Below are 54,459 nucleotides of genomic sequence, written 5' to 3' on the forward strand. Positions count from 1 at the left end.
ACCGCCCGCGACGCGATCATGACCGCCGAGCTCGCCCGCGAGGCGCTCGACACCACCTGGATCAAGGTCGAGGTGATCGGTGACCGCGAGACGCTCTATCCGGACGTCACCGAGCTGATGGACGCCTGCCGCCACCTGATCGACGACGGCTTCACCGTGCTGCCCTATTGCAACGACGATCCCGTCATCTGCGAGCGCCTCGCCGATATGGGTTGCGCCGCGGTGATGCCGATGGGCTCGCTGATCGGCTCCGGCATGGGTGTCGCCAACCCGGCCAATATCGAGCTGATCTGCCGCCGGGCGAAGGTGCCGGTGATCGTCGATGCCGGCATCGGCACGGCCTCGGATGCCGTCATCGCCATGGAGCTCGGCGCCGCAGCCTGCCTGATCAACACGGCCGTCGCCAAGGCCGACGACCCGGTCCGCATGGCCGCCGCCATGCGACACGCGGTCGAGGCCGGCCGTCTCGCCCATCTGGCAGGACGCATCCCGCGCCGGGGCCGCGCCGAACCGTCCAGCCCGCAGCTCGGCCTCGTCGGCTCGTGATCCCGTCGCCGCTTCTCGTCGTCACCGATCGGCATGGCGCAGGCCGGCCGCTGACGGAGACGGTGAGCGCGGTGTTGGAGGGGGGCGCCCGCTGGATCTGGTTTCGTGACAAGGATCTGGAACCGGAGGCGCGACGCGCCCTGGCCACTGCGCTATTGCGGCTGGTCCGCAAAGTGGGAGGCCGCCTGACGATCGGCGGTGACGTCGGCCTTGCCGCCGAAATCGGCGCGGATGGCGTGCACCTGAGCGGTTCGGTTTTTGCCGGCTCCGTCATCGCGAGCGAAGCGAAACTGTCCAGCGAGCCGCAGCGCTTAGCCGACGCGGCTGGATTGCTTCGCTTTGCTCGCAATGATGGGGCTGGACCTCAGGCGACCAAGCAGCCGGGAACGGGCGTCGCTGACATTGTCGTCCAGGCCCGCCAGCGCCTGAATCCCGGCGCACTCGTCGGCCTCTCCGCCCACAGCCTCGCCGACATCCGGACGGCAGTGGAGGCCGGAGCCGACTACGTCACTCTCAGCCCGATCTTTGCGACGGCGAGCAAGCCCGGCTACGGCCCAAGCCTCGGCCTCGCCGCTTTGCGCGAAGCGGCAGGTCTCGGCCTTCCGGTCATCGCCCTCGGCGGCATCGGAGCGGAACAGGCTCGGCTCTGCCGCGAGGCCGGCGCGGCTGGAGTCGCGGTGATGGGCGGAGTGATGCGCGCGGATGATCCGATTGCCGAGACGCGCCTGCTCATCGCCGTAACATCAAGTCCCTCATCCTGACACGCGGCGGAGCGGTTCGGATGTTCGCTGATCTCGCCCACCGTCATCGCGAGCGCAGCGAAGCTGTGACCGTGGGGTCTCGAAACGCCGTGCAGCAGCGCGGACGCGGCGGTCTTGCGCCGCGTCCGGCCACACATCGTATCGGGTTACCGCTTCGCAATTCCCTCGATCAGGGCCCTGTTGAAGGTCTCGGGGTCGGACATCTGCGGCGCGTGGCCGAGTTCCGGGAACTCGACCAGCCGCGATCCAGGAATGGCCTTGGCCGTCGCCTTGCCGAGTTCGGGGTAGTGGCCGAGCGTCGGCTTCACGTCGGCCGGCGCCAAGTCCTTGCCGATCGCCGTGATGTCCTTCTGGCCGATCATCAGCAGCGTCGGCACCGTGATCTGGGGCAGGCGGTAGACCACGGGCTGGGTCATGATCATGTCGTAGAGCAGCGCCGAATTCCAGGCGACCTGCTCCTTGCCAGGCCCGCGATACAGGCCGGCAAGCATCTGCACCCAGGGCTCGTAACGCTCCTCCCAGTGGCCGGCGTAGTAGGTCGCCTTCTCGTAGTTGCGGATCGAGTCCGCCGAGGTCTTCAGGTCGCGCTCGAGCCATTGCGCCAGCGAGATCGGCGGCACCCCCTTCGCGCTCCAATCCTCGAGGCCGATTGGGTTGACCAGCACGAGCTGTGCAGTCTCCTTCGGGTAGAGCAGGGCGTAATGGGCAGCGAGCATGCCGCCGGTCGAGTGACCGATCACGATCGGGTTCTGAACGCCGAGCTTCCCGAGTAGGGCGTGGGTATTCTCGGCGAGCTGACGGAAGCTGAACTGGTAGGCGGCCGGCTTGCTCGACTTGCAGAATCCGATCTGGTCAGGCGCGACGACGCGGTAGCCGGCGCCGGACAGGGCGCGGATCTGGCTTTCCCAGGTCGCGGCGCAGAAATTCTTGCCGTGGAGCAGAACCGCAGTCTGCCCATTGGGGTGGTCGGGGCGGACATCGAGATAGGCCATCTGCAGCGGCTGGCGCTGGGACGTGAACTCGTAGCGCTCGACCGGGAACGGGTAGTCGAAGCCCTGGAGTTCCGGGCCGTATGCGGCCGTCGCCGGATCGCTCGACGCGGCCTGAACCGCGCCGCCGCCGAGGACAAGGTTGATCGCGAGGGCGATCGACAGCCCGAGGTTTCGTTTCGATGCCAGCATGGTGCGCGTCTCGATTTCGTCTCTGTGTCGGAGAGGCCGGAACGGCTTTCTGACGACGGCTGGCCTGTACGCCCTTCAGCGCCGAGTCAGCCAGGGCTCGGGCGCCGACCGCGTTCACCTTTTCGAGAACGAGGGCCGTGCGGGCATGGGCTGAGCTGAGGCCCGCAGCCGGGAGGTGCGCTGTCACACTCCGGGTCGCATGCGGGCCTTGCGGCCCAACGCGTTGCGCGGCCGGGAGCCGTCGTCTAACTCGGGCGACGACACGCCCGAGGCCGCATGACTCCCCTGCTCGACACCTCCCAGCACGACAAGATCCTGATCGTCGATTTCGGCTCCCAGGTGACGCAGCTCATCGCCCGCCGCGTGCGCGAAGAGGGCGTGTATTGCGAGATCGTGCCCTTCACGAAAGCCGACGCTGCTTTCGACGAGCATCGGCCCAAGGGCGTCATCCTCTCCGGCGGCCCGGAATCGGTGACCTCGGACCTCTCGCCCCGCGCCCCGCAAAAGATTTTCGACGCCGGCATCCCCGTGCTCGGCATCTGCTATGGCCAGCAGACCATGGCGGCGCAGCTCGGTGGCGAGGTCGAGGGTGGCCACCATGCCGAGTTCGGCCGGGCCGAGGTCGAGATTCTCGCCGACTCGCCGCTCTTCCACGGCGTCTGGCATGTCGGCGAGAAATATCCGGTTTGGATGAGCCACGGCGACCGCGTGACCAAGCTGCCCGACGGCTTCGTCACCATTGCGCTGTCGAAGAACGCACCCTTCGCTGCCGTCGCCGACGAGTCGCGCCGCTATTACGCGGTGCAATTCCACCCGGAGGTGCACCACACCCCGCACGGCGCCCTACTGATCCGCAACTTCGTGCGCGACATCGCCGGCTGCTCTGGCGACTGGACCATGGGTGCGTACCGCGAGGAGGCGATCGCCAAGATCCGCGAGCAGGTCGGCACCGAGAAGGTGATCTGCGGCCTGTCCGGCGGCGTCGATTCCTCGGTGGCGGCCGTGCTGATCCACGAGGCGATCGGCGACCAGCTCACCTGCGTCTTCGTCGATCACGGCCTGATGCGGCTCGGCGAGGGCGACGAGGTCGTCCGGCTGTTCCGCGACCACTACAACATCCCGCTCGTGCACGTTCAGGCGCAGGACCTGTTCATCAGCGCACTCGAAGGCGTCGACGACCCCGAGGTGAAGCGCAAGACGATCGGCCGGCTGTTCATCGACGTGTTCGAGGAAGAGGCCAAGAAGATCGGCGGCGCGGCCTTCCTCGCGCAGGGCACGCTCTACCCGGACGTGATCGAGAGCGTCTCGTTCTCCGGCGGCCCCTCGGTGACGATCAAGAGCCACCACAATGTCGGTGGCCTGCCTGAGCGCATGAACATGAAGCTCGTCGAGCCTCTGCGCGAGCTGTTCAAGGACGAGGTGCGCCTGCTGGGCAAGGAGCTTGGCCTGCCCGAGAGCTTCGTCGGCCGCCATCCCTTCCCAGGCCCGGGCCTCGCCATCCGCTGCCCCGGCGTGATCACCCGCGAGAAGCTCGAGGCCCTGCGCAAGGCCGACGCGATCTACCTCGACGAGATCCGCCAGGCCGGGCTCTACGACACGATCTGGCAGGCCTTCGCGGTGATCCTGCCGGTGAAGACGGTGGGCGTGATGGGCGACGGCCGCACCTACGACCACGTCTGCGCGCTGCGCGCTGTCACCTCGATCGACGGCATGACCGCGGATTTCTACCCCTTCGACATGGCCTTCCTCGGCCGCGTGGCGACGCGCATCATCAACGAGGTGAAGGGCATCAACCGGGTGACCTACGATATTACGTCGAAGCCGCCTGGGACGATCGAGTGGGAGTGAGCGGAGGGCGCTAAGGCTCGACCTTCAAAGCCGGCACACCGACGAAAGGACCTGCCTCGGCCAGCTTTTGATCGAGCGTGCAGATCGTGGCGCCATGCTCCGACGCGACTGCGAGGTGGAGTGCATCGCCGGCGCGAGGCCCGAGGGTGTGCTGATCGACGAATTTCGCCGCTGCTCTGAATTGGGCTCCGTACACCGCCAGCACCGTCAAACTTTCGGCGATCAGCTTGTTGAATGCCGACAGGGCTGCGGCCCGCTGGTCCAAGGTAATATGGCCCGTCCTCAGCTTGATCGACAAGGCGGAGGACGTCTCCGTGATCGTCCAGTCGCTGACGGCGAGTTGCTCCGAGGCTCGCTCAGACAGCCATTCGTGGACACGTAGCGTCATCGCCTCATTCGACAGTGCGGCCACGATCAGCGACGTGTCGAGGTAGAGCATCAGTAGCGGTCGCCATCCCGCATCGACCGCACGAGGTCCGCGGCGCTTTCGGTCTGAGGAGACATGGTCGCCGTCAGCGATCGCAGCATCGCAACATCGATCGGCTTGCGAGGCATCGATAAGCTGGTTAGCCGCGCGACTGGCTTGCCACGCCGCGTGATGTTGATCGATGCGCCTGCCTCGACCCGATCAACAAGTTCGCTCAAATGAGCCTTGGCATCTGCCAGATTGACGAGTTCCACAACATGCTCCTGACCATGTAGATGGTCATATAGGCGATCTGATACGATCGCTCCACATCGACCTCGCATCAACTCGCTCGTCCACAGCAGTAGCGCTCGTGCTCTCCCATCGATTGCCCGAGCCGCACATCTCGAGTTTGCGAATTCGTCCGCTTCGTCCTATCCGCATGCTGACAAAACGGACGCGATTGCGCCCCTGAAGCTCCGCCTACGAAAGTCTCCGATGATCAAGGCCCGCATCGTCGTCACCCTGAAGACCGGCGTCCTGGATCCGCAGGGCAAGGCCATCGAGGCGGCGCTCCAATCCTTCGGCATCGGGGATGTCGGCAGTGTCCGCCAGGGCAAGGTCTTCGATGTCGAGATCGAAGCCAGCGACCGGGCCCAGGCCGAGACCACGCTGAAGGCTGCGTGCGAAAAACTCCTGGCGAACACCGTCATCGAAAACTACGCGATCGAGATCGCCTGATGCGCGCGGCCATCGTCGTTTTCCCCGGCTCCAACCGCGACGCCGACGTAGCGCGGGCCCTCACGCTGGCCGGCGCCGAAGTCGTGAAGGTCTGGCATGCCGATACCGAGCTGCCTGCCGGCACCGATCTCGCCGTGCTGCCCGGCGGCTTCTCCTATGGGGACTACCTGCGCTGTGGCGCCATTGCCGGCCGTGCGGCGGCCATGGATGCCGTGCGGGCGCATGCGGCGCGCGGCGGCCTGGTGCTCGGCATCTGTAACGGCTTCCAGATCCTGTGCGAGTCGGGCCTGCTGCCCGGCGTGCTGATGCGCAACATCAACCGCCGCTTCATCTGCCACCGCCAGATGCTGCGCGTGGAGCGGGCCGATACGCGCTTCACCACGGCCTATAAGAAGGGCCAGGTCATCGACGTCTGCGTGGCGCATGGGGAGGGCAACTACTTCGCCGACCCCGAGACCATCGCGCGGCTCGAAGGCGATGGCCGCGTGGCCTTCCGCTACGCGAACGCGGCCGGTGAGCTGACCGAGGATGCGAACCGCAACGGCTCGCTGAATTCCATCGCCGGGATCTACTCGGAAAAACTCAATGTGCTCGGGATGATGCCCCATCCTGAGAACTTCGTCGAAGGCCTGATCGGTGGCGTCGACGGTCGCGGGCTGTTCGAGAGCTTGGCGGCTTAGGCCGGTTCGTCTTCGGCATTCCGGGTTCCGCTTCGTGGCCCGGGAATGACGGCTGGCAGGGGCCGGTTCTCAGTGCCCCTCGAATTCCACCAATGTCCGAACGGGAACGCCGAGGTCGCGCAGCTTCTGGGCGCCACCGATCTCGGGCAGGTCGATCACGAAACAGGCGGCTACGACCTCCGCGCCGAGCTGGCGCAGCAGGTTCACAGCCGCCGTCGCGGTGCCGCCTGTGGCGATCAGGTCGTCGACGAGCAGCACGCGGTCGCCCGGTCTGATCGCGTCGACATGGATCTCGATGTGATCGGTGCCGTATTCGAGCGCATATTCCAGTGACACGGTCTTGTGAGGCAGCTTGCCCTTCTTGCGGATCGGCACGAAGCCCGACGAGAGCTGGTGCGCCACCGCGCCGCCGAGGATGAAGCCGCGCGCCTCGATACCCGCGACCTGATCCACCTGACCGCCCGCGAAAGGATGCACCAGGGAATCCACGGCACGCCGGAAGGCGCGCGGATCACTCAGCAGGGTCGTGATATCGCGGAAGATGATGCCGGGTTTCGGGTAGTCCGGAATCGACCGGATCGAGTCCTTGAGAGCGCTGTGCTTGCGGGAGTCCATGCGGCGGGCCTTGTTATCCTAGTCCGTGGCGGAGCTTAGAGCAGAAGCCGTGCCGTGGAGCCAGAGGTGGCCTGGCACGATGGGGCTAGCACCCCGCCAGCGTCATTCGGGGGTTCTCGCTGCGGGAGCCCCGGCGAGTTGGCGTGACGTGCCCGATCAGGCCGCGTTCGCCTTGCGCAGGATCGCGATCAGTTCACCATGCAACGCCTCGTTGCCGGCCGCCACTGACTTGGCGGCAGTCTTGGCCGCCAGGGGTTCTGCCCCGCCATCGGCGTTGGTGACGAAGCCGCCGGCTTCGCGCACGAGGATGATGCCGGCCGCGATGTCCCAGGACTGGATGTCCCGCTCCCAGTAGAAATCGTTGCGGCCGCAGGCGACGTAGGCGAGGTCGAGGGCGGCAGAGCCGAAGCGTCGAGCGCCGCCGGTGACCTGCATCACGGCCGCGACCTCCTTGAGCAGTCGAGGCTGATCGCCGCGGCCGAGATAGGGCGACCCGTAGGCGACGAGGGCGTCGGCGAGCTCCTGCCGGCCGGAGACGCGCAGGCGCCGGTTGTTGAGGTAGGCGCCCTTGCCGCGCTCGGCGACGAACAGCTCGTCCTTGATCGGGTCGTAGATCACGCCGGCGACGATCATGCCATCGCGCTCCAGCCCGACCGAGATCGCGAAATGCGGAATGCCGTGCAGGAAGTTCGTAGTGCCGTCGAGCGGGTCGATGTGCCAGGTGTGGCTTTTGTCGGTTCCCTCGATCACCCCGTTCTCTTCGAGCACCAGCCCGTAGCCGGGCCGCGCCTTCATCAGAGCCTCGCGCAGCACGTCCTCGGCCTTGCGGTCGGCGGCGGAGACGAAGTTGCCGGGCCCCTTACGCGAGACCTGCAGGTTCTCGACCTCGCCGAAATCGCGCTTGAGGCCGCGGGCGGCCTTTCGGACGGCGTCGACCATGACGGTCATGAGGGGAGAGTTGATCATGCGGAATCCGTGTCCGGCCCGATACCGGCGTGCTGATGGCGATCGGGGGTTGTCGGCGCGTTCTATACGCGTTGCAGCCGAGCGCCATAGCCATGAGCGAATTTCTGCTGGCGCGTCAGTGCATCCGTGCTGTCACGACGCAAGACCAGGTGAGCCAAATCACGGTCGGGCCCGCCTTGCTGGAACGCTATCGCAGCAGGGCAGCCTTTCCAGGATCGGCCAGGACCGCTTCTGCTGCCGCAAGATCGGCCGGTTCGTTGATGTTGAGGAATGGGTCGAACGGTGCGGCGGGCCAGGGCACCACAACCGCGCCGTGCCGCGCGATGAAAGCACCGACGCGGCGCTCGTCGCGCTCTACCAAAGCGGCGCGCAGGTCGTGCCGCAGCGCGACGGGCCAGAGCGCAACCGTGTAGTGCTGCTTCTCCGAGGCCGCGAGCGCGATCCGTGGATCGCCTGCGTCCAGAGCTGCGTGCAGGCGCTCGACGAGATCGCGCGGGATAAAGGGCGCATCGCCCGACACGCTGACGACGTGGCTCATCCCACACTCTTCCTCAGCCCTGGATGCCCGCATTAGCGGGCCTCGAAGGCGGGCCTCGGATGTGTCCGTGATCCCTGGAGACCTCCTGGGAGGCTCAGCTTCACTTCGCAGCTCGGGATGAGCGTATGTGTTGGAAGTGCGATGGCGGTCATGGTGATCCCCCGCGAAATCGAGCGCGGCGAGGATGCCGGCGAGCGGGCCCGGATTGCCGGGGATGCCGTCGGGCAGGACGGGGCCATCGAACCCGGCAAAGCGCCCTGGATCGCCGTTGGCGCTGAGCACGAGCCCGGCGCCGCATTGCGGCTTCAGGCGCTCGACGACGCGGTCGAGCAGGGTCCGGCCGTTGAGGCGCAACAATGTCTTGTCCCCGCCGCCCATGCGGCGGGCGAGGCCGCCGGCCAGGATAAGCCCGAGGGTCGGCGGCGCCATGGGACGGGGCGCTACTCGATGACGATGCGCGGCGCCGCGCGGCTGGCCGGCGAACCGCTGAGGTTCATCCAAAGCGTTTGTGCGATCTCGCGATAGACCTTGGACTGGGGGCCCTCCGGATCCGTCGCGACAACGGGACGACCAGAATCTGAAGTCTCGCGGATCACCATGGTCAGCGGCACCTCGCCCAGGAACGGCACCTCGAGCCGCGCCGCTTCCGTCCGCGCTCCGCCATGGCCGAAAATGTCGGATCTCTCGCCGCAATGCGGGCAGATGAAAGTCGCCATATTCTCGATCACGCCGAGGATTGGCACCGAGACTTTCCTGAACATGCTCACGGCGCGTCGGGCGTCGATCAGCGCGAGATCCTGCGGTGTCGAGACGATGACGGCGCCGGAAAGCGGCGTCGCCTGCGCCATGGTGAGCTGTGCGTCGCCGGTGCCCGGCGGCATATCGACGACGAGGATGTCGAGGTCGCCCCAGGCCACGTCCCGCAGCATCTGCGTGATCGCGGACTGGACCATCGGGCCGCGCCAGATCATCGCGGAATCGGCATCGATCAGGAAACCGATCGACATCACCTTGATGCCGTAGCCCTGCATCGGCTCGAGCACCTTGCCCTCGATCACGCGCGGCTTGCCCCCGATCCCGAACAGCTTGGGCACCGAGGGCCCGTAGATGTCGGCATCGAGCAGGCCAACCTTCAATCCCTGCGCATGCAGCGCCAGAGCGAGATTGCAGGCCGTCGTCGATTTTCCAACGCCACCCTTGCCTGAGGCGACCGCTACGATGTGCTTGACGCCCGGCAAAGCCGGTCCCGCCCTAGGGGGGCTTGGTGGCGCGCCGGGACCAGGCGGCCTCGGCTGTTGGGGCGCAGGCGTACTGGGACCCCGCTCCGAGGTGAGGCTCGCGAAGACGCTCGACACGCCGGGCATGGCGCGGATGCGCCCCTCCGCCTCGCGGCGCACGCGCTCGAAGCGCTCCGCCTCGCTCGGGTCGATCTGGATCGAGAACATCACGCGGCCCATCGGATCGACGACGACCTGAGAGAGCCGGCCGGAGCCTGGCAAACTGGTGCCGCCGCCATCGACCGCGACGGTCGACAGGGCCTGGATCACGTCGTCACGGGTGATCGCCAAGGTCAGCTCCTCGCGGCCAGTCGGCGGCCGCCATCGTCAGCGCAGTGAATACAACAGCCCATGTAACCGCGAACGCACGGAACGCCAGTCCGAAACCGGGGGCGGCCTCAGCATCTGCGCGAGGGCAGAATGGCGACGAGATTGCATCGCTTCATCGGCTCGCGCACCGCTGAACCCCCACCGCGCCGGTAAAAGCCGTCGCAGACACGGCGGCAGGCGCGTGGTTCCGGCAGGCATCTCGCCTGCTCAATTAGTCCGTTGTGATAACGCCCGTGCGCGACATGGTGTTCGCCCGTTCCTGCGCCATGGCTGAACGGGCCTCGGGCGCCCCAGGCAGCGCCAGCCTACGCTCAAGAGAATCGCTGCGACATCCGAGATCCGCATGGGCCCTCCGCTCGGCTTCGCCTGAACCAACCAGAGGCGTGGCCGTTGTCGAGGGTATGTCTCGGCTGGCCACCCGCCAGCGATAATCGAACGCTTGGAGAACTGCATGCATCAGGGCAACCATCGCAACCACGAGGGCGCGAAGAAGCTTTTCGAGCTGATCAAGGACGTCAAGGTCGCGATGATGACCACCGCCGACCCGGACGGCACCCTGAACAGCCGGCCGATGTGGAACAACGATGCCGACGAGAACGGCGATCTTTGGTTCTTCACCAAGCTGCATTCGCCGAAGACCGCCGAGATCAGCCGCGACAACCAGATCAACCTCGCCTTCGCCGACCCGTCGAGCCAGAACTACGTTTCGATCGCGGGCAAGGCCGAGATCGTGACCGACCAGGCCATCATCGACCAGAAGTGGTCGTCGGCGCTGAAAACCTGGTTTCCCAACGGCAAGGACGATCCGGAGGTGGCGTTGATCCGCGTGCATCCCGAGCACGGCGAGTACTGGGACAGCCCGAACAGCAAGATGGTCCACCTCTACGGCTTCGTAAAAGCCTCGCTGACCGGCGAGAGCCCGAAGACGGAGACAGGGAAGGTCAACTTGGCCTGATCGTTTCGTCCTCGATCACGTCATTCCGGGGTCGGGTAGCAGAACCCGGAATGACGTGATGCGCGGTACCGGCCTGACATCCAGCCCGGTCGTGGATCCCGCGTTCCTGGGATGATGGAGGTACGAGGGAGGGGACTGCCGTCGCGCCGGATTGACTCCTCCCCGCCCACCGTGAGCCTCTGCGACGGGCGACCGCCCTGGTCGCGTCAGGGCCGATCGATCTCGATGCTCGACCTCGCGACTCGCGTCTACAATCATAACTTCCGCATCGACCCGATCATCCGGTCGCTGCTCGACACCGACTTCTACAAGCTGCTGATGGCGCAGACGATCTTCCGCCGCCATCGCGATCTGCCGGTCACCTTCGGCATCAAGAACCGCAGCAGCGCCATCCGGATCGCCGACGAGATCGATGAGGGCGAGTTGCGCGCCCAGCTCGACCATGCCCGCAGCCTGAAACTGACCCGTGGCGAGGCAACTTGGCTTCGCGGCAACACCTTCTATGGCAAGCGCCAGATGTTCTCGGCGGAGTTCCTGGACTGGTTCGAAGGCTTCCAACTGCCGCCCTACGAGCTGGAGCGGCATGATGGCCAGTATGTTCTGACCTTCCACGGCCCGTGGATCGAAACCACGCTATGGGAGGTGCCGGCGCTGGCCATCCTCAACGAGCTGCGCTCGCGCGCGACGCTCCACGGCATGGGCAGGTTCGAACTGCAGGTGCTGTACGCCCGCGCCATGACCCGCGTCTGGGAGAAGATCGAGCGCCTGAAGAAGCTGCCCGACCTGTCCATCGCGGATTTCGGCACGCGCCGCCGCCACGGCTTCCTTTGGCAGGATTGGTGTGTGCAGGCGATGCAGGAAGGTTTGGGGAATGCCTTCCTCGGTACCTCGAACTGCCTCATCGCCCAGCGCCGCGAAGTCGAGGCCGTGGGCACGAATGCGCACGAATTGCCGATGGTGTACGCGGCGCTTGCCGAGGACGATACAGCTTTAGCCAAAGCACCTTATGAGGTGCTTGCCCACTGGCAACAGGATTACGAGGGCAATCTGCTCGTCCTGCTCCCAGACACCTACGGCACGACGGGGTTTCTCGCTGATGCGCCGGACTGGCTCACGGCCTGGACGGGCATCCGCATCGACTCAAAAGACCCGATCGAGGGCGGCGAGGAGGCGATCCGTTTCTGGCAATCGCGCGGCCGCGATCCCCGTGAGAAGCTCGCGATCTTCTCCGACGGTTTGGACATCGACGACATCGAACGGATCCATGCGCATTTTCACGGGCGCCTGCGGATCGGCTACGGTTGGGGCACGCTGCTGACCAACGATTTCCGCGGGTTCATGCCGGATAGGCGGCTCGACCCGATCTCGATCGTCTGCAAGGTGATCGAGGCCGATGGGCGGCCGACAGTGAAGATCTCCGACAACCCGTCGAAGGCACAGGGTCCGGAATCCGAAGTCGAGCGCTACAGGCGCGTGTTTGGCGTGGGTAAGCAGGCGGCCCAGCCCGTGCTCGTCTGATTGGGCCGGCCGCCGCAGCGCCGATCGCTACTTCAGCGCGTCGACCCCAGCCTGACAGATGACGACGTCCTGGTCGCTGGTGCCGCCCGAGCAGCCGATTGCGCCGATCAGCTTGCCCTCGACGATCAGCGGGATGCCGCCGGAGGAGGCGGCGAGACCAGGATCGAGCGTGCCGTAGATCGGCGGTCCCTTGCTGTAGGCCTCGAAGAAGACCCGTGACTCGCGCCGCCAGCGCGCGGCGGTCCGCGCCTTGCGCTGGGAGATGTCGACGGAGGACAGCTGGGCGCCGTCCATCCGCGCGAAATGCACGAGATCGCCGTGCGTGTCGACGACGGCGATGTTCATCGGCCAGCCCCGCTTCTCGCCCTCTGCCTGTGAGGCCGCCACGATCTTGCGCGCCTGTTCCAGGCCGATCGGAGCACCGTACGGCACGCCGAACGGGATCTTGTCGGGCAAATTGGGCGCAGCTGGCGACGGTTGCTGGGCGACGGCCGGTAGGCTGAAGAGGGCAAGAGCGACCGAGGCCGCAATGACGGTGGGCAAACGCATGATGTCTCCTCCAGCAGGGCCTCTGCGGGCCTCTACGGTTGATTCATCTATGGCGGCACACCGCCGCGGCGACTGACAACCTTCGCGGCTCCGTTTTTCGCCACGGCGAGGGGCATCGCTGTCGAAACAGCCAGCTATTCCTCCTCGGCCCTTCAGCGGCCGGATCACCAGGATGCAGGCCAGAAGCAGACTTAGACAGCGAAACTGAAGTTTCGCGCTCAGCCAGCGGTTGATCGCACTCGCGCCGTCCTTGCTTGCTGGTCTGTAAGACATCCTGCGCATAAAGTGGCGTGGTCTACCGAGTGTTCAATCATGCCTACGATGTCTGGCCGCAATCGATGGCTGGAGCATGCGCTTCTCGACAACATCCCTGACATGGCTTGGCTGAAGGACCGCGAGTCGCGCTACCTCGCGGTCAGTGCCACCTATCTCGACGTGCTTGGCGTGACCGATGCCGACGTCATCGGACGGCGTCCCGAGGAAATCTGGCCGGCGGACATCGCCAGGGTCTACCTCAAGACCGACCAAGCCGTGGTGCGCAGTGGGAAGCGGCGGCGCTACGAGGAGGCACGACGCGGGCCGGACGGGCTGCTGCGCTGGTACGACACCATCAAGTCGCCGATCTGGGACGAAAGCAACAACATCGTCGGCACCGTCGGAATTTCGCGTGACATCACGAAGCGTAAGGCTGCGGAAGCCGAACTGATCGCCTCGCGCGAGCAATTACGAAAACTCTCGGAGTTCGAGCAGCAGACTCGTGAGCAGGAGCGCGCCCGCATCGCTCGCGAACTCCACGACGAGCTCGGCCAGACGTTGACCGCGATCAAGATGGACCTGGCCTGGATGAGGGACAGGCTTGGAGAGCCGGACATTGTCCAGGCCCGCATCGAGCGGCTCATCGGTATCGCCGACCGGTCGGTGGTCGATCTGCGCCGGATCGCGACCGAGCTGAGGCCGCTGATCCTCGACGAACTCGGCCTGCGCGCAGCCATCGAATGGCTGACCCAGAGCATGTCGGAACGCAGCGGAATCCCGATCACGCTCGCCTTCGAGGATGGCCAGATCTACGATCCGGAGGTGAGCACCGCTGCCTTCCGGATTGTGCAGGAGGCCCTGACCAACGTCCTGCGTCATGGGGCGGCGACGCACGCCGAGGTGAATGCGCGCAACGAGGGTGACGCCCTGGTGATCGCAGTCTCGGATGACGGATGCGGCATTGACCGCGCGACCTCCGGCAAAGGACGGCTCGGTTTGGCTGGGATGCGCGAGCGGGCGCGGCTGCTCGGCGGCAGCGTCGCCATCGATGGCAAGGTCGGCGCAGGCACCACGGTCCGCGTGCGCCTACCGCTCGAACGCCGGCCCCGACGGAAGACCGCGCGATGATCCGCCTGTTCATCGCCGACGACCATGCGATCTTTCGCGAGGGGCTGAAGCAGATCCTCGCTGAACAGGCTGATTTCGAGATCGTCGGCGAGGCGACGACCGGCAACGGGCTCGTCGAGCGGCTTGCGACAGCTGCCTGCGACGTGGTGCTGCTCGATCTCTCGATGCCCGGCCGCAGCGGCGTCGCCCTCGTGCGGGAGGTTGCTGCCGCCGGAACGGCGCGCATCGTCGTGCTCAGTATGCACGAAGAGCGGCAATACGTGATCGAAGCGCTCAAGGCAGGGGCCGCCGGCTACGTTACAAAGGCCAGCGCCTCGGACCAGCTGATCGAGACGATCCGCAAGACGGCGGCGGGCGAGCGCGTCGTCAGCCCCAGCGCCTCGCAGGCCCTGATCCGGCAGATGCTCGAACCCGACTTACCGCATACAGCGCTCACGCCGCGCGAACGCCAGATCTTCGACCGCCTTGTCGGCGGCCGCTCCGTCTCGGCGATTGCCCGCGAACTCGATCTCAGCATCAAGACCGTGAGTACGCACAAGAGCAACGTTCTGCTCAAGCTCGATGCCGGCACAACCGCCGACCTCGTTCGCTACGCCATCGCCCGGGGCCTGGCGTAATCAGGTCGGATACGGCTCTAGTTCGACAGCCTCAATTCGCTGATCTGCGCGCCGATCGCCTGAAACGCTGCTGTCAGGTTGGCCGAGTTCGAGACGTCATTGAACATGTTCGGGTTGCTCGCGCAGGATTGCAGGAGTGCGCTCGTGCCGCTCGTTACCTCCACCCTGATCGTGAAGATCTGAATCCCGGCGGCCTTGATGTTGGTGCACAGGGTCGACAATCGACTGTCGAGCGCAGCCGTCCGCGCTGCGTTGCTGGCGTATTCGTTGAAATTGCCGAGGCGATCGGCCCAGATATAGCTGATGCCCGAATAGTAGGAGCCGTTGTTCGAGCTATTTGATGTGCTTTGGTTCTCGCCGTCGGTCATCAGGATGATGAACTTCCGCGTCGTTTGGTCCGTCACGCGCCGCCGCCTTTCAGGAAGCGAGGGTCCGCATCTCACTCCGGCGCTGCAGTGCAGCTCGGACTAATCCGAGCCCTATCCCGGAAACGGCTGATTGTTTGCATGCCCAGTGGACTGCCATGGTGCAGCTAGGGAGTGATCCGCGGTGCCGGCCAACGAGCCGGACAAGCAACGGAGGGCGAAAGACGCCATGGATATCGTCATCCGCCGGGTTCGCATCGACGACGAGCAACCGCTCGTCGATATCGGTATCGAGGCAGGCGTCATCGTCGAGATCGCCGAGGCGATTCCCGAGATGGCTGAGGAGGAGATCGACGCCGGGGGGCGCGCCGCGCTGCCCGGCTTCGTCGAGCCACACTTGCACCTCGACAAGGCCTTCCTGCATCGCCGCCTGCCGGCCCGCACCGGCACCCTCGAAGAGGCGATACGCGTCACCGGCATCCTGAAAGCCAAGCAGGAGCGTGAGGACGTCCTCGAGCGCTCGCGCCGCGTGCTCGACATGGCTGTCCGCAACGGCACCACCCTGATCCGCGCACACCCCGACGTCGACCCGATCCAGGGCCTGATCGGCGTCGAGACCGCTCTGCAACTTCGAGAGGAATACTGCGACCTGATCGACCTGCAGGTCGTCGCCTTCCCGCAGGAGGGCATCCTCAAGACGGAGGGCGTGGTCGATCTGATGGAAGCGGCGCTCGATGCCGGCGCCGGCGTGGTCGGGGGCTGCCCCTATAACGAGCTGACGCCCGAGGACACGCGCAGCCATATCGACCGCGTCTTCGATATGGCGATGAAGCGTAGCCTGCCCATCGACATGCATGTCGACTTCGCCGACGACACGCGCGACGCACGCTTCGCCACCGCACGGTACATCGCCGAGAAGACCATCGCCACGGGCTATCAGGGCCGCGTCGCCCTCGGCCACGTCACCAGCATGGGCGCGCTGGAACCGGAAGAGGCCAAGCCGGTGATCGAGGCCCTGCGCGAGGCTGACATCAGCATTGTCACCTTGCCGGCCACCGACGTCTATCTCGGCGGCCGCAGGGACGACTCCAGGCCAAGGCGCGGGCTGACACCGGTTCGGGCGCTCCACGCGGCCGGCGTCAACGTCGCCTATTCGTCGAATAACATCCGCAACGCCTTCACGCCCTTCGGCAAGGCCGATCCGCTGCAGATCGGCAACCTGCTCGCCCATCTCGTTCAGTTCGGCACGCCCGAGCACCAGGCCGAGATCCTCAAGATGGGCACGGTCAACGCCGCACGCGCCGTCGGCATCTCGGAGGCCTACGGCCTCGCCGTGGGCAAGCGCGCTGACATCGTGATCCTCGATAGCCAGACCGTTGCCGATGCTCTGCTCGACATGCCTCCGCGGTCCTGGGTGCTCAAGAACGGACGCGTCAGCGTGGTGACCACCGTCGAAAGCCGCATCTGCCGTGGATGCGGCCGTGTTCACGACCGTTCGATCGAAGCCCAACCCGCCTGAACCAGAAGCCTGAAAACGGGCCTGAACAGAGGAAACGCCATCATGAAGAAGCCACCCGCCGAAATCGTCGCCTCCGCCCTCGCTGTGACAACCCTGTTCATTCCGCACCACCTGCCGCCCTGGGCAATCTTCATCGGCTGGGCCGGGACTTTCGCTGCCGGCGGCCCCAAGCCCGAAGTCCTGAAACGGATCTGGCCAACCATGGCGCTCGGGAACTGCGTCGCCTGCCTGATCGTGCTCGGTTTCGGCTTCGCCGCGCAGCATCTCTCCGGCGCGGCGCTGACGCTCGCGCAATGCGCGATCCTATTCAGTCTCAACGGGTCGATGATGGCGCTCGGCCGGTTCGAGTCGCTGAGCTTCGTGCCCGGCATGTTCTTCGGCTTCGCCTGTTACTTCGCCACCTATTTCGGCGGCTTCGGCCCGGTGCCGAAGGATCCGCTGGTTGCCCTCGTCTCAGTACTGGCGATGAATGCGCTCGGCCCCGTCTATGCCTGGCTTACCGCGACGCTCGGTGCGCACCATCCGGGACGTCCTGAGACGAACCTGTCCCACCCGGTGACGCAGCACTAGCAGCGCGCTCGACTTCGCCCCTGCGCCAGTTCGGCGCCGGGGCCATTCACTCTGGAAATCGCCATGACCCGTCTTGCCACCACAGCGGGCCGCCCGGATGCGGGCGCGCCCGTCCCCATCCTCGCGACCTCGAAACGCGGCATGGTCACGAGCCCGCACACGCTGGCGAGCGTGGCCGGTCTCAAAGTGCTGCGCGAGGGCGGCGATGCGATCGAGGCGGCCATCGCCATCGGCGGCGTGATCGCGGTGACCTATCCGCATTTCTGCGGCATCGGCGGCGACGCTATCTGGATCATCGCCGATCGCGAGGGCCGGCGCACCACGCTGACCGGTATCGGGCAGGCCGCTTCTGCTCCGCCTGCCTGCAAGGGCACCATCCCGACCCGCGGTCCGCTCTCGACGCTCGCCTCGGCCTGTGTCGTCGACACCTGGCGCCTCGCACAGGACTTTTCACGCCGGCATTGGGGAGGGCGGATCAGTCTTGCCAGCCTGCTCGATCCGGCCATCGGCTATGCCGAGAACGGATTCCCGTATTCGGCCTCGCAAGCCTTCTGGACCGAATTCCGCCGAGCCGACCTGCCGGCCTGGCCTGGCTTCGTCCGGACCTTCCTGCATGAGGGTCGCGTCCCGCGCATCGGCGAGCCCTTCGTCCAGAAGGCGCTGGCGCGCAGCCTTCGGCTGATCGCTGACAACGGCCCGCGGGACTTCTACGAGGGTGAGCTCGCTGCCGCACTCGCCAAAGGCCTCGCTGAGGTGGGCTCACCGCTCACAGCCGACGACTTGCGCGACACGCGGGCGCGGGAGGAGGCCCCAGTTGCACTCGAGTATCGCGGATTGACGCTGCTCGCCCCGCCGCCGCCCACTCAAGGCGTGACGACGCTCGCGATCATGGGCATCCTCGAACGTCTCGGATTGTCGGATGTGGAGGAGGGCAGCGCGGACTACTTCCACCGCTGCGTCGAGGCGGTGAAACAGGCCTTCCTCGACCGCAGCGCGATCGCCGACCCGTCGTTCGTCGCACCGGCTGACGATCTTTGGATCGGCGCGGACCGTCTTGCCACGAAGGCGGCTGCCGTCGATCCCGGTCGTGCCCTCGATTGGCCACAGCCATACCGGACCGGCGACACGGTCTTCTTCGGCGCGACCGACGCGCAGGGGCGCAGCGTCAGCGTCCTGCAGAGCACCTATTTCGACTGGGGCAGCGGCGTTGTCGTTGGTGATACCGGCGTGCTCTGGCAGAACCGCGGCGCTGCCTTCAGTCTCGATCCGGCGAGCCCGAATGTCTACGAGCCCGGCAAGCGGCCGTTCTATACGCTCAACCCCGGCATGGCGTTGAAGGATGGGCGGCCGCATATCCTGTATGGGACGCAAGGCGCAGACGGGCAGCCTCAGACCCTGTCCGTGCTGCTGACCCGGCTCATCGACTACGCGCTCGATCCTGCCGAGGCGCTGGCGCGCCCGCGCTTTCTCCTCGGACGAACTTTCTCTGACGACCGTGACAGCCTGAAGCTGGAGAGCGACGTTGATCCGAAAACCGTCGCAGCTTTGCGCGAGCGCGGGCACGCCATCAGCCTGATCGAGGCCCAGAGCCCGCTCGCCGGACAAGCCGGCGCCATTGTGATCGATGCCGAAGGACAAATGTCAGGCGCGCATGACCCACGAAGCGACGGCCTCGCACTCGGGTTATGACCTCAGTTGGTGGTTCCATTGGGCCGCGAGCGAACGAATTGCGGATGCAACAGCCGCGATAGCGCCACCGCATGAGAACCCTTTCTCAAGCTGGAATCCCGGATGCCGTTTGAGGCGGCAGGCCGAGGGGAGTCAGGCGGGGCAGGGGATGGGTCTTCCGTCTGGGCCTGAGCAGATCGAGGCAGTGGTGCTTGAGCCGCGCGAAGGACGGGTCAACGACGAGATCGCGATGGCGCGGCCTGTCGAACGGTACCGGGAAATCGTCGAGGATGCGGCCGGGCCGCGGGCTCATCACCAGCACGCGGTCTGCGAGGAACAGCGCCTCGTCGATGTCGTGGGTCACGAACAGCACTGTGGTCGGCAGCCGCGCCCAGACGTCGAGCAGCAGTTCCTGCATGGTCTGGCGCGTCTGCGCGTCGAGCGCACCGAACGGCTCGTCCATCAGCAGCACGCGCGGCTGATTGATGAGCACGCGGGCGATCTCTACCCGCTGCTGCATGCCGCCGGACAGCTCAGCCGGATAGCGGTCAGCGAAGGCATCGAGACCAACCAGGGCAAGGTAGTCACGCGCCTGCGCCAGACGCTCGGCCGTGGCGATGCCCTTCATCTTGAGGCCGAAGGCGACGTTGTCGACCACACTTTTCCAGGGGAACAGCGTGTGCTGCTGGAAGACGATGCCGCGTTCCGGATGAGGGCCGTCCACCGGCTTGCCGTCGACGGCGACGCGGCCTCGGCTCAGGGCGAGATGACCCGCCAGCGCCCCGAGCAGGGTCGACTTCCCGCAGCCTGAGGGGCCAAGCAGGCAGACGAACTGACGGCCGGGGATGGTCAGGCTGACATCCTCGATCACGTCGAAGGCGGCCCCGCGCTGGCCGAGCCGGATCGCGGCGTCCGTGATCGTGATCCGTCCTTCTCGTGCAGTCTCACTCATCGCTTGGCTCCTGCGCCGGTCCAAGGTGTAGCGAGGGCGCCGAGCCTGCGCACGAGCAGGCTCGAACCCATGCCGAGCAGCCCGATCAGCAGCATGCCGACGACGATGTCGTCGTAGTTCTGCAGGGTGTAGGATTCCCAGGTGAAGTAACCGATCCCGTACTGGCCAGAGATCATCTCGGCGGTCACGAGGCAGAACCAAGCCGTACCCATGCCGATGGCTGCGCCGGTGATGATGCTCGGCGCCGCGCCCGGCAGGATCACCTCGCGCAGGATCGCACCGTTCCCCGCGCCGAGGCTGCGCGCGGCCGCAACGAGCCGGGAATTCACCGCCTCGACGCCGTGGACGGTGTTCAGGAGGATCGGGAACAGCGCTCCCGTGAAGGTAATGAAGGCCATCGACAGCTCGGAGGACGGGAACATCAGGATCGCCAGCGGGATCCAGGCAACGGCCGGGATCGGGCGCAGCACTTCGAGGGGTGGCAGCAGGAGATCCCTGGCAAGCCGCGACCTGCCGATGGCGAGGCCGAGGCCGACACCGACGGCGAAGGCCGCGAGGAAGCCGGCGAGCACCCGGGCTAGGCTCGCGCCGAGATGGGCCGCGAGCTTCGGCGAGTGAAGCAGAGCCCAGGCGGCCCGCGCCGCCTCGGCCGGCGTCGGCACGTTGCGGAAAGTCACCAGCCCAAGGTCTAGCCGCGAACTTGCCAGGAGATGCCAGATGACGAGGCTCGCGGCCAGGGCGGCGGCCCGCAGGGCGATCCGGCCGAGCGGCAGCCGGTCCCAGGCCCAGGACCGCGCTCGCGCAACCTTCGTGTCTCTGTCGAGCACAGCCCCGGACGCGTCGATGGCGGAGGCGCTCATCGGGCGCTCAGTCGTGTGGTGCCCGCTCGCGCGGCGGCGAAGTCGATGACGTCTCCGCCATGGGCCTGGGCATAGGCCTCCGCATCGCCCTTGAGCAGGAAGGCGCTGAGGTGCCGATCCGCGTCCCGCACGAACCAGGCCTGTTTCGCGAAGAGCTTGATATTGCTGCCGCGATCCTGCGCGTAGATGACCCGGACTTGGCCGCCCTCCTTCTCGATCTCAGCGAGCGCGCCGAGAGCCGCTTCCGGCGAGGCGTAGTGCCGGACATGCGCTTCGCCTTTGACCCAGATCTGCGCGACGCGCGCCGGGTCAGTGATGGGCTGGCCGGTGACCGCATCGTTGGCGACCAGCGGCGTTTGCGCATAGTCCTTGAGGCGCGACTCGTAGTCGATTCCGGCTTCCTTGGCGGCGGCGCGGATGAAGCGGTCGTCGACGAAGCGATCGAGGTCGATATCGGAATCGGCCTTCTTCAGGAGTTTCAGCGTCTCGAAGGAGGTTTTGACCGCCTGCCGGTACTCGGGCTTCCAGGTGATATCGCGGGTCTGCAGACCGAGGGGGCCGTGGAACAGGTAGGCGACCTCGGCCTCTATTCCGGTCACCTTCTCGATGAGCTCGGCATACTTTTCGGGCTCGGCCGCGATCAAACGATCGGCCTCGATCGCGGCGCGCAGATAGGCCGTGACGATTTCCGGATACTTTTCGGCATAGGCAGCATCGACCAGCGAGCCATGCATGGTCGGCGCGTTGGATTGCGAGCCGTCATAGATTTTCCGGGCGAAGCCGCGCCAGGGAAACAGTTCGGCAAACGGCACGAAGTCGGCATGCGCCTCGATCTTGTTGGCGAGGAGAGCCGAGCCGGCCATTTCCGGCGCCTGGGTGATAATCGTGACGTCGCGGGCCGGGTCCCAGCCCTGTGCCTTGACCGCGCGCAGCAGCAGCCCGTGCGAGGTGGAAGCGAAGGGCACCGAGATCGTCTTGCCCTTCAGGTCAGCGAAGGATTGGACCGGGGATGCCGTCGGCACGACAACGCCGTTGCCACTGCCCTTGATGCTGCCCGAGAGGACGGAGATGAACAGGCTTTGCCGGCCAGCCTTATTGAAGGCGTAACCGTTCAGCGAGCCCGGAAAGTCGGCCATGGCGCCGAGATCGAGCTTGCCGGCTACCATCTCGTTGGTCAGCGGCGCGCCGCTGGTGAAGTTGCGCCATTGGATGTCGTAGGTCGCGTCCTTGTACTTGCCGTCGTGCGGCAGGTACTTCTCAAGAAGCTTCAACTCCCGGATCAGCAGACCGCCGGTGGCGCAGTTGATCGTGGTGTCCTGCGTGCCCACGGCGACGCGGATGGTCTCGGCTTGCGCCGTGCCGATCGCGGTCGCCGAGAGCAGAATGGCGGTCAGGCTGCGTAGAAGCGTCACGCGTCGAACTCCGTCGAAAAGGGCTGGGGCGCGAGGCATCTTCGGCCACGCAGCGACGGTCCTATTCCTTCCCGCCATGCTGCGCCGCCGCGAGCAATTAATTTCATTTGAAGAATAAGATCACGCAAAACAGCGGCGATCATTGCGCGTCTGGAAATAAATTCTCGATCTCATGTCCAAGATAGAAGATTAGATCTGCTCTAGCGAAAAATTTAGAATTGCTTCGGGGCCGCGTTCTTCGACAATAGGTGGCTTCAATTGCTGCTTGGCCGCGGGGCCGAGGCGCCTTCTTTCGCGGTTCCCCATCATGTTGTCGGCGACCATCGCTCTCCCCGACCGTCGCAGGCCGGCGCCCTTGATCGCGAGCGCCCTGTTCTTGAGCGAGACCATCGAGGGCCTCGACGACGGTGCCGCCTTCCTCGACCGTCTGACGCCGACGGAAGCCGCGCGGGTGCGCGCCGCCGGCCGCTCCGTTTCGCTCGCGCCGGGCGAGAGCGTGTTCACACAGGGCGACGCTCATGAGGGCATCTTCCTGATCGAGGCCGGCCGGGTGCGCGTCTACTATTCCGGCCCATCCGGGCGGCAGGTGACGCTTGCCTACTGGACGCCAGGACATTTCATCGGCGGTCCGAGTATCTATGGCGGTGGCTTCCATCAGTGGTCCGGCATCGCGATTGAGCCGGTGCGGGTAACGGTGTTGTCGAGCGCGACGCTGCGCAGCCTGATCCGGCAGATGCCGAATTTTGCGCTCTGTCTGATCGAGGCGCTGGAGGCCAAGGGACGCTGCTACACGGCGATGGCACAGATGCTTGGCACGCGCTCCGTGATCGAGCGGCTCGCCCAGCTCCTGCTCAATCTCGGCGACCTCTACGGCAGCTCCGAAAGCGGTGCCGTGGTGATCCGCCGACGGATCACGCACGACGAGATTGCCGCGCTGGTCGGCTCAACCCGGCAATGGGTAACGATGATGCTCAATCGTTTCCGCCGCGAGGGCATCATCGCCATCGACAAGTCGCACATCCGGCTGACCCGGCCCGACCGGCTGAAGGACATCGTCCTGACCGAGGGCTGACCCTCTCTCACGCAACGAGCCTGTCGAGGACTTAGCGAGCCGTCTCGCTCACGCCCGAGCCGAGATCAGCGACGGCGGCCTCGGTCGGCGGGTCGCGTGCCGCGGGACGCGCCCGACGACGGCTTGGCGCCACTCGCTGGGCGGGTCGCGAGCCACAGGACGTGCCGGCGCCCACCACTGCCATGCGCCCGCACGCGTTCCTCCTCGACTGTATAGCCTGAGCGCTTGAGGCGTGTCGTGAAGGCTGCGTCTGGGCCCTGCGACCAGATGCCGAGAATACCGTCAGCGCGGAGAGCCGTGCGGGCTTGGCTGAGACCCTCTAGCCCGTAGAGGCGGTCGTTCTCCGCCCGCATCAAGCCACCGGGGCCGTTGTCGACGTCGAGCAGGATCGCGTCATACTGGCCGGGCGCCGCGCGGATTTGGCGGCCGACATCATCCACGCGAAGATCGACGCGAGGGTCGTCGAGGCTGCCGTCGAAGAGGTGAGCCAGCGGGCCACGGGCCCAGGTGGCAACGGCCGGGACGAGTTCGGCAACAACGATCGTGGCGTCCGGCCCGAGCGCGTCGAGAGCGGCACGAAGGGTGAAACCCATGCCGAGGCCGCCGATCAAGATGCGCACACGTGGACGGTCCCGTAGACGCCCGCAGATCAGCGTGGCGAGCGCCTTCTCCGAGGCGTGGAGACGGTTGCTCATCAACTCGGTCGGGCCGACGAAGATCGAGAACTGCTCGCCGCGCTGCATCAGACGCAGCGGCGTTTCCTCACCGGGGATAGGGCCGGTATCGAGATGGATCCAAGGGATCATCGGAAGGCGCGTTGGGCGAGTCCGGCCACAGTGTAGACGCTCACCATGGCCGGTGCCCGCTAAAACGATCAGGCGGCTGCGACACTCGCCTTGACGATCTTGTCGGGGGAGCGCGGCGGCTCGCCCTTGTTGATCGTATCGACGACATCCATGCCTTCGACCACCTTGCCCCACACGGTGTACTGCTTGTCGAGGAAGCGCGCGTTGTCGAAGCAGATGAAGAACTGAGAATTCGCCGAGTGCGGGAAGTTGGTGCGCGCCATCGAGCAGGTGCCGCGCACATGCGGCTCGGCGTTGAACTCGGCATTCAAGTCGGGGAGGTCGGAACCGCCCGAGCCGGTGCCGGTCGGATCGCCGGTCTGAGCCATGAATCCGTCGATGACGCGGTGGAACGGCACGCCGTCGTAGAAGCCCTGACCGGCCAGCGTCTTGATGCGCTCGACATGGTTCGGCGCCAGATCGGGACGCAGCGCAATCACAACGCGGCCCTTCGTGGTCTCCAGGACGATGGTCTCGTTGGCTTCTGCCATACCCAAGAACTCCTCAGTGTTTCATTTGCTTTTAGACGAGGCGGAGCGCGATGTCGTGCGAGCCCATCGTGCAGATGGCCTCATGGGTTCGCGCCGGCATCGTGCAGCGTAAGATCAATTCGATCGTGCCGCGCGCCAACTCGCCCGGGCTTCCTTGAATAGGATGCCATCCGCTTAGGTATGCCGGGGAGCGGCGGCGATCAAACCGTTTTCGTCCAGCCTGAGCTTTGGAGTGATGTGGGAGGCCACCGAACTCGGGCTGAGCAGCTCAGACTCCCTTGCCCTTCGGCCCTTCGTAGATGAAGCGGATGGACAGGGGCCGCCCGGCAATGGCGCCGCCGAGGGCAGGGGTGATCCGGACCGGCGTGCAATGGCGGATCGCCGAGACGGCGGCGTCGGTCAGCAGGGCTTTGCCGCGGTCGTCAGCCGGCGCTTTCGAGAAGGTGATCTGCGGGGTCCCAATCACCGAACCGTCCCGGCGCAGGCTGAAGCGCACAGTGATCTCGGTGCGCTCGAACTTCTCCAGTCCCTCTGGCGCCCGCCAACAGGCGGTCAGGAGCGGGAAGAGATCACGGATAGTATCAGCGGGCTTGCCGCTACCGGTCTTGCGATCGACCGGAACCTGAACCGTGTGACGGAGGCCCTGAGGCAGACTGAGCGGCGGCTCGTACCACCGCTCATGGGCAAAGCCTGGCGCCGGCAGCGCTACCGCCATGACGGCAAGGACAGCGAGTCGGCGCATATCGCCCTCAGTTCGCAAGCTTCATCGAAATGATCTTATCGGGGTTGGTCACGGCGCCGCCGGGTGCGCCGGGCTCGGCCTTCTTGATCTTGTCGACGACGTCCATGCCGCTCGTGACCACGCCGATCACGGTGTACTGGCCGTTGAGGAAGGGCGCGTCGCCGAGACAGATGAAAAACTGGGAGTTCGCCGAGTTCGGGTCCTGCGAGCGGGCCATGCCGACGGTACCGCGCTTGAACGGTGCCGAGGAAAACTCGGCCGGGATATTGGGCAGGCTCGATCCGCCGGTGCCGTTACCCTTGGGGTCGCCGGTCTGAGCCATGAAGCCGTCCATGACGCGATGGAACTTCAGGCCGTCGTAGAAGCCCTTACCGATCAGCGTCTTGATCTGCTTGACGTGCTTCGGAGCGATCTCGGGACGCAGCTCGATGGTGACGCGGCCGTCCTTGGTCTCAAGCGTGACCGTGTTCGAATCCGCCGTGGCAGGCACGGCGAAACCCAATGCCGTGGAGAGCGCGAGCGTGAGGATGGCGATCCGGCGGTTCATCTTGGGGTGGTCTCCCTGGTCGTCTACGGTTTGGCGAAACGGGCGGTGAGGCGCTCGGCCACGATTTTGGGCACGAACGGCGAGACGTCTCCGCCCATGGCTGCGATCTGCCGCACCAGCGTCGCCGTGATCGGGCGCACACCGGTCGACGCTGGCAGGAATACGGTCTGTACCTCTGGCGCCATGGCGGCATTCATGCCGGCAAGCTGCATCTCGTAGTCGAGATCGGTGCCGTCGCGCAGGCCGCGGATAAACATGCTGGCATTATGCCGGCGCGCCACCGACACGGCGAGATCATCGAACGTCACGATTTCGATCTCGGCGCCTTCGGCCTTCGCGAGGGGGCCGCAGGTGTCCCTTAGGAGCTCTGCACGCTCATCCGCTGAGAAGAGCGGCGCCTTGCCGGGATGAACGCCGATGGCGAGGACCAAGCGCTGGGACAGACGACCCGCCTGACGCACCACGTCGAGATGGCCGTTGGTGACCGGATCGAACGAGCCGGCATAGAGCGCTGTGCGGATCATTGCGACCGCCGGTTAAAGCATTTCGGGAACGAACGAAACTGACATCGTCATCGACATCCGTCATCCAGAACCCGCGAGGCCGGATCTGCGCCCTGGCGCGAGGGAGATACCCACCCATGCGTTACGGGTGGATCCGGGTGCTTCCCTCTGGCGAGCACCCGGACTGCCCTTGGTCATGCGGAAGCGTCGCCGCCCTCATCCTCGGCCTCGATCTCGCCGGCTTCCTCACCCTCGATGTGCTCGACCGAGACGACGCGCTCGGCCTTGTCAGTGTTGAACACCGTCACGCCCTGCGAGGCGCGGCCGACGATGCGGATGTCGTCCACCGGCACGCGAATGAGCTGGCCGGCATTGGTTACGAGCATGATTTGGTCAGAGGCTTCCACGGGGAAGGAAGCGACGAGATCGCCGTTACGGGTGTTCACCCGCATTGCGGTGATGCCCTTACCGCCGCGGCCGGAGGTCCGATACTCGTAGGACGAGCTGCGCTTGCCGAAGCCGCGCTCAGAGATCGTCAGCACGAACTGCTCGGCCGCGCCCATCTGCTCGTAGCGTTCCAGAGAGATCGCGGCATCTGCCACGGCCTCATCCGCTGACTCTGCGGCCTCTGCTGCGTCCTCGGCGGACTCGCCGGTGATCGCCCGGCGCATCTTCAGATAACCTGCACGCTCTTCCGGCGTCGCGTCGAAGGCGTTCAAGATCGCCATCGAGATCACCTCATCCCCGCTTGCGAGGTTAATGCCGCGCACACCGGTGGAGTCACGCCCCTTGAAAACGCGCACATCCTCGACGGGGAAGCGGATGCACTGCCCCTTGGCGGTGGTCAGCAGCACGTTCTGTTCTGGCTTGCAGATCTCGACATGGACGATGTGGTCGCCCTCGTCGAGCTTCATGGCGATCTTGCCGTTCCGGTTCACCACCGTGAAGTCGGAGAGCTTGTTGCGCCTGACGTTGCCCGAGGCGGTGGCGAACATGACGTCGTAGTCGTTCCAGGTGGTCTCGTCCTCCGGCAGCGGCATGATCGTGGTGATGCGCTCACCCGGCTGCTGAAGCTGCAGGATGTTGACCAGCGCCTTGCCCTTGGCGTTCGGCGCGGCGATCGGCAGGCGCCAGACCTTTTCCTTGTAGGCCTGACCCTGATCGGAGAAGAACAGCACCGGCGTATGGGTGCTGGCGATGAACAGCCGCGTGACGAAATCCTCGTCGCGGGTGGACATGCCGGAGCGCCCCTTGCCGCCACGCCTCTGCGCCCTGTAGGTCGCCAGCGGCACACGCTTCACGTAGCCGGCATGGGACACGGTGACGACCATGTCCTCGCGCTGGATCAGGTCCTCGTCATCGACGTTCGAATCGTAGTCGAGGATCGTGGTCTTGCGCGGTGTCGCGAAGGCTTCGCGCACTTCGGCCAGCTCGCCCTTCACGATACTCTGGATGCGGGCGCGGGAGCGCAGGATATCGAGATAATCAGCGATCTCCTCAGCGAGCTTGGCCAGTTCGTCGCCGATCTCGTCACGGCCCAGAGCGGTCAGGCGTTGCAGGCGCAGGTCGAGGATGGCGCGAGCCTGGATCTCGGAAAGACGATAGGTGCCGTCATCAGCGACGCGATGGCGCGGATCGTCCACGAGGGCGATCAGCGGCGCAATGTCGAAAGCCGGCCAGTCGCGTTCCATCAGCGCTTCACGCGCCGTGTTCGGATCGGGTGAGGTCCGGATCAGCCGGATGACCTCATCGATATTCGCGACTGCGATAGCGAGGCCGCACAAGACGTGGGCGCGCTCGCGAGCCTTGCCGAGCAGGAATTTGGTGCGGCGTGATACGACCTCCTCACGGAAGTCGACGAAGGCCTGCAGCAGGTCCTTCAGGTTCATCAGCTCGGGACGGCCGCCGTTGAGCGCGACCATATTGCAGCCGAACGACGTCTGCAGCGGCGTGAAGCGGTAGAGCTGGTTCAACACCACCTCGGCCATTGCGTCGCGCTTGATCTCGACCACGATGCGCATGCCGTCGCGGTCGGACTCGTCACGCAGATCAGAGATGCCCTCGATCCGCTTCTCCTTCACCAGCTCGGCAATCTTCTCGATGAGCGTGGCCTTGTTCACCTGATACGGAATTTCGGTGAAGATCAGCGCCTCACGCTCCTTGCGAAGCTCCTCGACCTCGGACTTCGCCCGCATGATGATCGAGCCGCGGCCGGTGGCGTAGGCCTGGCGCACGCCGGCGCGGCCGAGGATCGAGCCGCCCGTGGGGAAGTCCGGGCCGGGCACGATCTCGGTCAGTTGCTCAATCGTCATGCCCGGATCGTCCATCAGGGCAACGCAGGCATCGATCAGTTCGCCGAGGTTGTGCGGCGGGATGTTCGTCGCCATGCCGACCGCGATGCCGCCGGCGCCGTTGACGAGTAGATTCGGGAAGCGCGCCGGTAGGACCGACGGCTCCTCGCGCGTGTCGTCGTAGTTCGCCTGGAAATCGACAGTGTTCTTGTCGATGTCGGCGAGCAGGGACGTAGCCGGCTTGGCGAGCCTCGACTCGGTATAGCGCATGGCCGCCGGCGGATCGCCGTCGACCGAGCCGAAATTGCCCTGCCCATCAATGAGCATCAGGCGCATCGAGAAGTCCTGCGCCATGCGGACCAAGGCGTCGTAGATCGATTGGTCACCGTGCGGGTGGTACTGACCGATCACGTCACCGACGATGCGGGCCGACTTCACGTAGCGCCGCTCGGGCAGGAAGCCGCTCTCGTAGGCTGAGTAGAGGATTCGGCGGTGCACCGGCTTGAGGCCGTCGCGCGCATCGGGCAGCGCGCGGCTGACGATCACGCTCATCGCGTAATCGAGGTAGGAACGGCGCATCTCGTCGGTGATGGAGACCGGCTTGATATCGGTCGCAGGCGGCGTCGGGGGCTCGCCCGCGCCGGGCGTGTCGTTGTCTGCCAAGGAAAAAACTCTCTCGGGTCATCTCGACCGGGGTGCGTTTCGTTTACCCGACTTGGCGCGCCTCCGCCAGCGCGCGGGCGCGTCGCGCGAGAGAAATCTTTGCGAGCCGCATCAGCATCTTAGCTCTGATCTGTGGTGGCAATTCCGGAGACTTTGAAAACACGAAGGGCCGGCCACGCATTTACGGCGTGGCCGGCCCTCGCACTCGGACGAAATCTCGGCGTCAGGCGGCCCGCATCTCCATCAGGAACTGCTCGACCTCGCGGCGCAGCTCGCCGGCATCGCGCGACAGCTCGGCCGCTGTGGCGAGTACGTTCGTGGCAGCCTCGCCGGTGCCCCACGCATCGTGCTGCACGTGGGCGATCGAACCGGTAACGAGGTTGGTGCCGCTTGCGGCCTGAGCGATGTTGCGCGCGATCTCTTGCATCGCCGCCTGCTGCTCCTCGACAGCTGCGGCGATGGAGGTCGAGGCGTGGTGCATCTCGCCGAGCGTCGCGCCGATGCCCTGTATCACCCCGACGGCCTCGCGGGTCGCATCCTGGATCTGCGCGATCTGCGCAGTGATTTCGTCGGTAGCGCGCGCGGTTTGACCGGCGAGTTCCTTAACCTCGCTGGCGACGACCGCGAAGCCGCGTCCTGCCTCGCCAGCACGGGCGGCTTCGATGGTGGCGTTCAGTGCGAGCAGGTTGGTCTGTCCGGCAATGGCCGAGATCATCGCGACGACGTCGCCAATCTTCTGAGCGCCTGCCGCGAGCAGCTGCACCGATCGGTCGCTGCGGCGAGATTCGTCCACTGCTCGGCCGGCCATGCGTGAGGAGTCCTCGATGCGGTTGCCGATCTCCTGAGCCGTGGCGGTGAGCTCCTCGGTCGCCGCGGCGACGGCCTGGACGTTGCTCGAGGTCTGCTCGGCGGAACCGGCCACGTCGATGGCCCGCGCGCTGGTCTGCTCGGCCACCGCAGACATCGAACGCGCCGTAGCCTCCATCTGGGCGGCCGATTGCGACAAACCTCCGGCGAGCCGGCCGATCCGGGCCTCGAAACTCTCGGCGATCTTTGCCATCGCAGCACGGCGCGCCACCTGGCCCTCTTCATGCGCACGCGCATCCTGAGCGATCTGCTCGGAGGCGCGAGCCTTCAGGCTCTCGCGGAAGGTGACGACCGCTCCGGCGATCTCGCCGATCTCGTCGTTTCGGCCACTGCCTGCGATCGACGTATCGAGATCGCCCGAGGCGAGGCGAGCCATCGAGGCGGTCAAAGCCATGAGCGGACGTGACACCGAGCGGGCGAGGTAGATGACGACGCCCATGCCGATCAGCGCGATGGGCAGAACGAGGATCAGCACCGACTGAATCGCCTGAGACATCGAAGCATCGATATCATCGACGTAGATGCCGGTTCCCACAGCCCAATTCCACTCGGGAATCGGCGCAATGTAGCTGATCTTGGGCTTCAGAGCGTCGCCACCCGGCTTCGGGTTCGAGTATTCGAGGTAGTGACTTTCAGATTTCGCGGCATCGATGATCCGGCGGGTGATGTAAAGTCCCGTAGAAGGATCCTTGCTGTCGAAGCGATTATGCCCGAGATAGTCGGCGCGGGGGTGGACAAGCGTATTGCCGGTGTAATCATAAACAAAGATGTAGTTCGAACCTTCGAAACGCGTGTTGCTTAGGAGGTCTTTGACCATGCGCTGGGCATCAGCTTCGCTGATTGCCCCAGACTTCGCACGCTCCACGAGCGGCCGAACCGTCGAGACAGCGGTCTCCATGAGAGTTCGGACCTGCTCCCGCTTTTGCCCGATCATCGAGGATCGGAACTCCGACATGGCAAGACCGAGACAGGCGGCAGCCAGCAGACCGGCCAGGATGGCGACGCCGACAAAGCGACCGCTGATCGTGAACCTGAAACGTGACATCGAAACCCGGCACTCCCCTCATGGTGCCGGGTTTGTCTCAGTAGGCTGCAATCTGGAGCGCGAAGTGCTCCTCGACTGCCGAGGCCTGATCACCGACACGAGGGAATTGCGTATTCCGCACGTGGTTAAGTTTTGATGTTCAGGCCATCGTTCTCCGATCGATGAAGGCAGTGTTGCAGCGGGACGACTCCCCGCCTGATCTTATCTGCCATCACTCCACGGCAGGCATACCACTTGGCGGGCCGACCTCGATGTCGTTCCGAAACCTAGAACGGAATGTCGTCGTCGAGATCGTAGCTCGGCTTACCGCCACCACCGCCCGAGGGACGGCGGTCGCCACCGGAGGAACGGCCGCCGCCATACTCGCCACCACCACCGCCGTAGTCGCCACTGCGACTCCCGCCGCGGCTGATTTGGCCGCCGCCCTCGTCCTCACCAGCGAAGTCGCCACCGCCGCCGCCACGGCCGTCGAGGATCGTCATCTCGCCGCGGAAACGCTGCAACACCACCTCGGTGGTGTATTTCTCGACGCCCGACTGATCGGCCCATTTGCGGGTTTGGAGCTGGCCCTCGATGTAAACCTTCGATCCCTTGCGCAGGTACTGCTCGGCCACGCGCGCCAGGTTCTCGTTATAGATCACGACAGAGTGCCACTCGGTCTTCTCCTTGCGCTCGCCGGACATCTTGTCCTTCCAGGACTCTGACGTCGCAATCCGCAGGTTCACCACCGGATCGCCGGAGGCCAACCGGCGCGTCTCCGGGTCCCGCCCAAGATTGCCGACAAGGATCACCTTGTTCACGCTGCCCGCCATCGCTCTCTCCTTCTGATCACTCTCACAGGGCCGACGTCGCGCCCGACTGGGCTTTCATGGGGCGCGCTGATGCCGCCGGCAACCGCCGCTCAGCGTTATACGCATCGAAAACGCCCGCTTACTGTTCTGTTTTTGTTCTGGACATTCGTCAAGTGCTTGAACCATCGGCATCCGCGGCAGCATCCAGGCCGGCAGAGCCTATTTCATCCTCGCTCCGAAGTGCATCGGCTTGCCGCCCGTGGCGGCTCGGCCTATGAGCCGGGCCTTCATCACAAGGACGGGAGAACGGGATGCGGCCTTCGAAGCGCGCTCCGGACGCGATGCGCAAGGTCACGCTCGAGCGGGCGGTCGCCCGCTATGCTGAGGGCTCCTGCCTCGTCACCTTCGGCGAGACCAAGGTGCTTTGTACAGCCTCCCTCGAAGAGCGCGGCCCGCCGTGGCTGCGCGGCTCGGGGAAAGGCTGGGTGACAGCCGAGTACTCCATGCTGCCCCGCGCCACCCATGAGCGCACGCGCCGTGAGGTCAACTCAGGCAAACCCTCCGGCCGCACTCAGGAAATCCAGCGCCTGATCGGCCGCTCGCTCCGCGCCGTCACGAACCTGCCGGCAATCGGGGAGAAGCAGATCTCGATCGATTGCGACGTGCTGCAGGCCGATGGCGGCACGCGCACCGCTGCCATCACAGGTGCCTGGGTCGCCCTGCACGATTGCTTCTCCTGGATGCGTCAGCGTTCCATCATCTCGGTCGATCCACTGCGCGACCACGTCGCCGCCGTCTCCTGCGGCGTCTACAAGGGCACGCTGGTGCTCGACCTGGAGTATGTCGAGGACTCGGCCGCCGACACCGACGCGAACTTCGTGATGACCGGGAAGGGCGGCATCGTCGAAGTGCAGGGCACTGCCGAGGCTGAGCCCTTTTCCGAGGAGCAGTTCCTCGAGCTGCTGCGGCTCGCCCGTGGCGGCATTGCCGAGCTCGTCGAACTCCAGAAGCAGACCATAGCGTGAGCACGCCGCGCATCCTCACGGGCCGTGTCGTCATCGCGACCCACAATGCCGGCAAGCTCGTGGAGATGCGCGAGCTGCTGGCACCGTTTGGCATCGAGGCGGTCTCCGCCGGCGAGTTGAACCTGCCCGAGCCCGACGAACCGGGCACGATGTTCGCCGAGAACGCTGCCACCAAGGCGCATGCCGCCGCGCAGGCTTCTGGCCTGCCGGCCTTCGCCGACGATTCCGGCCTCTGCGTTGAGGCGCTCGACGGTGCGCCTGGCATCTTCTCCGCGCGTTGGGCCGGTCCGAACAAGGATTTTACGGGAGCGATGGCGCGGATCGCCGACGAAGTTGCGCGTCGTGGCACGCCCTCGACCCGCGCGCATTTCGTTTCTGCGCTGGTGCTCGCCTGGCCCGACGGACATACGGAGCTGTTCGAGGGCCGCGTGCACGGCGACCTTGTCGCACCGCGCGGCACACTCGGCTTTGGCTACGATCCGATGTTCAAGCCAGACGGCCACGATCGCACCTTCGGCGAGATGTCTTCCGACGAGAAGCACGGCGTCGATTGGCAGAACGGCGCTGCGCTCTCGCACCGCGCTCGGGCCTTCGTGTTGCTCGCTTCGGCCTGCCTCCGGCGGCCGACCTGATTGCGCCTCGAGAGCGGCACGCACATCTGACCTCGATGAGTTCGTTTGGAGCGCCAGATCATCCGACCCGCGACGCGGGTTTCGGCATCTACCTGCATTGGCCGTTCTGCGCTGCGAAGTGCCCGTATTGCGACTTCAACAGCCACGTCCGCCATGCCGGCGTCGACGAGGCCCGCTTCCTCGAGGCCTTCCGCGCCGAGATCGCACAGACCGCTGCCCGCACACCCGGACGCACCGTTTCGAGTATCTTTCTCGGCGGCGGCACGCCCTCGCTGATGAAGCCTGCAACCGTCGCTGGGCTGCTTGATGCGGTTGCCGAGGGCTGGAGCATCACGGCCGATGTCGAGGTGACGCTGGAGGCGAACCCAACCAGCGTCGAGGCGGAACGTTTTCGCGGCTACCGGGCGGCCGGCGTCAATCGCGTCTCGCTCGGCGTGCAGGCGCTGAGCGATGGCGACCTCAAGGCGCTGGGCCGGCTGCACAGCGTCGAGGAAGCGCTGTCGGCGGTGCGCATGGCTGCGGCGCATTTCGAGCGGTTCTCGTTCGACCTGATCTACGCCCGACCGAAGCAGACTCCCGCGGCCTGGCGAGCCGAACTCACCGAGGCTATCGCCCACGCGGCCGAGCACCTCTCGCTCTACCAGCTCACCATCGAGCCGGGCACGCCGTTCTTCGGCCTCGCTCAGACCGGCCGGCTGGTGCCGCCAGACGAGGAAGATGCGCGCATTCTCTATGACGTCACTCAGGAAGTCTGCGACCGCGCGGGCCTACCCGCCTATGAGATTTCGAACCATGCACGACCCGGCGCGCAGTCGCGCCACAACCTGCTCTATTGGCGCTACGGTGAGTATGCCGGCATCGGGCCGGGCGCGCACGGCCGCCTCGTGCTGCCCGAGGGCCGGATCGCCACGGTGACCGAAAAACTACCTGAGGCCTGGCTCACCCGCGTCGAGCGCGACGGCGACGGTATCGTGGAGACAGAGGCGCTCGCGCGCGAGGTCGAGGGGGACGAGTTCCTGATGATGGGCCTTCGCCTTACCGAGGGCATAGACCCGGCGCGCTACGCGGCCTTGAAGGGCAGGGCGCTCGATCGAAGCCGCCTCAGCGCGCTGATCGCCGACGGCTTGGTCGCGATGACCGCGAAGGGCAACGTCGCAGCGACGGCGCGCGGTGCACCGGTGCTCAACGCACTTGTGAGGGAACTTTCCGGACGAGTGTGAAGCGGTAGACAGAAACTCTTGCGACGCCAGCGAGTTAGAGGTCTGGATCGCTTGAGGTACAGATGCCGCTCTTCTTCTTTGAGCTCGATGACGGCTTGCGACGCTTCGATGATTTCGAAGGATCGGAGCATGCGAGCGCCGAGGAGGCCCGGCAGGAGTTGGTCGGTGCCCTCGCGATGCTTGCGAAGGACGAACTTCCAGACGGCAACATTCGAGATTTCCGTGGCGTTCTGCGAGACCATTCCAGGAAGGTGGTGTTCAACGCGACTCTGTCCCTGCGGAGCGGGTGGGTCGAGTGAAGGCCACCTGTCGCCGCAATGAGCACATCCCATTTGGCTCTTCACGTAGCGGATGTGTGTTTGCACCCCACCAGCCCGCGGGCCTGCCTTCGTCGCCTCATGAGCCGTAGGCTGCACCAGTCGGAATTTTGCAATATAGACGGACCAATTCGTGGCCACATGAGGCTTTGTTTGCGTCTGTATGGAAGCGGCGGAAACGGATAGAGTTCGAAGCGATGGAACTACAGACTCGGCGCAAGGACTGGAGTGAAAGCTCGGCTCAGCCCGAGCGGTCCGACAGCCAAAACCGTCTCTTGAGCATCCTCGACCCTGCGGACTTCGCCCTGCTCGCGCCCGCGCTCGAACGTGTCCCGCTTTCGCTCAACGAGATCCTGATTGCGGCCCATACGCCGATTCAGCACGCCTACTTCATCGAAGAAGGCATGATCTCGCTCGTCGCCGATATCCGCGGCGCCGATAACGGCCGTATCGAGATCGGCATCGTCGGCTATGAGGGTTTCGTCGGGCTACCCTTAGCGCTCGGCGCCGATCAATCACCGCATATCGCCCTGGTCCAGGCCGAAGGGCACGCCCTTCGCATTGCCGCCGCGGACCTGCAGACGGCTTTGCATAGGAGCCCGGCGCTTCGTGGTGTGCTCGGCCGATACGTCCAGAGCCTCATCGTTCAGGTCGGTCAAACCGTCTATGCCAATGCGGATCTCAACATCGAGGCGCGGCTCGCACGCTGGATCCTGATGACCCAGGATCGTCTCTGCCGCGCCGACCTGCCACTGACCCACAAGTTTCTATCCCTCATGCTCGGCGTGCGCCGTCCGAGCGTGACGATGGCGACGCAGATGTTGGAGGGGGAGGGGCTGATCCGCGCTCGCCGGGGATGCATCACGGTGCTGGATCGCGACCGGCTTCTCGCATTCGTCGGAGCTGCCTACGGTTTGCCGGAAGCCGAATACGAACGCCTGCTTGCGCGAGCCTAGATCCCCGAGGGACCGAGAGAGCGTGGCGCCGGACTGACGATGGCGGCAGCACCATTGCGGATTTCGTAGACGGCCAGCGCCCGGTCGCTCGTGCCCTCGGGCCTGAACCGGAAGGTCCCATCAATCCCCGTGAAGCCCGACGGCGTCGTTAGCGTCGCATCGGCAAAGCGCTGGGAGCCGTATTGCCGGGCGAGCGCCGCCGTCAGAGAAACCGCATCATAGCCGAGCGAGGCCACGCGTGGCGGCACCGTTCCGAAGCGCGACTGGTAGCGCTGCGAGAATGAGGCAAAGCCCGCAGGATCCGGCGCGGCGAAGGCGCCACCCTGGAAGGCCGGCAGCCCCAAGACCCTCGGGTCATTCCAGAGTGCGGTCCCGACTGGCCGGACGCGCGAGGGTGAGAACCCGGCCTTCGTCAACGCGGTACTCAGATTCACGAGGCCGTCGACGGCGCCCGGCAGGAACAGCGCATCGGCCTGCGCGCCCGGTCCCGCAATCACGCCCTTCAGGCGTTCGATGGCGGCGCCAGGATCGGCCGGCGCATAGCGCTCAAGGCCAACGACACGGCCGCCTTTACGCGCGACCGCCTCGCGGAATTGCGCTTCCACGGCATTGCCGTAACCCGTCTCGGGGATCAGCGCAGCGAAGGAACGGCGACCGCCTGCGGTCACCTCTTCGACCACCCGGTCCACCTCCGATTGCGGCAGGAAGCTGATCAGATAGACGCCGCGCGCCGCCACGGCCGCATCCGTAGAGAAGGCGATGACGGGTTTGCCGGCATTGCGCACCGGCGCACCGACTGCGGCAACGTTCGCGGCGAAGAGCGGTCCGAGCACCAATTCGGCCCCGTCAGCCAGCGCCACTTGTGCCGCCTCGCGCGCGCCATCCGGCGTACCGCGATCATCCTTCACGATGATGCTGAGATCCGGCTTCTGGAAATCCTCGAAGGCGAGTTCTGCCGCGTTTCTGAGGGCTGCGCCGACGCTCGCGCCCTGTCCCGTCAGCGGCACGATGAGTGCGACTTTGACGCTGCCCGAGCCGATCTGCCCGGCGGCGGCCATGGCAGACTGTGAAGCGAGTCCTTCCGCCTGCGGTGCGAGTGCCTCGGGGCGCGTGCGGGGGGCATCCGGCCCGCCGACGCAGGCGGCGAGCATCCAAGCGACGAGACCGACGGCGGCGCCGTGTGCGCGTCCGATCCTCGGGCGGTCACAGCTCATCCAGCGGCCTCCCCCTCGCTTGATGCCCGGCACGATGTCGGCGGCCTGGCGAAAAGTAAATGCGGGCAAGGCGTCTGAGACGGTCCGCAATGCTTCACGAGCGTGGCATTGTCGTTCCCATGACACAGCGAATCGACAAGCGTGACCAAAAAGGCGGTGAAGCCAAGCCCGCCGCTACCTTCACGGCCTTCGGCCTCGCCGCCGAGGCGGAACCGCTGCCGGCAGGGCTCTACATCGTCGCGACGCCGATCGGGAACCTGCGCGACGTCACCTTTCGCGCGCTGGCGACCCTCGCTGCCGCCGCCGCTGTGCTCGCCGAGGATACCCGTGTCACCCGCACCCTTCTGATGCATTACGGGATCACGACCCCATTGGTCGCCTATCACGAGCACTCGAACGAGGCTGTGCGTGAGCGGATGATCCTGCGCATGCAGAACGGAGAGGCGCTGGCCCTGGTCTCGGATGCCGGCACACCCCTGGTGTCGGACCCCGGCTACAAGCTGGTTCAGGCTGCCATCGCGGCCGGCCTGCCCATCACGCCGATCCCCGGCCCGTCGGCGGTGATGACTGCCATCGTCGCGGCCGGCCTGCCTACCGACCGGTTCTTCTTTGAAGGTTTCCTGCCGCAGAAGTCCGGTGCGCGCCGCAATCGGCTGGAGGCCCTTGTCGGGATTCCAGGGACGCTGGTGCTGTTCGAATCGCCTCATCGCCTACCAGAGATGCTGGTGGATGCTGCGGCCGTCCTCGGCGGCAGTCGCCCCGCTGCGGTAGCGCGTGAACTCACGAAGCTGTTCGAGACCATCCGGCGCGGTAGTCTCGCCTCCCTCGCCGAGACCTTCACCGAGGAGGGCGCGCCGAAGGGCGAGGTCGTGGTGGTGATCGGCACCGCCATTGAGGAGGCAGCAGAAGAGACGGATGCCGATCTCGATGCGCGGATCGAGGCGGCGCTCACGCGGCACTCGATCAAGGACGCAGCCGCCCTCGTCGCCGATGAGACGGGCCAGAAAAAGCGTATCGTCTACGCGCGCGCCCTCGCACTGGCCCGGCGCGGCGATGACGACGCCTGAGAACCGGCGTCGCGCCACCTACCGGCGCGGCCTCTTCGGCGAAACCGTGGCACTCGTCGCGCTGCTGCTGAAGGGCTATCGCCCGCTCGCCCGCCGTTACGCGGCGGCCGGCGGCGAGATCGATCTGATCATGCGGCGCGGTCGGACCATCGTGTTCGTCGAGGTCAAGGCGCGCGTGGCGCTCGCCGACGCGCAGATAGCGATCGACGCGCACAAGCGTCGGCGCTTCTCGCGGGCGGTACGGGTCTGGCTCTCGCGATATCCGCTGCCACTGGATGCAACGCTGCGGGCTGACGCGGTCTTTGTCGGGCGGCGGACTTGGCCCGTGCACCCCGTCGATGCCTTTACGATCGAACCAGGTGCCTGAACGCAGGGCGATCAGACCTGCTCGCGCGGCACCACTCCCTATTCCGCAGCCCGCGCAGCGAGCATTTGGAATCCGTGACTGGTCTCAACAGGCTTCAGAAGTGGTTCAGTACGCGTATCATCCAGGTTCCGCTTTGCGGTCCCGGAACAACGGAAGTCTATGACGAGCCGTCGAAACCAGTAGCCCAAGCCGTCAGCCGTTCGCGCTCTTAATCGCTAAGATCAGAGTGCGCTTGAGATCGGCTTGGCTGAATGGCTTTTGCACCACCGGGCGATCCCGGAACGGCTCGCGGATGCCAGCACCGCCGTAGCCGGTGGAGAAGACAAGCGGCAGGTCGCGTTCGACGATCGCCTCGGCCACCGGATAGATCGGCTCACCAGCCACGTTGACGTCGAGGATCGCCACGGCGAAGGTCTCGCGCTGGGCCATCTCGAGCGCGGTCGTGAGACGCGCTGCAGGTCCCACGATCTCGCAGCCGAAATCGAGCAGCATGTCCTCAAGCAGCATCGAGATGGCGGCCTCGTCCTCGACGACCAGCACTCGTGCGCCTTTGAGGACGTCCTCGTTGAGTTCCGCGCTCACGCCGAATGGTGTCCCCTTCGATTCGTCCCGCTGCCGGAACGGTGCCGCGATGGAGGCGGTCTTGTATCGGAATGTCGTGCAAGGCGCGTCGGGTTGAGCCCGAAACGCTAGGAGGCGTCGCCTGTTATGCAGAGCGTGTCAAGCTCCTCGCGGCCTGCTTCAGGGCTTCAGCCCGATGTGATGTTACGTGCCAACACATTCGTTGCAAACCGGCAACCGTCGGCAAGCCTGCGGCTCACCCGGCGCTTCATGATGTCAGCGCTTGGGGCCTTCGCGGTGATGGGTAGTAACCCCGTACACGCGCAGTCCTCTGCGCCGATCGTCGTCGCGTCCAAAAGCGACACGGAAGGTGTGCTGATCGGCAGCTTGATCAGTCTGATCCTCGAAGGGCTCGGCCTGAGGGTCGAGCGTAAGCTTGGCCTCGGGCCAACGCTCATCGTGCGCTCAGCACTGCTCGCCGGCGAGGTCGACATCTACCCGGAATATACCGGCAACGCCGCCTTCTTCTCCGGCACCGAAACTGACGTGGTCTGGAAGACAGGAGAGAGCGGTTACGCGCGGGCCAGATCGCTCGATGCCGGGCGCGGCCTCGTCTGGCTGAAACCAGCACCGGCCAACAACACCTGGCTCATCGCCGTGCGCGGCAGCGTTGCTCGAGAGCACGGCTTGATCACCATGGCAGATTTCGCTGGGGCGGTACAACAGGGCCTCATCACACTCGCGGCCTCAACGGAGTTCGTAGAGAGTCCGGCTGCCTTGCCGTCTTTCGAGGCGGCCTACGGCTTCACGATGCCGGCAAGCCGGATCGTCAGCCTTCCAGGCGGCGATACAGCAGTGACGGCGCGCGCAGCGGCGGAGGGCATCAGCGGCGTGAACGCTGGCATGGTCTACGGTACCGACGGCGCACTTGCTGCCCTTGATCTCACGGTGATGAGCGATCCGAAGGGGGCGCAGATCGTGTACGAGGTAGCGCCGGTGATCCGCGCGGACATCCTGGCGCGGCATCGAGCGATCGGGGATGTGCTGGCACAGGTCTTCGTCCGGCTCAATGCAACGACGCTTCGCCGCCTCAATGCGCGGATCACCGTTGACGGGGAGACCGCCGACGAAGTCGCCCGGGGTTACCTCGCCGAAATGCATGCGTCGCCATGAGGGCTGGCGTTGCGCGAGTCGGAAAGCCTGGTTGGGTCGGTTTGCGGCCGTTGCTTCCCATGCTTGTGATTGCGGTGGCCGTCGCCGGCGTCGCAGGCACACTGGACATGCTGCGTCTCGCCGCCAACCGCCTCGTCGTCGGTACGCCGGTGGGCGCCGAGATCTTCGGACAGTCGGGTTGGCTCATCGCCGGCCTCTCCCTGCTCGGCGGAGGTTTCTTGGGGGCACGATCCTCGCGCCCAGCGGCGCTGGCGGCGCTGGTGACGTTCTGCGCGGCTCTGATGCTGCTCTCGCTCACGCTCTGTACGGCGGCCTCGGACCTGATCGCCTGGCAGCCGCCGGCCGCCCGCGCTCGCCTTGCCTCGGGAGCTTGGACTGCGCTGGTGCTGCTCACGGCTGCGACGATCTGGGCCGCTGGCAGAACCGGGCTGAGGAGAGCTGGATGGTTCACCGCCGCCGGTCTGACCACTGCAGTCTTGCTCGTCTATCGCTCGGGTGCCTATGACGGCCTCTCTCTTGCCGTAGAGTATCGGGCGCGCGCGGCGGCCGTGCAGGCCGCTCTCGTCCAGCATGTTGCACTCTCAGCGGCGGCGGTCGTCCTCGCGGCGATGAGTTGCGCGCTGCTCTACCTGTGGCGGGCGGGGCGAGGCGCCATCAAGATTGCAATCAACGGTTTGCAGGTGGTCCCGGCAGTAGCGCTGCTCGGTGGCCTCGTTGCACTCGTCTCGGGCGTGCTGGCCGCCATTCCCGGCCTTCGCGCGGTTGGCCTCTCCGCGCTCGGAGCCGGCCCGGCGATTCTTGCTATCGCCGCCTATTTGCTCCTTCCGTTCTGGCGCGGCCTGGAGGGGGCTTTGCGCGCCGCTGAGCCCGAAAGCGTCGATGCAGCGACCGCGATCGGTCTGACGCCGCGCCAGATCCTGCTGGAGCTTCGCCTCCCCATCGGCACTCCGATCCTCGTGGGCGCGCTGCGTGTTGCCAGCGTCCAGGCGATCGGGCTTGCGACCCTCGGCGCGCTGGTCGGCGCAGGCGGGCTCGGCGGAATCGTCTTCGATGGAATGGCGCAGTTCGCCCCCGACCTCATTCTCCTCGGCGCACTGCCGGTGATCGGGCTCTCGCTCGTCGTCGAGCGTGGCCTGAGCGTCGTCGAGGATTGGGCTCGGCGGAGCCAGCGCGGATGACGTCGAATCGCCGTCTGCCCCAGGCCCTCGGCTCGCTCGGCGTTGGTCTTGTCCTGGCAGTGCTCAGCCATCCAGCCGTTGCCACCAGTATCGCTGCGCTCCTCGGAGCGCCGGGGCGCCGGCCCTTGGCTGCCGGCCGCGTGATCGAACTCGCCGAGCACCATCTCGCACTCGCTGGCCTCGGCCTCATGCTCGTTGGCGTTCTCGGCGTCGGCCTCGGCGTCGTAGCGACGCGGGTATCTGCGCGCGGCTGGCGCAACGGCATCGATACGGCGGCAGCGGTCGCGCAGGCTGTGCCGCCCGTCGTGGTGGTTGCGCTCGCGCTGCCGGTGCTCGGCTTCGGTGGTCCACCTACGCTTCTCGCGCTCCTCGCCTACGGAATCATGCCGACGCTGCGCGGCACCATCGGCGCGATTGAGGCTGTCTCGCCTGATGCACGGCAGGCAGGCATCGCCCTCGGCCTGACGCCACGCCAGGTCCTTACGCAGATCGAGCTGCCTCTAGCCGGCGCGGGCATCCTCGATGCCCTGCGCGTCGCCCTCGTCCTGTCCATCGCCACAACCGCGGTGGGAGCGCTCGCCGGAGCCTCGACGCTTGGCACTCCGATCGTCGCCGGCCTGCAGAACCAGAACCTTCTGCCGATGCTGCAGGGAGCGAGCGCAACGGCGGCGCTCGCCTTCCTAGGCGATGCGCTGATGTTGGCCGCAGCGGTGTTGCTCCGCCGAAGCTTAGATCGATGAGCTCCGCCTCAGTGCGTGCGCTGAAGGTCTAATTGTCCACGAAGTCGACCTTCGCGTTCTTCTGAATATGGCTGGCGAGGTCGCGGGCATCCCAGTTAGTCAAACGGATGCAGCCATGCGATTCCGTCTTACCGACCTTCTCCGGCTCCGGCGTGCCGTGGATGCCGTAGGAGGGGATCGACAGGTCGATCCAAACCAGGCCTACGGGATTGTTCGGGCCGGGCGCGATCTTGAAGCTGCGGCGCGTCTTCACGCCCTTGAACGCGTATTTTGGGTTGTAGGTGTACCAGGGGTCGAAGGCGGCCCGGGTCGCTTTGAAGCTGCCGGTCGGCGCGGGCTTCTCCTCGCTGCCGATCGAGGCTGGATAGCTGCGTAGCAGCGCGCCGTCCTCGCCGAAGGCCTGGACGCGCCGTGCCACCTTGTCGACCTCGATCCGTGCCACCTTCGGGGACATGGGCAGGTCCTTCGGCTTGCCGCGTTCTAGCGGGGGCACGTCCGCCACCGTGATCACCGTGCCCGCCTTATCGAGCGGCTTGCCGGGGTTCAGCGTCGAGAGCAGCTCGCGCTGCATGTGGAAGCGCTCGGCCAGCATCTCGCGGACGTTGGTGTAGTCCAACGCCTTCAGATCCTGCTGCTCCTCGAGCTTCGGCGGGATCTTGGTGAAGGGCCCCGTAACGTCCTCCTCGGTGATGGTGTAGCTCGTGACAACCGGGTCGGCACTCGTGGCCTGCAGTTTGTCAAACAAGGCGCGATCGAGCCCGTTGCCTGTCGGCAGCCCCTGCGCGGCAGCATAGGCCCGGAGCGCGCCCTTGAGATTGTCGCCGTCGCGCCCGTCGATGGCGCCAGGCGAGAAGCGAGCGCGGTCGAGCAGTACCTGCACCTTGATCAGTAGGGGGTCCGGGCGGGCGTCCCCTTTGCCGCGCCGCTTCTTTGACAGTGCGGGCTTATCAGGCTTCGGCTCGGCGAAGGCTGCGCTGTTGATGGCCTCGAGCGTAATTAAAGCCGGCTCGGGCGACTGGGGTTTGGCCCAAGTCGGACCTGCGACGCCCGACAGCACCAGCAGGACAATGCTGGCGCGCGCCCGATATCCGCTCATGATCGTGTTCAAACTCCGTCGGCGACCACCCACCGCTGTGATTGATAAGATTTGAGCGAGTACGACCGTTCCCGATGAATCCCAGACACTTATGTACGAGAGCCTGCAATTCCCTAGCTGAGCGAGGCGGTCTTCCACACGGTGATTTGTCCGCAACGAAGCGACGCGTTCAAAAGGCGAGTGAGCAGGAAGGTGGAGTGGGAGAGAGCAACCTCGTCTTAGCGGCACACAGGGCTACTGGCAGAGCCGGAACCCCGCCTTTCTCTCCCGCTGGTCGAGGTGCAGGTGGTTGGCATGATTCTCGTCGGAGCCTGGACCAAGCACGGTGCTGAACGACTCACAGGCCTTCGACCGCACGGCCGCGACGAAGGCCGCCTCCTTTGACCCCTCCGGCAACGTGCCGACGAGAATCGGGGCCCGCTTGGCGAAGACGAAGCCCATCACATCGGCAGCGTTGGCGAAAGCGTGCTCGCTGAGCTGCGCCTCGGCCCCGTGGTTCTGCCCCCGGCAGACATAGGTTCCGCCTAGAGTGAGCCCTTTCAGCGGCTCGCCGAGCTCCTTATCGGCGATCTGCTGCACCTCGGCAGTCCAATGCGCCAGTCCCTCGGCGATGCGGCATGTCATGATCGCAGGCGCTCCGATACCTATGCCGCGCCCGAGCGCGGTCACGCTCAAGGGATGTGGCAGGCTGCACTGTCCGTTCACGGCCGGCGCGGCCTTGGAATATGTCACCCCGAGTGCGTCGAGACGATGCAGGCACTCCTTGTCTTCGGGCAATGCTTCCGCGAGCTTGGCCGCCTGCTCCCCCGACAGCTCTGCCGGACGCACAGGCGGCAGGGGCGCCTCCTGCGGTGCGCTGGGCGCCGGGGCTTGATCGGGCGGGGGCAACCGGCCGAGCGCGGGATTCGGCGACAGTTCGGTCGGGCGGCCCGGTGGCAGCGGAGGAGCCCCCACGGTCGGAGCACAGCTCGGCAGATCTGGCGCCATGTGCGGCGCGACCTTTGGCTGGAGCAAAGGCTCCGGCGGCAGTGGTGCGGCTGCGATCGGCGGCTTCGATGGGTGCTCGACCGCCAGATCCTCAGGGCGCATCGGAGGTTCGGGTGGCGGGACGGACACGGTCGGCTGGCAGGTCGGGAGCGGCGCGGCGGTTTCAGCAAAGGCGCGCGAGGCGACGACCAGTGGCGCCAGCAGCAGGGCTGCGGACAGGCCGCGAAGACGGTGCGAAGGCGGGCGCATCGGTGCTGTCCAGTGATCGGCACCGCGCGTCAGTCGCGGCCGCAAGGCAGCACTGATCCGTGCATTTCCTGCGCGAGGCTAGCGCAGAGACGTCACGCAATCGGCCTTTCCGCAGGACCGACCGCTTTGCGCCCCGCCGTCGGCCCACCTATCTTCAAACCGACTGCCAAAGCCGAAGACGAGTACACCGATGACTGCCGAAACCCTGCGCGCGACCCCTGCTGCCGCCGGGGGAACTTCTGCGGATTCCAACCCCTTCGATGAGACGCAGTGGTCGACGCCCTATGGGCTCGCACCGTTCGAACAGATTGCGCCAGAGCATTTCGGGCCAGCTTTCGCGAGCGCTTTGAAGGCGCATCAGGCGGAGATCGCTGCAATCACCGTCGATCCGCGCGCGCCGAGCTTCGACAACACCGTCGCCGCCATGGAGCGTACTGGTGATCAACTCGACCGCGTCGCAGCAACCTTCTTCAACCTCGCCGGCAGCCACACCAATCCGGCTCTGCAGGCGATAGAGCGCGAGGTCGGGCCCCAACTCGCACGCCATTCGAGCGCGATTCACCTCAATGCCGATCTCTGGGCACGGATCTCTCAGATCGATGCCGACGCCGAAGGCCTCGGCGCGGAGGAGCGGCGCGTGCTCGACCGCTACCGCACTCGCTTCCGCCGCGCCGGCGCCGATCTCGGCCCGGAGGCTAAGGAGCGGATCGCCGAGATTGCGAGCCGCATGGCAGAGCTCGGCACGCGGTTCAGCCAGAACCTCCTGGCCGACGAGAGCCGTTACACGCTGCCACTCGACGGCGAGGATGATCTGGCTGGCCTGCCCCCCTTCCTGCGAGAGGCGGCTGCCGAGGCTGCGGCCGAGCGCGGCGGCGCGCATAGCCATGTCGTCACTCTGTCTCGGTCGTTGATCGAGCCCTTCCTGGTCTTCTCGACACGCCGCGACCTGCGCGAGCGGGCCTACCAAGCCTGGACCCGTCGCGGCGAAACTGGCGGCGAGACCGACAATCGCGCGATCATTACCGAGATCATCAAGCTGCGCGCCGAGCGGGCACGGCTGCTCGGCTTCGACAGCTTCGCTCACTTCAAGCTCGATGACACCATGGCCGGATCGCCGGACGCTGCCATGGACCTGCTGCGCGAGGTCTGGGCGCCGGCCCGGCAGCGCGCGTTGGACGAGCGCGATCGGCTGCAGGCCCTGGCGCAGGCCGAGGGCGGCAATTTTACGATCCAGGCGCATGACTGGCGCTACTACGCGGAGAAGTTGAGGCGGGCCGAGCACGACCTCGACGAATCCGAGCTCAAACCGTACCTGCCGCTGGACGGCATGATCCAGGCGGCATTCGACACCGCCTCACGGCTGTTCGGACTGCGATTTGAGGAGGTGCACGACCTGCCGCGTTACCATCCGGACGTGCGGGCCTGGGCCGTGACGAACGCGGACGGATCGCCCATCGGACTCTTCCTCGGCGATTACTTCGCCCGCGCCTCGAAGCGCAGCGGCGCCTGGATGAGCGCCTTCCGCCGGCAGCAGCGGCTCTCCGGCGATGTGAAGCCGATCGTCGTCAACGTGATGAATTTCGCGAAGGCACCGCGTGGTGAGCCGACGCTGCTCTCCTTCGACGATGCGCGCACACTGTTCCACGAGTTCGGCCACGCCCTTCACGGGTTATTGTCGGATGTGACCTATCCGCTGCTCGCGGGCACCGCCGTCTCGGGTGACTTCGTCGAGTTGCCCTCGCAGCTCTACGAGCACTGGCTCGAACAGCCCGAGGTGCTGCGCCAGCATGCACGCCACTACCGCACCGGCGAGCCAATGCCGGAGGAATTGCTGAGGCGGCTGCTCGCCGCGCGCAGCTTCAACCAGGGCTTCGCCACGGTGGAATACACCTCGTCGGCCATCGTCGACATGACGCTGCATCTTTCGGCGGCCGGCGAGGACGGGCTCGACGTGCTCGCCTTCGAGGCAGACGCTCTGCAGCGCATCGCGATGCCAGCGGAGATTTCTATGCGGCACCGCTCGCCGCATTTCGCGCATATCTTCTCGGGCGATAGCTACGCAGCCGGCTACTACAGCTATCTCTGGTCGGAGGTGCTCGACGCCGACGCCTTCGATGCCTTCCGTGAGGCTGGCGACATCTTCGATCCGGAGACGGCGGGAAGGCTGCGCCGCTTCGTCTACGGCGCCGGCAACCTGCGTGATCCACGCGATGCGTACACGGCATTTCGTGGACGCCTACCGAGCACCGAGCCGCTTCTCAAGAAGCGAGGGTTGGTGCGGGCGGCCTAGGGTTGGCGCGGCATCAGCTCATCGCGGTCACCCCAGAGCTCGCCGTAAGCCGGAACCCTGGATCGACAGGCACCGATCTCACCATTCTGGTGCGCCTGCCGGATCTGGATCGGCCGCCTGCGACCCACCCCTTCGGGTCCGAGCGTCTCTGCTCGCCCCCGAAATGACGATGGAGGGTCGGTAACCCTTCAGTAAACAAACGTGCTTAACGAATGCTTCCTGAGACAATCAGGATGCTGGGCCATGACGGGATCGGTCGAAAACGCGAAAGACATCGCGAAGGTCGAAGCCAAGACCGCTGACGCGACCAAGTTTTCGCCTGCGGATCTTCTCAAGAAGGCTGTGAGCGGAAAGCCCGAGGCAGGGTCTGCGGCTGCTACGGGCTCGCCCGCAACGTCCGCGAAGCGCTGGGCATGGCCCGCCGTCGACGGCCGGCTTGCCGCCGTCGCGACGGTGGCGCTGGTGGTTGGCACCACGTTCGGTCTGATCGCAGCCCCCCGCGAGCGATCGGGTGATGCACTGGGTCGGATCGAGGCCGCGCTGGACACCAACCGTTCAGAGGCAACTCGCCTGAAAGCCGAGATTGCTCACCTCTCAACGGCGCTCGGGTCCCTGCGCGAGACGACGAGTGCCGCGCGCACGGACATCAAGACCATTGCACCAAGTCTCGGCGATCGCGTCGCGCGCCTGGAGCAGGGCCTCGATAAAAAGTTCGCCGCCCTGAGTGAACGCGTTGCCCGCGCTGAGCGGGAACAAGCTGCGCCGGTTGCTGCTGTCGAAAAGCGTCCCGCCGCCCCCGTTGCCGCCCAGCCGACGACGAGCCCGGCGTCTGCAGCTTCGACCCCAAGGTCCGAGCCGACACAGACCGGAAGCATCGCGGATACGAAGCCCAAGCAGGAAACCGTGGAAGCCTGGGCATTGCGCGACGTCTACGACGGCGTCGCCATGCTTGAAGACCGCAAGCGCCGCCTACTCGAAGTCGCCCGCGGCGACACGGTGCCGGGGGTCGGGCGCGTCGAGGCGATCGAACGGCGCGGTCGCGTTTGGGTAGTCGTGACGAAGCAGGGTGTGATCACCCCGCAGACCTGGTGAGAAATCAGGCGATGTGATCGGCCGGCTGTGCCGAGCCGCGCTCGGACTCAATGGTAGCAACCGCTTTCATCGCCTCGAAGAGCGATCCGGCACAGGCTATGCGCTCCATTCCACGCGCTCGCGCCTCTGCTTTTGCCTCGGGTGTCGCGTAGAGCACGGAAGCCAGCAGGGCCGATCCGTCGAAGGCGTTGTCACGAGTCTCAGTGTCGAACAGCGGCATCGTCGCCTCCCGACCGCGAGGGTCGAGCCAGTCCGGCCGTCGGGCATAAAGCTCGGCCGTACGGTTAAAACGGGGATTCTGCGAATAAAGTTCCGCGAAGCTCTCAGTCTTAACCGTAATTTCACTACTGCATCGCGGCGGGAGATTTTGCGGTGCGAATTCGCACTTCAACGTCGCGGACAAGATCAAGCCGATCGAGGCGCAATCTTTCCTAAGATGTTCCCCGCATAGCCTTCGAACGATGTCGGGCCAGCAAATAGCTTTCCCCATGGGGTCGCTAGTAACGTCACGCCCGCGCGGGTAGGGTTTTGGTGGAGTGGATCTGGAGATCCGGGGCGCCGAAGGCGCATTTGGTAACCTGCGCCGTCGGAACCGGCACGATCCGCCCAATTTCGCTGGCGGGCGTGAACCGCGCGTTGCGCGAGCTGGCGTTGTGGCAGATCCAGAGGTGCTCCTGGGCATCCGGCGTCAACCCGTTGGGTCGGCCCGCGGATGTGTCCGTGCACCCGGCTTTAGGCCTTCCTTCACCAATCCCGACGAATGATATTGTGCTGGATGATGCTGCCTCAGGCAGGTCTCCAGCCTGTCGAGACCAGCGAGAACCCCCGCATCATGCGTCGTGTCCCGAGCCCATTCGAGCGAGGCGTGCGCGTCGGCCGTCGCCTGTTTGCAGGCGGTCTCATGCTGATTGCCGGCTTCCCGGCAACAGGCGCGAGCCAAGCGGCCGGCGGCCTGTCCGATTCCGACGTCATCTCAGTCATCGTCGACAATGCCAAGGTCATTCGACTGCCGGAGCAGACCGCAACCGTAATCGTCGGTAATCCGGCCATCGCCGACGTGACCTCACGGCCTGGCGGCGTGGTGATCCTCACCGGCAAGGGCCTGGGCATCACGAACCTGATTGCACTCGATGCGAAGGGAACGCTGATCACTGAAGCGTCCATCACCGTCCAAGCATCAACGGCGACGATTGTCACCGTTCAGCGCGGCGCCAATGACCGCAACTCGTATACATGCGCGCCACGATGCCAGCCGACGGCTCAACTCGGTGACGGCAAGGATTGGTTCAGTGAAATGAACAGTCAGTCTGAGAGGCGCCGCACCGCCGCGTCGAGCGCCGCAAACGGTCAGACGGATCCGACGCTGCCGAGTAAATGATCGGCTCGGCAGCGGCGTTCCAGGAGATCAGATCGACTGGTTGTAAGCTCCGACGCCCTCGTTCTCGCGCAGGATGCCGTCGACGGCCTTGAACATCTCGTGCAGCCGGGCCTCTGAGACCGGACTCTCAATCACCACTACCAACTCCGGCTTGTTGGATGAGGCGCGCACCAAGCCCCAGGTGCCGTCCTCCGTAGAGACGCGCACACCGTTGACCGTGACCAGATCGGTGATCTTCGCGCCGCCGACCGGCTCGCCGGCCTCCTTCATCGTCTGGAAGCGCTGGGTCACCTTCTCGACGACACCATACTTCACCTCGTCGTCGCAATGCGGCGACATCGTCGGTGAACCCCAGGTCTTCGGCAGTGCCCGGTAGAGGTCAGCCATAGACTTATCGGGGTTGCGGTCGAGCATCTCAATGACCGCGATCGCCGTAAGCAGGCCATCGTCATAGCCGCGGCCGATCGGCTCGTTGAAGAAGAAGTGTCCCGACTTCTCGAAGCCTGCGAGAGCGCCGAGTTCGTTCACGCGGCGCTTGATGTAGGAGTGGCCGGTCTTCCAGTAATCGGCCTTCACAGCCTGCTGCTGCAGTTCAGGGTCGGTGTTGTAGAGGCCGGTCGACTTCACATCGACGACGAAGGTCGCGCCGGGGTGAAGTTTCGAAAGGTCGCGGGCGAGCATCACGCCGATCTTATCGGCGAAGATCTCCTCGCCCTCGTTGTCGACGACACCGCAGCGGTCGCCGTCACCGTCGAAGCCGAGGCCAACATCGGCGCCATGCTCCTTCACCGCATGCGCGATAGCATGGAGCATCTCCATGTCCTCGGGGTTCGGGTTATAGCGTGGGAACGTGTAGTCGGGCGTCACATCGAGCGGCACGACCTCGACGCCAAGCGATTCCAGCAGCCGCGGCGCGAAGGCGCCGGCCGTGCCGTTGCCGCAGGCGGCAACGACCTTGAGCTTGCGGGTGATCGGCTTGGCGCGAGACTTGAGATCGGCGAGGTAGGTGTCGAGGAAGCCTTCGACGAACTCGTACGAGCCGCCGTCGCGGTACTGGAAGGTGCCGCCAGTGACGATCTCCTTCAGCCGGCCCATCTCCTCGGGCCCGAAGGTCATCGGGCGGTTGGCGCCCATTTTCACGCCGGTCCAACCGTTGTCGTTGTGCGAGGCGGTGACCATCGCAACACAGGGACAGTCGAGGGCGAACTGACCGAAATAAGCCATTGGCGAAAGCGCGAGGCCGACATCCTTCACCCGAAGGCCTGCCGCCTGCATACCGGCGATCAGCGCGAGCTTGATCGAGGAGGAGTAGGAGCGGAAATCGTGGCCCGTCACGATGTCGGGCCGTACGCCCATCTCGTGCACCAGCGTGCCGATGCCCAGGCCGAGCGCCTGGACGCCCATCAGGTTGATCTCTTTCGGGAAGAGCCAGCGCGCGTCGTACTCGCGGAAGCCCGTCGGCTTCACCAACGGGAGTTGTTCGAACTCGAAGGTGTTCGGCGTGAGCGCGGCGTGCGGTTTGGGAAACATCGCTGGCCTTTATCGAAGCAATCTGGTCGCGGGCGTCATTGCACTTAGAGAGGGGGGCCAGCAAGGGAAGGCAACGAGCGTTGCCGTTTCCTCTGGAAAATTCGGTTGAGTGCGGGCGGATGCGGGCCAAACCGCCATCGGAGGTACGAAAAAGGCCGCCGGATTTCTCCAGCGGCCTCGATCTCGCGTCGATTGCGGTACGACTATTTCTTACCGTCTTTCTTGTCTTCTCCCGTAGCCTTCGCAGAGGCTGCGCCGCCCGCAGGTGCGGTCGTAGCGGTAGCGTCGCCCTCACGCTTCTCGTATCCGGCGGCGTTTGGCGGGCCCTTCATCTTGCCGTCTTCGGCTTTCATCGCCGGCGCTCCCGTGCTCGGCTGTGTGGCCTTGTCCTCAGCTGATGCAGCGCCCATCAAGGCAAGGAAAGTCACGACGGCGAGAGAGATCCGTTTCATGGTGTTCCTCCTTTAATTTGGGCGAAAAACGCAAGTCGAACACCTGATGTTCCCCGCGAATTGCGCGAGGAAGTGTCGATACTGATTCCTCTTGTTGTCTCATCAAATCCTGGCGCGTCCGAACTGAGCCATGAATCGGTAGAGATGCTTTCACAGCCATTGGGAGGTGGCACAGGCCAGGATCTGTATACTGGGGCGCGTCGCAATCCGATGGCGGCAGCCGCAGATTGCCATTTAAGGCCGCTGGCTGTATGGGCACAGCCGCGCCCTCCGACACCCTTGGAGGCAGGGGCGTACCGGGTTCGAGTTCGGGCCGTCCGCTTCGGGCGGCCTTTGTCGTTCCCGATCATGCAATCGAAAAGGATCACGCCATGAGCGCAGTAAAGCCGCTTGAGGCCGTGGCACGCGACCGGGCCGGCAAGGGGGCCGCCCGGGCCGTTCGTCGCCAAGGCCAAGTGCCCGCCGTCATCTACGGTGGAGGCCAAGCCCCGCAGTCGATCGCCATCGACCTCGTCCGCACCCGCACCCTGATCTATGCCGGTGGTTTCAAGACTACCGTGTTCGAGATCAACGCCGACGGCAAGAAGACCCGCGCGATCCCGCGCGACTTCCAGCTGGACCCGGTGAGTGGCGTTCCGCTGCACGTCGACTTCCTGCGCGTCGTCGCGGGCCAGACTGTGACCGTCGCGGTTCCGTTGCACTTCGTCCACGAAGAGGCAGCTCCCGGCATCAAGAAGGCTGGCGGCACGCTCAACATCGTGCACCACACCCTCGAGCTCGACGTCGCCCCCGACCAGATCCCGGACGCGATCGAGGTTGATCTCACCGGTCGCGAGGTTGGCGACGTGATCCATGTCTCCGACATCAAGATCCCCGCCGGCACCTACACGGGTGATGCGGGCGAGCCGGTCGCCAACATCGTGCCGCCGACGGTTCTCGGTGCCGACATCGAGGCCGAGGAAGCTGCTCTGGCCGAGTCTCAGTCTGCAGGGGCCGCCGACGAGAAGGGCGAGGCCGACGCCGGCGAGTCCAAGGACGAAGAGAAGTCCGACAAGGAGTGATCGGTCGGGGCTGGCAGCCCCTTCCGTCTCCTTCGTCGCAATCGGCTCCGGCTCCTATGGCTGGGGCCTTTTCTTTATCTCGACGGGGCAGCCATGCGGCTCATCGTTGGCTTAGGCAATCCGGGCACCCGCTACGCGAAGAACCGGCACAATATCGGCTTCATGGCGGTTGACGAGATCGCCCGCGTCCACCGCGCCAGCCCATTCCGGCGTCGCTTCCAGGGGGAGGCGGCGGAGGTGGTCCTCGGCACCGAGCGCGCGATCCTGCTCAAGCCGCAGACTTTCATGAATGAATCCGGCCGCTCGGTCGGCGAGGCCCAGCGCTTCTATAAGGTCGCGCTCGAGGACGTCATCGTGCTCCACGACGAGCTCGACCTCGCTCCCGCCAAGCTGCGCGTGAAGAAGGGCGGCGGCAATGCCGGCCATAACGGTCTGCGCTCGATTACGGCCTGCTGCGGGAACGAGTATCGCCGGGTGCGCCTCGGCATCGGCCATCCCGGCGACAAGGCGCTGGTGCACGCCTTCGTGCTCAACGATTTCGGCAAGTCCGAGGAGCCGTGGGTGGAAGACCTCTGTCGCGCAGTCGCCGACAACGCCCCGCTCGTCGCAGCCGGCGAGAACGAGAGCTTTCAGAACAAGGTCCACCTCGCCATGGTCGGCCGCGGCTGGGCCGACGTGAAGCCGCCGGGCAAGGATACCAGGACGCAGGGTTGACCTCTCGTCTCAAAGAACGTTTTCGAGCAGCCGATACGGCGCTCGCTGCAGGAACAGGTGATCCATGGGCTTCAAATGCGGCATCGTCGGCCTGCCGAACGTCGGCAAGTCGACCCTCTTCAATGCGCTGACGCAGACGGCCGCGGCGCAGGCTGCGAACTATCCGTTCTGCACCATCGAGCCGAATGTCGGCGACGTAGCCGTGCCGGATCCCCGGCTCGATGATCTCGCCAGGATCGCGACGTCCAAGGAGATCATCCCAACCCGGCTAACCTTCGTCGACATTGCGGGTTTGGTGCGTGGCGCGTCGAAGGGGGAGGGGCTCGGCAACCAGTTCCTCGCCAACATCCGCGAATGCGACGCCATTGCCCACGTCGTGCGCTGCTTCGACGACGGCGATGTCACCCATGTCGAGGGCAAGGTCGATCCGAACGCCGACATCGAGACGATCGAGACCGAGCTGATGCTCGCTGATCTCGAAAGCCTCGAGAAGCGCGTCGTCGCCCTCGAGAAACGTGCCCGCGGCAACGACAAGGAGGCCAAGGAATTCCTCGACCTCGTCAACCGCACCCTGCCGCTGCTGCGGGACGGCAAGCCGGCCCGCGTCGTTGAGCGCAAGCCGGAGGAAGAGTTCCTGTTCCGGCAACTCGGGCTGCTCACGGCCAAGCCTGTGCTCTACGTCTGCAATGTCGACGAGGGCGATGCTGACAAGGGCAACGCCTATTCCGAGCAGGTCTTTGCGCGTGCCAAGGCCGAGAACGCAGTGGCCGTCGTCGTCTCGGCCAAGATCGAGAGCGAGATCGCGGTAATGGCGAAAGCCGACCAAGCCGACTTTCTCGAGGCGGTCGGTCTCTCGGAGCCGGGCCTGAATCGCGTCATCCGCGCCGGCTACGATCTCCTGGGCCTGATCACCTACTTTACGGCCGGCCCGAAGGAGGCCCGTGCCTGGACGATCACCAAGGGCACCCGTGCCCCCGGCGCCGCCGGCGTGATCCACTCGGATTTCGAGAAGGGTTTCATCCGCGCCGAGACGATCGCCTTTAAGG

Annotated in this window: 58 protein-coding genes (2 of these 58 cut by a window edge); 29 read left to right on the plus strand and 29 right to left on the minus strand. The window is 65.6% G+C overall.

Annotated elements, in window-relative coordinates; all coding sequences use genetic code 11:
* Positions 1-546, plus strand: partial view of a thiazole synthase gene (locus MGN01_RS09510; protein WP_147046367.1) — the 3' portion only. It extends 258 nt beyond the left edge of the window; only the last 546 of its 804 coding nucleotides appear in the window; its start codon lies off the left edge, out of view; its stop codon occupies positions 544-546.
* Positions 543-1,307 (plus strand): thiamine phosphate synthase, encoded by a 765-nt coding sequence (locus MGN01_RS09515; protein WP_373319213.1) that lies wholly within the window; start codon positions 543-545, stop codon positions 1,305-1,307. Before MGN01_RS09510 ends, MGN01_RS09515 begins: the two co-directional genes overlap by 4 nt.
* Before the next feature lie 146 nt (positions 1,308-1,453).
* Here MGN01_RS09515 and MGN01_RS09520 read toward each other — a convergent pair whose 3' ends face one another.
* Entirely contained in the window at positions 1,454-2,488 is a 1,035-nt protein-coding gene (locus MGN01_RS09520; RefSeq protein ID WP_147046368.1) for an alpha/beta fold hydrolase, read from the minus strand.
* A gap of 276 nt (positions 2,489-2,764) precedes the next feature.
* Here MGN01_RS09520 and guaA point away from each other — a divergent pair, with 276 nt between their 5' ends.
* Entirely contained in the window at positions 2,765-4,336 is a 1,572-nt protein-coding gene (gene guaA, locus MGN01_RS09525) for a glutamine-hydrolyzing GMP synthase (RefSeq protein WP_147046369.1), read from the plus strand.
* A gap of 10 nt (positions 4,337-4,346) precedes the next feature.
* On the opposite strand, the gene MGN01_RS09530 is transcribed toward guaA, so the two are convergent.
* Entirely contained in the window at positions 4,347-4,775 is a 429-nt protein-coding gene (locus MGN01_RS09530; protein WP_147046370.1) for a type II toxin-antitoxin system VapC family toxin, read from the minus strand.
* Positions 4,775-5,017, minus strand: a complete 243-nt coding sequence (locus tag MGN01_RS09535) for a type II toxin-antitoxin system Phd/YefM family antitoxin (RefSeq protein ID WP_147046371.1) — start codon at positions 5,015-5,017, stop codon at positions 4,775-4,777. The genes MGN01_RS09530 and MGN01_RS09535 overlap by 1 nt, the downstream gene beginning before the upstream one ends.
* A gap of 223 nt (positions 5,018-5,240) precedes the next feature.
* Here MGN01_RS09535 and purS point away from each other — a divergent pair, with 223 nt between their 5' ends.
* Together purS and purQ are read left to right on the plus strand one after the other, a co-directional pair.
* Positions 5,241-5,483, plus strand: a complete 243-nt coding sequence (gene purS, locus MGN01_RS09540; RefSeq protein WP_147046372.1) for a phosphoribosylformylglycinamidine synthase subunit PurS — start codon at positions 5,241-5,243, stop codon at positions 5,481-5,483.
* Positions 5,483-6,163 carry a phosphoribosylformylglycinamidine synthase subunit PurQ gene (purQ, locus tag MGN01_RS09545; RefSeq protein WP_147046373.1) on the plus strand — a complete coding sequence of 227 codons (681 nt, stop codon included), beginning with the start codon at positions 5,483-5,485 and terminating at the stop codon, positions 6,161-6,163. Before purS ends, purQ begins: the two co-directional genes overlap by 1 nt.
* Positions 6,164-6,232: 69 nt before the next feature.
* Here purQ and MGN01_RS09550 read toward each other — a convergent pair whose 3' ends face one another.
* The 4 genes from MGN01_RS09550 to MGN01_RS09565 form a co-directional block, all read right to left on the minus strand.
* A complete protein-coding gene (locus tag MGN01_RS09550) occupies positions 6,233-6,778 on the minus strand; it encodes an adenine phosphoribosyltransferase (RefSeq protein ID WP_147046374.1) in 546 nt (181 codons plus the stop codon).
* Between the two features lie 156 nt (positions 6,779-6,934).
* On the minus strand, positions 6,935-7,744 hold the full coding sequence (locus tag MGN01_RS09555; RefSeq protein ID WP_147046375.1) for an inositol monophosphatase family protein: 810 nt from the start codon (positions 7,742-7,744) through the stop codon (positions 6,935-6,937).
* A 187-nt stretch (positions 7,745-7,931) separates the two neighbouring features.
* Positions 7,932-8,711, minus strand: a complete 780-nt coding sequence (mobA, locus tag MGN01_RS09560) for a molybdenum cofactor guanylyltransferase (RefSeq protein WP_147046376.1) — start codon at positions 8,709-8,711, stop codon at positions 7,932-7,934.
* An 11-nt stretch (positions 8,712-8,722) separates the two neighbouring features.
* Positions 8,723-9,850 carry an Mrp/NBP35 family ATP-binding protein gene (locus tag MGN01_RS09565; protein ID WP_147046377.1) on the minus strand — a complete coding sequence of 376 codons (1,128 nt, stop codon included), beginning with the start codon at positions 9,848-9,850 and terminating at the stop codon, positions 8,723-8,725.
* A 490-nt stretch (positions 9,851-10,340) separates the two neighbouring features.
* Between MGN01_RS09565 and MGN01_RS09570 the strand changes: the two genes are divergently transcribed.
* Complete coding sequence (locus tag MGN01_RS09570; protein ID WP_147046378.1) at positions 10,341-10,844, plus strand: pyridoxamine 5'-phosphate oxidase family protein; 504 nt, start codon at positions 10,341-10,343, stop codon at positions 10,842-10,844.
* Positions 10,845-11,069: 225 nt separating this feature from the next.
* Complete coding sequence (gene pncB / locus MGN01_RS09575) at positions 11,070-12,362, plus strand: nicotinate phosphoribosyltransferase (protein WP_147046379.1); 1,293 nt, start codon at positions 11,070-11,072, stop codon at positions 12,360-12,362.
* 27 nt (positions 12,363-12,389) lie between these two features.
* Here pncB and MGN01_RS09580 read toward each other — a convergent pair whose 3' ends face one another.
* Positions 12,390-12,911, minus strand: coding sequence for a GlcG/HbpS family heme-binding protein (locus MGN01_RS09580; protein ID WP_147046380.1), 522 nt, complete (start codon positions 12,909-12,911; stop codon positions 12,390-12,392).
* 312 nt (positions 12,912-13,223) lie between these two features.
* On the opposite strand from MGN01_RS09580, the gene MGN01_RS09585 reads away from it, so the two are divergent.
* Together MGN01_RS09585 and MGN01_RS09590 are read left to right on the plus strand one after the other, a co-directional pair.
* On the plus strand, positions 13,224-14,294 hold the full coding sequence (locus MGN01_RS09585) for a PAS domain-containing sensor histidine kinase (protein ID WP_147046381.1): 1,071 nt from the start codon (positions 13,224-13,226) through the stop codon (positions 14,292-14,294).
* A complete protein-coding gene (locus tag MGN01_RS09590) occupies positions 14,291-14,911 on the plus strand; it encodes a response regulator (RefSeq protein ID WP_147046382.1) in 621 nt (206 codons plus the stop codon). The genes MGN01_RS09585 and MGN01_RS09590 overlap by 4 nt, the downstream gene beginning before the upstream one ends.
* A gap of 17 nt (positions 14,912-14,928) precedes the next feature.
* On the opposite strand, the gene MGN01_RS09595 is transcribed toward MGN01_RS09590, so the two are convergent.
* The gene (locus MGN01_RS09595; RefSeq protein ID WP_147046383.1) at positions 14,929-15,279 is read right to left on the minus strand and encodes a hypothetical protein; all 351 of its coding nucleotides are present in this window, start codon (positions 15,277-15,279) and stop codon (positions 14,929-14,931) included.
* A 226-nt stretch (positions 15,280-15,505) separates the two neighbouring features.
* Between MGN01_RS09595 and MGN01_RS09600 the strand changes: the two genes are divergently transcribed.
* From MGN01_RS09600 to MGN01_RS09610, 3 genes are all read left to right on the plus strand, one after another.
* Positions 15,506-16,795 (plus strand): amidohydrolase family protein, encoded by a 1,290-nt coding sequence (locus MGN01_RS09600; RefSeq protein ID WP_147046384.1) that lies wholly within the window; start codon positions 15,506-15,508, stop codon positions 16,793-16,795.
* Between the two features lie 42 nt (positions 16,796-16,837).
* On the plus strand, positions 16,838-17,365 hold the full coding sequence (locus MGN01_RS09605) for a DUF1097 domain-containing protein (RefSeq protein WP_147046385.1): 528 nt from the start codon (positions 16,838-16,840) through the stop codon (positions 17,363-17,365).
* A 141-nt stretch (positions 17,366-17,506) separates the two neighbouring features.
* Positions 17,507-19,054 (plus strand): gamma-glutamyltransferase family protein, encoded by a 1,548-nt coding sequence (locus MGN01_RS09610; protein WP_147046441.1) that lies wholly within the window; start codon positions 17,507-17,509, stop codon positions 19,052-19,054.
* An 85-nt stretch (positions 19,055-19,139) separates the two neighbouring features.
* On the opposite strand, the gene MGN01_RS09615 is transcribed toward MGN01_RS09610, so the two are convergent.
* The 4 genes from MGN01_RS09615 to MGN01_RS23520 form a co-directional block, all read right to left on the minus strand.
* Positions 19,140-19,985, minus strand: coding sequence for an ABC transporter ATP-binding protein (locus tag MGN01_RS09615; RefSeq protein WP_147046386.1), 846 nt, complete (start codon positions 19,983-19,985; stop codon positions 19,140-19,142).
* Positions 19,982-20,845, minus strand: coding sequence for an ABC transporter permease (locus MGN01_RS09620; protein ID WP_147046387.1), 864 nt, complete (start codon positions 20,843-20,845; stop codon positions 19,982-19,984). Before MGN01_RS09620 ends, MGN01_RS09615 begins: the two co-directional genes overlap by 4 nt.
* A complete protein-coding gene (locus MGN01_RS09625; RefSeq protein WP_147046388.1) occupies positions 20,842-22,296 on the minus strand; it encodes an ABC transporter substrate-binding protein in 1,455 nt (484 codons plus the stop codon). The genes MGN01_RS09620 and MGN01_RS09625 overlap by 4 nt, the downstream gene beginning before the upstream one ends.
* A 150-nt stretch (positions 22,297-22,446) precedes the next feature.
* Positions 22,447-22,647, minus strand: a complete 201-nt coding sequence (locus tag MGN01_RS23520) for a hypothetical protein (protein ID WP_170245913.1) — start codon at positions 22,645-22,647, stop codon at positions 22,447-22,449.
* Here MGN01_RS23520 and MGN01_RS09630 point away from each other — a divergent pair.
* On the plus strand, positions 22,565-23,329 hold the full coding sequence (locus MGN01_RS09630; RefSeq protein WP_147046389.1) for a Crp/Fnr family transcriptional regulator: 765 nt from the start codon (positions 22,565-22,567) through the stop codon (positions 23,327-23,329). The two genes, MGN01_RS23520 and MGN01_RS09630, sit on opposite strands and share 83 nt — an antisense overlap.
* A gap of 65 nt (positions 23,330-23,394) precedes the next feature.
* Here MGN01_RS09630 and MGN01_RS09635 read toward each other — a convergent pair whose 3' ends face one another.
* The 8 genes from MGN01_RS09635 to ssb form a co-directional block, all read right to left on the minus strand.
* A complete protein-coding gene (locus tag MGN01_RS09635; RefSeq protein WP_147046390.1) occupies positions 23,395-24,135 on the minus strand; it encodes a spermidine synthase in 741 nt (246 codons plus the stop codon).
* A gap of 68 nt (positions 24,136-24,203) precedes the next feature.
* Positions 24,204-24,665, minus strand: coding sequence for a peptidylprolyl isomerase (locus MGN01_RS09640; RefSeq protein ID WP_147046391.1), 462 nt, complete (start codon positions 24,663-24,665; stop codon positions 24,204-24,206).
* 268 nt (positions 24,666-24,933) lie between these two features.
* On the minus strand, positions 24,934-25,407 hold the full coding sequence (gene tolA / locus MGN01_RS09645; RefSeq protein ID WP_238258432.1) for a cell envelope integrity protein TolA: 474 nt from the start codon (positions 25,405-25,407) through the stop codon (positions 24,934-24,936).
* 7 nt (positions 25,408-25,414) lie between these two features.
* Positions 25,415-25,954: a peptidylprolyl isomerase gene (locus MGN01_RS09650; protein ID WP_147046392.1), complete on the minus strand. Its 540-nt coding sequence runs from the start codon at positions 25,952-25,954 to the stop codon at positions 25,415-25,417.
* Positions 25,955-25,977: 23 nt separating this feature from the next.
* On the minus strand, positions 25,978-26,478 hold the full coding sequence (coaD, locus tag MGN01_RS09655; RefSeq protein ID WP_147046393.1) for a pantetheine-phosphate adenylyltransferase: 501 nt from the start codon (positions 26,476-26,478) through the stop codon (positions 25,978-25,980).
* Positions 26,479-26,651: 173 nt separating this feature from the next.
* Positions 26,652-29,411: a DNA gyrase subunit A gene (gene gyrA, locus MGN01_RS09660; protein ID WP_147046394.1), complete on the minus strand. Its 2,760-nt coding sequence runs from the start codon at positions 29,409-29,411 to the stop codon at positions 26,652-26,654.
* Positions 29,412-29,634: 223 nt separating this feature from the next.
* Positions 29,635-31,323, minus strand: coding sequence for a methyl-accepting chemotaxis protein (locus MGN01_RS09665; RefSeq protein WP_147046395.1), 1,689 nt, complete (start codon positions 31,321-31,323; stop codon positions 29,635-29,637).
* Positions 31,324-31,589: 266 nt separating this feature from the next.
* Positions 31,590-32,135, minus strand: a complete 546-nt coding sequence (gene ssb, locus MGN01_RS09670) for a single-stranded DNA-binding protein (RefSeq protein WP_147046396.1) — start codon at positions 32,133-32,135, stop codon at positions 31,590-31,592.
* 290 nt (positions 32,136-32,425) lie between these two features.
* Here ssb and rph point away from each other — a divergent pair, with 290 nt between their 5' ends.
* The 5 genes from rph (at position 32,426) to MGN01_RS09695 (ending at position 36,264) form a co-directional block, all read left to right on the plus strand.
* Positions 32,426-33,139 carry a ribonuclease PH gene (gene rph / locus MGN01_RS09675; RefSeq protein WP_147046397.1) on the plus strand — a complete coding sequence of 238 codons (714 nt, stop codon included), beginning with the start codon at positions 32,426-32,428 and terminating at the stop codon, positions 33,137-33,139.
* Positions 33,136-33,771 (plus strand): RdgB/HAM1 family non-canonical purine NTP pyrophosphatase, encoded by a 636-nt coding sequence (gene rdgB, locus MGN01_RS09680; RefSeq protein ID WP_147046398.1) that lies wholly within the window; start codon positions 33,136-33,138, stop codon positions 33,769-33,771. Before rph ends, rdgB begins: the two co-directional genes overlap by 4 nt.
* A gap of 35 nt (positions 33,772-33,806) precedes the next feature.
* Positions 33,807-34,991, plus strand: a complete 1,185-nt coding sequence (hemW, locus tag MGN01_RS09685; protein ID WP_147046399.1) for a radical SAM family heme chaperone HemW — start codon at positions 33,807-33,809, stop codon at positions 34,989-34,991.
* 62 nt (positions 34,992-35,053) lie between these two features.
* On the plus strand, positions 35,054-35,290 hold the full coding sequence (locus MGN01_RS09690) for a DUF6894 family protein (RefSeq protein WP_147046400.1): 237 nt from the start codon (positions 35,054-35,056) through the stop codon (positions 35,288-35,290).
* 215 nt (positions 35,291-35,505) lie between these two features.
* Positions 35,506-36,264 (plus strand): Crp/Fnr family transcriptional regulator, encoded by a 759-nt coding sequence (locus MGN01_RS09695; protein ID WP_147046401.1) that lies wholly within the window; start codon positions 35,506-35,508, stop codon positions 36,262-36,264.
* Here MGN01_RS09695 and MGN01_RS09700 read toward each other — a convergent pair.
* Positions 36,261-37,502 (minus strand): penicillin-binding protein activator, encoded by a 1,242-nt coding sequence (locus MGN01_RS09700; RefSeq protein ID WP_373319235.1) that lies wholly within the window; start codon positions 37,500-37,502, stop codon positions 36,261-36,263. The genes MGN01_RS09695 and MGN01_RS09700 overlap by 4 nt on opposite strands.
* A 95-nt stretch (positions 37,503-37,597) precedes the next feature.
* Here MGN01_RS09700 and rsmI point away from each other — a divergent pair, with 95 nt between their 5' ends.
* Both rsmI and MGN01_RS09710 read left to right on the plus strand, forming a co-directional pair.
* Positions 37,598-38,545: a 16S rRNA (cytidine(1402)-2'-O)-methyltransferase gene (gene rsmI / locus MGN01_RS09705; RefSeq protein WP_147046403.1), complete on the plus strand. Its 948-nt coding sequence runs from the start codon at positions 37,598-37,600 to the stop codon at positions 38,543-38,545.
* Positions 38,532-38,912 carry a YraN family protein gene (locus tag MGN01_RS09710; RefSeq protein WP_147046404.1) on the plus strand — a complete coding sequence of 127 codons (381 nt, stop codon included), beginning with the start codon at positions 38,532-38,534 and terminating at the stop codon, positions 38,910-38,912. Before rsmI ends, MGN01_RS09710 begins: the two co-directional genes overlap by 14 nt.
* 192 nt (positions 38,913-39,104) lie before the next feature.
* On the opposite strand, the gene MGN01_RS09715 is transcribed toward MGN01_RS09710, so the two are convergent.
* Entirely contained in the window at positions 39,105-39,494 is a 390-nt protein-coding gene (locus tag MGN01_RS09715; protein WP_147046405.1) for a response regulator, read from the minus strand.
* A 252-nt stretch (positions 39,495-39,746) separates the two neighbouring features.
* Here MGN01_RS09715 and MGN01_RS09720 point away from each other — a divergent pair, with 252 nt between their 5' ends.
* From MGN01_RS09720 to MGN01_RS09730, 3 genes are read left to right on the plus strand one after another with little or no spacing between them, the layout of a single operon-like run.
* A complete protein-coding gene (locus MGN01_RS09720; RefSeq protein ID WP_147046443.1) occupies positions 39,747-40,646 on the plus strand; it encodes a glycine betaine ABC transporter substrate-binding protein in 900 nt (299 codons plus the stop codon).
* Between the two features lie 59 nt (positions 40,647-40,705).
* Positions 40,706-41,824 carry an ABC transporter permease subunit gene (locus MGN01_RS09725; RefSeq protein WP_238258115.1) on the plus strand — a complete coding sequence of 373 codons (1,119 nt, stop codon included), beginning with the start codon at positions 40,706-40,708 and terminating at the stop codon, positions 41,822-41,824.
* A complete protein-coding gene (locus tag MGN01_RS09730; protein WP_147046407.1) occupies positions 41,821-42,564 on the plus strand; it encodes an ABC transporter permease in 744 nt (247 codons plus the stop codon). Before MGN01_RS09725 ends, MGN01_RS09730 begins: the two co-directional genes overlap by 4 nt.
* Positions 42,565-42,592: 28 nt before the next feature.
* Here the strand turns inward: MGN01_RS09730 and MGN01_RS09735 are convergent, their stop codons facing one another.
* Together MGN01_RS09735 and MGN01_RS09740 are read right to left on the minus strand one after the other, a co-directional pair.
* Positions 42,593-43,660 carry a L,D-transpeptidase family protein gene (locus tag MGN01_RS09735; protein WP_147046408.1) on the minus strand — a complete coding sequence of 356 codons (1,068 nt, stop codon included), beginning with the start codon at positions 43,658-43,660 and terminating at the stop codon, positions 42,593-42,595.
* A gap of 234 nt (positions 43,661-43,894) precedes the next feature.
* A complete protein-coding gene (locus MGN01_RS09740; RefSeq protein WP_147046409.1) occupies positions 43,895-44,896 on the minus strand; it encodes an extensin-like domain-containing protein in 1,002 nt (333 codons plus the stop codon).
* 190 nt (positions 44,897-45,086) lie between these two features.
* Here MGN01_RS09740 and MGN01_RS09745 point away from each other — a divergent pair, with 190 nt between their 5' ends.
* Both MGN01_RS09745 and MGN01_RS09750 read left to right on the plus strand, forming a co-directional pair.
* Positions 45,087-47,186 carry a M3 family metallopeptidase gene (locus MGN01_RS09745; protein ID WP_147046410.1) on the plus strand — a complete coding sequence of 700 codons (2,100 nt, stop codon included), beginning with the start codon at positions 45,087-45,089 and terminating at the stop codon, positions 47,184-47,186.
* Positions 47,187-47,429: 243 nt separating this feature from the next.
* Positions 47,430-48,278: a hypothetical protein gene (locus MGN01_RS09750; protein ID WP_238258046.1), complete on the plus strand. Its 849-nt coding sequence runs from the start codon at positions 47,430-47,432 to the stop codon at positions 48,276-48,278.
* A 4-nt stretch (positions 48,279-48,282) separates the two neighbouring features.
* Here the strand turns inward: MGN01_RS09750 and MGN01_RS09755 are convergent, their stop codons facing one another.
* Positions 48,283-48,681 carry a hypothetical protein gene (locus tag MGN01_RS09755; protein ID WP_147046411.1) on the minus strand — a complete coding sequence of 133 codons (399 nt, stop codon included), beginning with the start codon at positions 48,679-48,681 and terminating at the stop codon, positions 48,283-48,285.
* Between the two features lie 103 nt (positions 48,682-48,784).
* Positions 48,785-49,072: an SMP-30/gluconolactonase/LRE family protein gene (locus tag MGN01_RS24565; protein ID WP_147046445.1), complete on the minus strand. Its 288-nt coding sequence runs from the start codon at positions 49,070-49,072 to the stop codon at positions 48,785-48,787.
* Positions 49,073-49,179: 107 nt separating this feature from the next.
* Here MGN01_RS24565 and MGN01_RS09765 point away from each other — a divergent pair, with 107 nt between their 5' ends.
* Positions 49,180-49,656 (plus strand): pilus assembly protein N-terminal domain-containing protein, encoded by a 477-nt coding sequence (locus MGN01_RS09765; protein ID WP_147046412.1) that lies wholly within the window; start codon positions 49,180-49,182, stop codon positions 49,654-49,656.
* A 27-nt stretch (positions 49,657-49,683) separates the two neighbouring features.
* Here the strand turns inward: MGN01_RS09765 and MGN01_RS09770 are convergent, their stop codons facing one another.
* Positions 49,684-51,186 carry a phosphomannomutase/phosphoglucomutase gene (locus tag MGN01_RS09770; protein ID WP_147046413.1) on the minus strand — a complete coding sequence of 501 codons (1,503 nt, stop codon included), beginning with the start codon at positions 51,184-51,186 and terminating at the stop codon, positions 49,684-49,686.
* Positions 51,187-51,389: 203 nt separating this feature from the next.
* Complete coding sequence (locus MGN01_RS09775) at positions 51,390-51,638, minus strand: hypothetical protein (protein WP_147046414.1); 249 nt, start codon at positions 51,636-51,638, stop codon at positions 51,390-51,392.
* Between the two features lie 371 nt (positions 51,639-52,009).
* Here MGN01_RS09775 and MGN01_RS09780 point away from each other — a divergent pair, with 371 nt between their 5' ends.
* The 3 genes from MGN01_RS09780 to ychF all read left to right on the plus strand — a co-directional run.
* Complete coding sequence (locus MGN01_RS09780; protein ID WP_147046415.1) at positions 52,010-52,699, plus strand: 50S ribosomal protein L25/general stress protein Ctc; 690 nt, start codon at positions 52,010-52,012, stop codon at positions 52,697-52,699.
* A gap of 93 nt (positions 52,700-52,792) precedes the next feature.
* Positions 52,793-53,413 carry an aminoacyl-tRNA hydrolase gene (gene pth, locus MGN01_RS09785; protein ID WP_147046416.1) on the plus strand — a complete coding sequence of 207 codons (621 nt, stop codon included), beginning with the start codon at positions 52,793-52,795 and terminating at the stop codon, positions 53,411-53,413.
* A gap of 64 nt (positions 53,414-53,477) precedes the next feature.
* Positions 53,478-54,459: the 5' portion of a redox-regulated ATPase YchF gene (ychF, locus tag MGN01_RS09790; RefSeq protein WP_147046417.1), read on the plus strand. It continues 116 nt past the right edge of the window; only the first 982 of its 1,098 coding nucleotides appear in the window; its start codon is at positions 53,478-53,480; the stop codon falls past the right edge of the window.

It is taken from the genome of Methylobacterium gnaphalii (assembly GCF_007992215.1).
Taxonomy (GTDB): Bacteria; Pseudomonadota; Alphaproteobacteria; order Rhizobiales; family Beijerinckiaceae; genus Methylobacterium; species Methylobacterium gnaphalii.

Bases quoted from the DNA above. Each gene is read 5' to 3' on its own strand.
- MGN01_RS09520 (WP_147046368.1), bottom strand. From the start codon at position 2,488: ATGCTGGCATCGAAACGAAACCTCGGGCTGTCGATCGCCCTCGCGATC.
- guaA (WP_147046369.1), top strand. From the start codon at position 2,765: ATGACTCCCCTGCTCGACACCTCCCAGCACGACAAGATCCTGATCGTC.
- MGN01_RS09530 (WP_147046370.1), bottom strand. From the start codon at position 4,775: ATGCTCTACCTCGACACGTCGCTGATCGTGGCCGCACTGTCGAATGAG.
- purS (WP_147046372.1), top strand. From the start codon at position 5,241: ATGATCAAGGCCCGCATCGTCGTCACCCTGAAGACCGGCGTCCTGGAT.
- purQ (WP_147046373.1), top strand. From the start codon at position 5,483: ATGCGCGCGGCCATCGTCGTTTTCCCCGGCTCCAACCGCGACGCCGAC.
- MGN01_RS09550 (WP_147046374.1), bottom strand. From the start codon at position 6,778: ATGGACTCCCGCAAGCACAGCGCTCTCAAGGACTCGATCCGGTCGATT.
- MGN01_RS09555 (WP_147046375.1), bottom strand. From the start codon at position 7,744: ATGATCAACTCTCCCCTCATGACCGTCATGGTCGACGCCGTCCGAAAG.
- mobA (WP_147046376.1), bottom strand. From the start codon at position 8,711: ATGGCGCCGCCGACCCTCGGGCTTATCCTGGCCGGCGGCCTCGCCCGC.
- MGN01_RS09570 (WP_147046378.1), top strand. From the start codon at position 10,341: ATGCATCAGGGCAACCATCGCAACCACGAGGGCGCGAAGAAGCTTTTC.
- pncB (WP_147046379.1), top strand. From the start codon at position 11,070: ATGCTCGACCTCGCGACTCGCGTCTACAATCATAACTTCCGCATCGAC.
- MGN01_RS09580 (WP_147046380.1), bottom strand. From the start codon at position 12,911: ATGCGTTTGCCCACCGTCATTGCGGCCTCGGTCGCTCTTGCCCTCTTC.
- MGN01_RS09585 (WP_147046381.1), top strand. From the start codon at position 13,224: ATGCCTACGATGTCTGGCCGCAATCGATGGCTGGAGCATGCGCTTCTC.
- MGN01_RS09590 (WP_147046382.1), top strand. From the start codon at position 14,291: ATGATCCGCCTGTTCATCGCCGACGACCATGCGATCTTTCGCGAGGGG.
- MGN01_RS09595 (WP_147046383.1), bottom strand. From the start codon at position 15,279: ATGACCGACGGCGAGAACCAAAGCACATCAAATAGCTCGAACAACGGC.
- MGN01_RS09600 (WP_147046384.1), top strand. From the start codon at position 15,506: ATGGATATCGTCATCCGCCGGGTTCGCATCGACGACGAGCAACCGCTC.
- MGN01_RS09605 (WP_147046385.1), top strand. From the start codon at position 16,838: ATGAAGAAGCCACCCGCCGAAATCGTCGCCTCCGCCCTCGCTGTGACA.
- MGN01_RS09610 (WP_147046441.1), top strand. From the start codon at position 17,507: ATGGTCACGAGCCCGCACACGCTGGCGAGCGTGGCCGGTCTCAAAGTG.
- MGN01_RS09615 (WP_147046386.1), bottom strand. From the start codon at position 19,985: ATGAGTGAGACTGCACGAGAAGGACGGATCACGATCACGGACGCCGCG.
- MGN01_RS09620 (WP_147046387.1), bottom strand. From the start codon at position 20,845: ATGAGCGCCTCCGCCATCGACGCGTCCGGGGCTGTGCTCGACAGAGAC.
- MGN01_RS09625 (WP_147046388.1), bottom strand. From the start codon at position 22,296: ATGCCTCGCGCCCCAGCCCTTTTCGACGGAGTTCGACGCGTGACGCTT.
- MGN01_RS09630 (WP_147046389.1), top strand. From the start codon at position 22,565: ATGTTGTCGGCGACCATCGCTCTCCCCGACCGTCGCAGGCCGGCGCCC.
- MGN01_RS23520 (WP_170245913.1), bottom strand. From the start codon at position 22,647: ATGGTCTCGCTCAAGAACAGGGCGCTCGCGATCAAGGGCGCCGGCCTG.
- MGN01_RS09635 (WP_147046390.1), bottom strand. From the start codon at position 24,135: ATGATCCCTTGGATCCATCTCGATACCGGCCCTATCCCCGGTGAGGAA.
- MGN01_RS09640 (WP_147046391.1), bottom strand. From the start codon at position 24,665: ATGGCAGAAGCCAACGAGACCATCGTCCTGGAGACCACGAAGGGCCGC.
- tolA (WP_238258432.1), bottom strand. From the start codon at position 25,407: ATGCGCCGACTCGCTGTCCTTGCCGTCATGGCGGTAGCGCTGCCGGCG.
- MGN01_RS09650 (WP_147046392.1), bottom strand. From the start codon at position 25,954: ATGAACCGCCGGATCGCCATCCTCACGCTCGCGCTCTCCACGGCATTG.
- coaD (WP_147046393.1), bottom strand. From the start codon at position 26,478: ATGATCCGCACAGCGCTCTATGCCGGCTCGTTCGATCCGGTCACCAAC.
- MGN01_RS09665 (WP_147046395.1), bottom strand. From the start codon at position 31,323: ATGTCACGTTTCAGGTTCACGATCAGCGGTCGCTTTGTCGGCGTCGCC.
- ssb (WP_147046396.1), bottom strand. From the start codon at position 32,135: ATGGCGGGCAGCGTGAACAAGGTGATCCTTGTCGGCAATCTTGGGCGG.
- rph (WP_147046397.1), top strand. From the start codon at position 32,426: ATGCGGCCTTCGAAGCGCGCTCCGGACGCGATGCGCAAGGTCACGCTC.
- hemW (WP_147046399.1), top strand. From the start codon at position 33,807: ATGAGTTCGTTTGGAGCGCCAGATCATCCGACCCGCGACGCGGGTTTC.
- MGN01_RS09690 (WP_147046400.1), top strand. From the start codon at position 35,054: ATGCCGCTCTTCTTCTTTGAGCTCGATGACGGCTTGCGACGCTTCGAT.
- MGN01_RS09695 (WP_147046401.1), top strand. From the start codon at position 35,506: ATGGAACTACAGACTCGGCGCAAGGACTGGAGTGAAAGCTCGGCTCAG.
- rsmI (WP_147046403.1), top strand. From the start codon at position 37,598: ATGACACAGCGAATCGACAAGCGTGACCAAAAAGGCGGTGAAGCCAAG.
- MGN01_RS09710 (WP_147046404.1), top strand. From the start codon at position 38,532: ATGACGACGCCTGAGAACCGGCGTCGCGCCACCTACCGGCGCGGCCTC.
- MGN01_RS09720 (WP_147046443.1), top strand. From the start codon at position 39,747: ATGTCAGCGCTTGGGGCCTTCGCGGTGATGGGTAGTAACCCCGTACAC.
- MGN01_RS09725 (WP_238258115.1), top strand. From the start codon at position 40,706: ATGCTTGTGATTGCGGTGGCCGTCGCCGGCGTCGCAGGCACACTGGAC.
- MGN01_RS09730 (WP_147046407.1), top strand. From the start codon at position 41,821: ATGACGTCGAATCGCCGTCTGCCCCAGGCCCTCGGCTCGCTCGGCGTT.
- MGN01_RS09735 (WP_147046408.1), bottom strand. From the start codon at position 43,660: ATGAGCGGATATCGGGCGCGCGCCAGCATTGTCCTGCTGGTGCTGTCG.
- MGN01_RS09740 (WP_147046409.1), bottom strand. From the start codon at position 44,896: ATGCGCCCGCCTTCGCACCGTCTTCGCGGCCTGTCCGCAGCCCTGCTG.
- MGN01_RS09745 (WP_147046410.1), top strand. From the start codon at position 45,087: ATGACTGCCGAAACCCTGCGCGCGACCCCTGCTGCCGCCGGGGGAACT.
- MGN01_RS09750 (WP_238258046.1), top strand. From the start codon at position 47,430: ATGACGGGATCGGTCGAAAACGCGAAAGACATCGCGAAGGTCGAAGCC.
- MGN01_RS09765 (WP_147046412.1), top strand. From the start codon at position 49,180: ATGCTGATTGCCGGCTTCCCGGCAACAGGCGCGAGCCAAGCGGCCGGC.
- MGN01_RS09770 (WP_147046413.1), bottom strand. From the start codon at position 51,186: ATGTTTCCCAAACCGCACGCCGCGCTCACGCCGAACACCTTCGAGTTC.
- MGN01_RS09775 (WP_147046414.1), bottom strand. From the start codon at position 51,638: ATGAAACGGATCTCTCTCGCCGTCGTGACTTTCCTTGCCTTGATGGGC.
- MGN01_RS09780 (WP_147046415.1), top strand. From the start codon at position 52,010: ATGAGCGCAGTAAAGCCGCTTGAGGCCGTGGCACGCGACCGGGCCGGC.
- pth (WP_147046416.1), top strand. From the start codon at position 52,793: ATGCGGCTCATCGTTGGCTTAGGCAATCCGGGCACCCGCTACGCGAAG.